Source organism: Acidobacteriaceae bacterium (genome assembly GCA_028283655.1).
Taxonomy (GTDB): domain Bacteria; phylum Acidobacteriota; class Terriglobia; order Terriglobales; family Acidobacteriaceae; genus Granulicella.
In genome coordinates, this window is sequence record JAPWKE010000003.1 from 3,166,609 (window position 1) to 3,224,279 (window position 57,671).

The 57,671-nt window shown below is 60.3% G+C and carries 38 protein-coding genes (2 of these 38 only partly in view); 14 read left to right on the top strand and 24 right to left on the bottom strand.

Going from position 1 to position 57,671, the window contains the following annotated elements; genetic code table 11:
• From PW792_15960 to PW792_16010, 11 genes are all read right to left on the bottom strand, one after another.
• A protein-coding gene (locus PW792_15960) for an amino acid adenylation domain-containing protein (GenBank protein ID MDE1163419.1) crosses the window boundary here: on the bottom strand, window positions 1-3,651 show its 5' portion. Its footprint begins 336 nt before the window's first position; 3,651 of the gene's 3,987 nt are visible here — the first part of the coding sequence; the start codon lies at window positions 3,649-3,651; its stop codon lies beyond the left edge, outside the window.
• An 87-nt stretch (window positions 3,652-3,738) separates the two neighbouring features.
• Window positions 3,739-10,551 (bottom strand): amino acid adenylation domain-containing protein, encoded by a 6,813-nt coding sequence (locus PW792_15965; protein MDE1163420.1) that lies wholly within the window; start codon window positions 10,549-10,551, stop codon window positions 3,739-3,741.
• Window positions 10,548-12,380, bottom strand: a complete 1,833-nt coding sequence (locus tag PW792_15970; GenBank protein MDE1163421.1) for an amino acid adenylation domain-containing protein — start codon at window positions 12,378-12,380, stop codon at window positions 10,548-10,550. Before PW792_15970 ends, PW792_15965 begins: the two co-directional genes overlap by 4 nt.
• Entirely contained in the window at window positions 12,377-13,867 is a 1,491-nt protein-coding gene (locus PW792_15975) for an oligosaccharide flippase family protein (protein ID MDE1163422.1), read from the bottom strand. Before PW792_15975 ends, PW792_15970 begins: the two co-directional genes overlap by 4 nt.
• 106 nt (window positions 13,868-13,973) lie before the next feature.
• Window positions 13,974-15,476, bottom strand: a complete 1,503-nt coding sequence (locus PW792_15980; GenBank protein MDE1163423.1) for a sugar transferase — start codon at window positions 15,474-15,476, stop codon at window positions 13,974-13,976.
• 200 nt (window positions 15,477-15,676) lie between these two features.
• The gene (locus tag PW792_15985) at window positions 15,677-16,414 is read right to left on the bottom strand and encodes a hypothetical protein (GenBank protein ID MDE1163424.1); all 738 of its coding nucleotides are present in this window, start codon (window positions 16,412-16,414) and stop codon (window positions 15,677-15,679) included.
• A gap of 12 nt (window positions 16,415-16,426) precedes the next feature.
• Window positions 16,427-17,311: a glucose-1-phosphate thymidylyltransferase RfbA gene (rfbA, locus tag PW792_15990; protein MDE1163425.1), complete on the bottom strand. Its 885-nt coding sequence runs from the start codon at window positions 17,309-17,311 to the stop codon at window positions 16,427-16,429.
• Entirely contained in the window at window positions 17,308-18,429 is a 1,122-nt protein-coding gene (gene rfbB, locus PW792_15995; protein MDE1163426.1) for a dTDP-glucose 4,6-dehydratase, read from the bottom strand. Before rfbB ends, rfbA begins: the two co-directional genes overlap by 4 nt.
• Window positions 18,430-18,548: 119 nt before the next feature.
• Window positions 18,549-18,833, bottom strand: a complete 285-nt coding sequence (locus tag PW792_16000) for a hypothetical protein (protein ID MDE1163427.1) — start codon at window positions 18,831-18,833, stop codon at window positions 18,549-18,551.
• A gap of 143 nt (window positions 18,834-18,976) precedes the next feature.
• Complete coding sequence (locus PW792_16005; protein ID MDE1163428.1) at window positions 18,977-19,567, bottom strand: CDP-alcohol phosphatidyltransferase family protein; 591 nt, start codon at window positions 19,565-19,567, stop codon at window positions 18,977-18,979.
• 64 nt (window positions 19,568-19,631) lie between these two features.
• Entirely contained in the window at window positions 19,632-19,931 is a 300-nt protein-coding gene (locus tag PW792_16010; GenBank protein MDE1163429.1) for a DUF3861 domain-containing protein, read from the bottom strand.
• A gap of 100 nt (window positions 19,932-20,031) precedes the next feature.
• On the opposite strand from PW792_16010, the gene PW792_16015 reads away from it, so the two are divergent.
• The 5 genes from PW792_16015 (at window position 20,032) to PW792_16035 (ending at window position 28,994) form a co-directional block, all read left to right on the top strand.
• Window positions 20,032-20,502 (top strand): Rrf2 family transcriptional regulator, encoded by a 471-nt coding sequence (locus PW792_16015; protein MDE1163430.1) that lies wholly within the window; start codon window positions 20,032-20,034, stop codon window positions 20,500-20,502.
• Window positions 20,503-20,570: 68 nt separating this feature from the next.
• Window positions 20,571-21,842: an IscS subfamily cysteine desulfurase gene (locus tag PW792_16020; GenBank protein ID MDE1163431.1), complete on the top strand. Its 1,272-nt coding sequence runs from the start codon at window positions 20,571-20,573 to the stop codon at window positions 21,840-21,842.
• Window positions 21,843-22,251: 409 nt separating this feature from the next.
• On the top strand, window positions 22,252-25,962 hold the full coding sequence (locus tag PW792_16025; protein MDE1163432.1) for a TonB-dependent receptor: 3,711 nt from the start codon (window positions 22,252-22,254) through the stop codon (window positions 25,960-25,962).
• 135 nt (window positions 25,963-26,097) lie between these two features.
• Complete coding sequence (locus tag PW792_16030) at window positions 26,098-27,795, top strand: NAD-dependent malic enzyme (GenBank protein ID MDE1163433.1); 1,698 nt, start codon at window positions 26,098-26,100, stop codon at window positions 27,793-27,795.
• 2 nt (window positions 27,796-27,797) lie between these two features.
• On the top strand, window positions 27,798-28,994 hold the full coding sequence (locus PW792_16035; GenBank protein MDE1163434.1) for an NAD(P)/FAD-dependent oxidoreductase: 1,197 nt from the start codon (window positions 27,798-27,800) through the stop codon (window positions 28,992-28,994).
• Here PW792_16035 and PW792_16040 read toward each other — a convergent pair.
• The 4 genes from PW792_16040 to PW792_16055 form a co-directional block, all read right to left on the bottom strand.
• The gene (locus tag PW792_16040; protein MDE1163435.1) at window positions 28,991-33,598 is read right to left on the bottom strand and encodes a choice-of-anchor D domain-containing protein; all 4,608 of its coding nucleotides are present in this window, start codon (window positions 33,596-33,598) and stop codon (window positions 28,991-28,993) included. The genes PW792_16035 and PW792_16040 overlap by 4 nt on opposite strands.
• Window positions 33,599-33,726: 128 nt before the next feature.
• A complete protein-coding gene (locus PW792_16045; GenBank protein MDE1163436.1) occupies window positions 33,727-34,737 on the bottom strand; it encodes a PDZ domain-containing protein in 1,011 nt (336 codons plus the stop codon).
• Between the two features lie 10 nt (window positions 34,738-34,747).
• Window positions 34,748-35,713 carry a HEAT repeat domain-containing protein gene (locus PW792_16050; protein ID MDE1163437.1) on the bottom strand — a complete coding sequence of 322 codons (966 nt, stop codon included), beginning with the start codon at window positions 35,711-35,713 and terminating at the stop codon, window positions 34,748-34,750.
• Between the two features lie 110 nt (window positions 35,714-35,823).
• On the bottom strand, window positions 35,824-36,435 hold the full coding sequence (locus PW792_16055) for a sigma-70 family RNA polymerase sigma factor (GenBank protein ID MDE1163438.1): 612 nt from the start codon (window positions 36,433-36,435) through the stop codon (window positions 35,824-35,826).
• 304 nt (window positions 36,436-36,739) lie between these two features.
• Between PW792_16055 and PW792_16060 the strand changes: the two genes are divergently transcribed.
• From PW792_16060 to PW792_16075, 4 genes are all read left to right on the top strand, one after another.
• Window positions 36,740-36,979, top strand: a complete 240-nt coding sequence (locus PW792_16060; protein MDE1163439.1) for a DUF4160 domain-containing protein — start codon at window positions 36,740-36,742, stop codon at window positions 36,977-36,979.
• Window positions 36,966-37,379 (top strand): DUF2442 domain-containing protein, encoded by a 414-nt coding sequence (locus PW792_16065; protein MDE1163440.1) that lies wholly within the window; start codon window positions 36,966-36,968, stop codon window positions 37,377-37,379. Before PW792_16060 ends, PW792_16065 begins: the two co-directional genes overlap by 14 nt.
• Before the next feature lie 56 nt (window positions 37,380-37,435).
• On the top strand, window positions 37,436-38,131 hold the full coding sequence (locus tag PW792_16070; GenBank protein MDE1163441.1) for a ribonuclease HI family protein: 696 nt from the start codon (window positions 37,436-37,438) through the stop codon (window positions 38,129-38,131).
• 205 nt (window positions 38,132-38,336) lie between these two features.
• Window positions 38,337-39,098, top strand: coding sequence for a hypothetical protein (locus PW792_16075; protein MDE1163442.1), 762 nt, complete (start codon window positions 38,337-38,339; stop codon window positions 39,096-39,098).
• Between the two features lie 8 nt (window positions 39,099-39,106).
• On the opposite strand, the gene PW792_16080 is transcribed toward PW792_16075, so the two are convergent.
• From PW792_16080 to PW792_16090, 3 genes are all read right to left on the bottom strand, one after another.
• The gene (locus PW792_16080) at window positions 39,107-40,102 is read right to left on the bottom strand and encodes a TIGR00730 family Rossman fold protein (protein MDE1163443.1); all 996 of its coding nucleotides are present in this window, start codon (window positions 40,100-40,102) and stop codon (window positions 39,107-39,109) included.
• A gap of 30 nt (window positions 40,103-40,132) precedes the next feature.
• Window positions 40,133-40,486 carry a hypothetical protein gene (locus PW792_16085; protein MDE1163444.1) on the bottom strand — a complete coding sequence of 118 codons (354 nt, stop codon included), beginning with the start codon at window positions 40,484-40,486 and terminating at the stop codon, window positions 40,133-40,135.
• Between the two features lie 72 nt (window positions 40,487-40,558).
• The gene (locus PW792_16090; protein ID MDE1163445.1) at window positions 40,559-42,385 is read right to left on the bottom strand and encodes a hypothetical protein; all 1,827 of its coding nucleotides are present in this window, start codon (window positions 42,383-42,385) and stop codon (window positions 40,559-40,561) included.
• 122 nt (window positions 42,386-42,507) lie between these two features.
• Between PW792_16090 and PW792_16095 the strand changes: the two genes are divergently transcribed.
• Together PW792_16095 and PW792_16100 are read left to right on the top strand one after the other, a co-directional pair.
• Entirely contained in the window at window positions 42,508-44,586 is a 2,079-nt protein-coding gene (locus tag PW792_16095) for an ABC-F family ATP-binding cassette domain-containing protein (GenBank protein MDE1163446.1), read from the top strand.
• Window positions 44,587-44,650: 64 nt separating this feature from the next.
• Window positions 44,651-45,415: a hypothetical protein gene (locus tag PW792_16100; protein ID MDE1163447.1), complete on the top strand. Its 765-nt coding sequence runs from the start codon at window positions 44,651-44,653 to the stop codon at window positions 45,413-45,415.
• Here PW792_16100 and PW792_16105 read toward each other — a convergent pair.
• A complete protein-coding gene (locus PW792_16105) occupies window positions 45,412-47,058 on the bottom strand; it encodes a Na+/H+ antiporter (protein ID MDE1163448.1) in 1,647 nt (548 codons plus the stop codon). The genes PW792_16100 and PW792_16105 overlap by 4 nt on opposite strands.
• A gap of 148 nt (window positions 47,059-47,206) precedes the next feature.
• Between PW792_16105 and PW792_16110 the strand changes: the two genes are divergently transcribed.
• Window positions 47,207-48,688 (top strand): diguanylate cyclase, encoded by a 1,482-nt coding sequence (locus tag PW792_16110; GenBank protein MDE1163449.1) that lies wholly within the window; start codon window positions 47,207-47,209, stop codon window positions 48,686-48,688.
• Here the strand turns inward: PW792_16110 and PW792_16115 are convergent.
• From PW792_16115 to PW792_16125, 3 genes are all read right to left on the bottom strand, one after another.
• Entirely contained in the window at window positions 48,685-49,176 is a 492-nt protein-coding gene (locus tag PW792_16115; protein ID MDE1163450.1) for an iron-sulfur cluster assembly accessory protein, read from the bottom strand. The genes PW792_16110 and PW792_16115 overlap by 4 nt on opposite strands.
• A gap of 284 nt (window positions 49,177-49,460) precedes the next feature.
• Window positions 49,461-49,877: a Fe-S cluster assembly scaffold IscU gene (gene iscU, locus PW792_16120; protein MDE1163451.1), complete on the bottom strand. Its 417-nt coding sequence runs from the start codon at window positions 49,875-49,877 to the stop codon at window positions 49,461-49,463.
• 98 nt (window positions 49,878-49,975) lie between these two features.
• Window positions 49,976-51,430: a zinc dependent phospholipase C family protein gene (locus tag PW792_16125; protein MDE1163452.1), complete on the bottom strand. Its 1,455-nt coding sequence runs from the start codon at window positions 51,428-51,430 to the stop codon at window positions 49,976-49,978.
• Window positions 51,431-51,447: 17 nt separating this feature from the next.
• Here PW792_16125 and PW792_16130 point away from each other — a divergent pair, with 17 nt between their 5' ends.
• Window positions 51,448-52,176, top strand: a complete 729-nt coding sequence (locus PW792_16130; protein ID MDE1163453.1) for a YceH family protein — start codon at window positions 51,448-51,450, stop codon at window positions 52,174-52,176.
• Window positions 52,177-52,312: 136 nt separating this feature from the next.
• On the opposite strand, the gene PW792_16135 is transcribed toward PW792_16130, so the two are convergent.
• Window positions 52,313-52,960: an OmpH family outer membrane protein gene (locus PW792_16135; protein MDE1163454.1), complete on the bottom strand. Its 648-nt coding sequence runs from the start codon at window positions 52,958-52,960 to the stop codon at window positions 52,313-52,315.
• Window positions 52,961-54,178: 1,218 nt separating this feature from the next.
• Here PW792_16135 and PW792_16140 point away from each other — a divergent pair.
• Complete coding sequence (locus tag PW792_16140; GenBank protein MDE1163455.1) at window positions 54,179-55,363, top strand: response regulator; 1,185 nt, start codon at window positions 54,179-54,181, stop codon at window positions 55,361-55,363.
• Window positions 55,364-55,595: 232 nt separating this feature from the next.
• Here PW792_16140 and PW792_16145 read toward each other — a convergent pair whose 3' ends face one another.
• A protein-coding gene (locus PW792_16145; protein ID MDE1163456.1) for an FAD-dependent oxidoreductase crosses the window boundary here: on the bottom strand, window positions 55,596-57,671 show its 3' portion. The gene runs 177 nt beyond the window's last position; only the last 2,076 of its 2,253 coding nucleotides appear in the window; its start codon lies off the right edge, out of view; its stop codon occupies window positions 55,596-55,598.

The window sequence follows — 57,671 nt, forward strand, 5'->3', positions numbered from 1 at the left end:
GGTGATGTACTTCACCTGCGCGCTCATGCTGAGGTGCATGGTGTTGCCGCGAATCTGACGGAAGCGGCGATCAAACTTTGCCTGCGTCGGCATACTGTTGCGGAAGCGTTCTTCAAAGTGCTTGGTCTTGGAGTCGAGCATCGAGAGATACGCAACCTCTTCCCCCGCATCGCGAAGCTGCTCCGACATCTCCGCCGCAACGGTGCCACCGAAGGAGTAACCGAGCAGATAGTACGGGCCCTTCGGCTGCACGGTTTTAATCTCGCGAATGTAGAACGCGGCCATATCTTCCAACCGCAACAGAGCGCTCTGGTTCTGCAGCAACGCCTGCGATTGAATACCGTAGACCGGTTGGTCTTCGCCGAGGCGGCGCGACAAGCCCATGAAGCTGATGACATTGCCGCCAACCCCGTGCAAGATGAAGAGCGGAGGCTTCGAACCCTCTTTGCGGATAGGAACCAGCGAACTAACGACGCCAGCGTCATGCTGCCTGCGGATCAGTTCGGCGATGTCCTGAATCGTTGGCGAGCTGACGAGCGTGGCGAGGCCAAAGTCCACGGCAAAGATGCGGTTCATCTTCGTGACAAGACGCATGGCAGCCAGCGAGCCAACCGCGAGCGAGAAGAAGCTGGCAGCGGTGCTGATGCGTGGAATGCCGAGCGTCGCCTGCCAAATGTCTGTCAGTTGACGCTCCAGGAAGTCGCGCGGCGCCTGGAAGGACGAGACATCGCTGGCCGAGATGCGAACGCCCGCGTTGCCTGCGGCATCGAAGACGTCAGGCAGCGCTTTCCGATCAACCTTGCCGTTGATGAGGCGAGGAAGCTCGGGCAAAGCCACGATCGCGTTCGGCATCATGTACTCCGGCAACGATGCGCCAATAGTCGCTTCAAGCTCACGAACCAGTTGCGGAGCTTTGTCGTCGTCGGCGTGCAGAGGCGCATCGACGTACGCGATCAGACGAGTCACGCCAACGCGCTCTTCATCATCTTTCAACACATGCTGCACAACGAGCGCTTCGCGCACATGCGCGTGCTGCTCAAGCACGCTTTCAATCTCTCCCAGTTCGATGCGATAGCCACGCACCTTGACCTGGAAGTCCATGCGGCCCATCAGGCGCAGCGTGCCATCGGCATCGATGCGCGCGGCGTCGCCGGTGCGATAGATTCGGCCGGGGCCAAAGGGGTTCTGCTTGAAGCGGTCGGAGGTCTGCTCCGGGCGGTTCCAGTATCCCGCCGCTACGCCTGCGCCTGCGATGCAAAGCTCGCCACGACGGCCAAAGGGCACCGGCTCCAGACTGTCGTCGAGAACGTAAAACTGCTGGTTCGGTAGAACGTCTGAGACCGGCGGCGAGGAAAGGCCACGCTGCACACGCGTTGCGGAGGACCAGATCGTCGTCTCGGTCGGCCCATACATGTTCCACACCGAGTCGCTGCAGTCGAGCAGGCGGTTTGCGAGATCCGTGGAAAGCGCTTCGCCGCCGCAGAGCACGCGTAGCTTCGTCTCTTTCGTCCAGCCTTCGTCGATCAACGCACGCCAGGCTCCCGGCGTAGCCTGGAGCACCGTTGTCTTCGTCTTCTTCAACAATGAAAGCAGTAGCGTAGGCGTACGCGCTTCGTTCTCGGTCGCGAAGACCAGACGCGCGCCGACGACGAGCGGAAGGAAGATCTCAAGCGCGGCGATATCGAAAGAGATCGTCGTGATGGCGCACCAGACATCCTGCGCCGTGAGTCCCGGTTTGCGCTGCACACCAAGCAACAGGTTGCGCAGTGCACCGTGCGGAACGGCCACTCCCTTGGGCTTGCCCGTAGAGCCGGAGGTGTAGATGACGTAAGCGATGTCGTCCGGGCTGCAGGGTTGTGGTGTGAACGCGGAAGCAGGCGCATCGCTCACCGAAGCGAGGTTCAGGATGCGAACAGCATCCTGAAGATGAAGCTCCCGATCGGTGACGAGCAGGCGCGCTTCGGAGTCCTCCACAGCCGTTTCAATGCGAGCGGCGGGGTAACGTGAATCGAGCGGAACATAGGAAGCACCTGCCAGCAAAATCGCGAGCAACGTTGCGACTGTGTCCGTAGAGCGGCCCATGCACACAGCGACTCGGTCGCCAGGGACAACACCTTCTTGTTGCAAGCGGGTGGCGATCGCAAAAGCACGCTTCTGTAACTGCGCGTAGCTCAACGAGCCGTTAGCGCACTCGATCGCAATCTGATTTGGGTTCGAAGCGGCGCGCCGCAGCACGGAGCTCTGCACGCTTTCAAACGCGCCAAAGTCGATCGGCTCGCCAACAAAGCGGTTCAGCAGGTCACGTCGTTCCGCACCAGAGACGAGCGGCAGCAGCAGTACAGGCGCATCGGGCAGGAGGATGCTGCCGTCGAGGATGCTGACCAACATACCGAGGAACGAGCGCATCGTGCTGGCACGCAGGTTCTGCGGGTTGTACTCAAGCTGGAGACGCGGGCCTTCTTCGGCGCGGTCGACGACCGCCATCATCATCTCGAAAATTGCGCCCGGACTTTCGGAACGCAGCGGGATGACCTGTAGCGAGGACGCCGGTGTTTCAATGCGCGTGACCTGCATGAACGAGGGCTGGTACAGGAAAAAGACGGGCAACTGCAGCGCCGTGCGACTGTCAGAGAAATCCTTGTGCTGGGCCAGCGTTTCAAACGGCAAGGCCTGATACTCGCTGGCTTCGATCGTCCACTGCTGAACGAAGTGCAGCAGTTCGCGGAAGGTCATCTGAGGGGTGATCTTCACGCGGATCGGCTGAATATTGATGAAGAGCCCGATCAGGTCCTGCGTGTCCTCGGTACGGTTCGCTACCGGATAGCCCACCATAAGGTCGGTCTGCCCGCTGACGCGCGCAAGCCATGCGAGGAAGGACGCGAAGAAGAAGACGTTCTGCGTGATGCCTTCGGCCTGGCAGAACGTACGCTCACGCGCGACGATGTCGCCCGGTACAAGCTGCGTTTCAATCGCACCGGTGCTACCGGCAAGATGCGCAGGCAGTTCGCTTGCGGCCTCTGCCTCATGCTCGAGGCTTACCGGCAGAAAGTCTGTACCGATGCGCTCGCGCCAGAAGCTCAGAGCCTGCTCGCTCTCTTCGCCTTGCATCCAGCCTTCGTGCCACAGCGAGTAATCGGCGTACTGCACGGGAAGCTCAGGCAAGCTGGCCTCACGACCAGTAAGTTCGCTTTCGTACAACGCGAAGAGGTCGCGCAACAGGATGCCAAGCGAGATGCCGTCACAGATGATGTGGTGCATCGTGACCAGCAGGATGTGATCCTTGGCGCCGAGCTTGAGCAGGTGCAAGGTAATCAGCGGGCCCTGCTCAAGATCAAAGGCGAAGGAAGCATGCTCACGCGTGATACGGTCGGCGGCAACTCTGCGCTCTTCGTTATCCAGCGTGGAGAGGTCCGTCACAGGCAGAGCAATCTCAAGATGCTCCAGCACAATTTGACGCAGCTTCTTATCCACTACGGCGAAGGTCGTCCGTAGCGATTCGTGGCGGTCGATGCAACGCTGGTAAGCACGCTGAAGGGCTGCTACATCCAGGTCACCGTTGCACTGCCACATGAGCGGCATATTCAGTGCAGGGTTTCCAGGCTGCAGCCTGTCGAGCGACCAGAAGCGTTCCTGAGCAGGCGTAACCGGCAACGCGTAAACCTCGGAGACACGTCGCTGGGTACACGCTGGCAGTCTTCCTGCTGCTTTAGCGAGATGTTTTCTTCGCCCATACGCACGTTAAGAGTCCTTCCTAAGGATATAGTTCTGTCGTGATACCGCACGAATAGTTTTTGGCGTCGTCGTAGCCGATGTCGCGATCGGTTGCTCCGTTGAAGGCAACGATGCCGCAATGGCCTGAATGGTACGCAAAGCCAGGATCTGCGCCGCCCGAAGGGGCAGGCCTTCTCGCTGGCAGCGTGCCGCCATGCGGAAAACCGTCAGCGAGTCGGCACCAAGCTCAAAGATTGTCTCGACCGTGCTGACCTCTTTGCGCTCCAGCAGTTCCTGCCAGATTGCGACCAACTTCGCTTCGCGCTCATTGGATGGCAGAACCATAGCCCGAGGCGCAGCCTGCGCACGGTGATTCGTCAATAGCGCCTTGCGGTCGATCTTGCCGTTTGCAGTCTGTGGCATGGCGTCGACCAGTACGATATCGCGCGGCTGCATGTACTCCGGCAGAACGCGCTGCGCGGCCACTCGCAGATCGCTTGCTTCGGCCACGTGGCCGGGCTCCATCTGTACAAAGGCGACGACGAAGGCGGAGGCTGTTTCTGTAGCTGCCTGCTGCGCGACCACGGCCTGAGCGACTCCAGGCTGGCCACGGAATGCAGCTTCAATCTCGCCAAGCTCGATGCGGTAGCCGCGAATCTTAACCTGCGAGTCGCCGCGGCCGCTGAGGGCGATGGTGCCGTCCGCGCACCAGCGGCCAAGGTCACCGGTGCGGTAGAGTCTGCCTTCGCCAAACGGATTTGCTAAGAACGCAGCCGAGGTCAGATCGTCGCGATGCCAGTAGCCACGCGCCAGGCCGTCGCCACCGATGTAGAGATCTCCGGGAACGCCCAACGGCAAGGGTTGCAGCGTGCTATCGAGGACGTAAAAGGTGGTGTTGGCGATTGGACCGCCGATGCGAGGTGTCTCGTCGCCGCGCTGCACCTGCAGCGTCGAAGACCAGATCGTCGTCTCGGTTGGGCCATACATGTTCCACACGTCGGTCGAGGTCTTTACCAGCTGTGCGGCGAGTTCGCGTGGTAAAGCTTCACCGCCGCAGAGCACCTTCAGCTTCAGATCGCTGCTCCAGCCTGCGTCCAAAAGCACACGCCACAGGCCGGGTGTGGCCTGCATGACGTTAGCTCCGGTGCGCCGCAGCAGACCGAGCAGCATGGCACCGTCGCGGGCCTCCTCGTCAGTGGCGATCACCACGCGACCGCCGGCAAGCAGCGGCATTAGCAATTCAAGCTCGGCGATGTCGAAGGAGATAGTGGTGACAGCCAGCATCGTGTCCGCTGCCGTGAAGCCAGGTTCACGCATCATGCTGTGCAGCAGGTTCATCAACGCGTTGTGATCAATCGCTACACCCTTGGGCTTGCCGGTGGAGCCGGAGGTATAGAGCAGATACGCGAGGTCGCTCTTCACAACCGTGGGCAGTACTTCGTCCGTGTGCGAAGGCTGTGGACCGGTGACGTTGATGCGGCGAATGCTGGAGACGATCTTTGGGTCACGGCCTGTGAGCAGCAGCGTCATCTGCGCGTCGCTCATGATCAGATTCAGGCGCTCCTGCGGATTGTTGGCATCGAGCGGAACATAGGCCGCGCCAACAGCCATCACCGCAAGCATCGCGCCGAGCAGTTCGACGGAACGGTCAAGCGAAATGCCGATGATGTCACCCGGCTTGACGCCTTCAGCCTTCATCCGCTGTGCGATGGTTTGCACGAATGCATGAAGCTCGCGGTATGTCCAAGCGTGGCCGTTGCATTCGATGGCTACGGCGCTGGGGCGTTCTGCAGCATAATGCGCGATGATCTGCGGCATCGACTGGAACGCGCCGAAGTCAGTGGCGGTGCGGTTCCAGGCTTCAAGCACCTGCTCCCGCTGCGCTACGGGGAGCAAGGGCAGCTTGACCACAAGCTCTTCCGGCGATGCGCTGACGCTCTGCAGCAGCTGCTTCCAGATCTCCATCCAGCGTTCGATGGTTGCGCCGTCAAAGAGGTCGGTGTTGTAGTCGCAGGTGAACTCGATGCCTGCGGGCGTCTCCATGACGTTGAGGAAGAGGTCCGTGTTGACGAACCGTTTCGCGTTCGAAGAGACGATTGCAGTCAGCCCCTCGAAGTTCATGCCTTCGCCGAGTTTCTCAAGGTTGAACTGCACTTCGATCAGCGGCATGCGACTGGAGTCGCGCGGCAGATCGAGCTCACGCAACAGGCTGCCGAAGGTGTACTCCTGGTGGCCCTGCGCGTCGAGCATAGCGGTGCGCGTTGCCTTCCAGTGCGCGGCAACGGTCTCCCCCTCGCGAAGCTCGCTGAGCATGGGCAGGAAGTGTACGCAGTGGCCGACGAGTGTTTCCCCCTCGAGCAACGCCTGCCCTGCGGTGGAGATGCCGACGACGACTTCGTCCTGCTGGGTAAGGCGATGCATCAGCATCTGGAACGACGAGAGGAAGGCGACGTAAGGACTCGCGCCGCTCTTGCGTGCCGCAGCACGAACAGCTTCGAAGATTCCGGTGGGGACGGTACCGCGGTACGTTGCGCCAGCAAAGCCGCGCAGTGCCGGACGTGGACGATCCGTCGGGAGATTCAGCCGTGGCGTGCGACCACGGAAACGCTCCACCCAATAGGCTTCGTTCGCGCGGAACTCACCGGCTGCGGTGCGCTCGCTCTCATGCAGTGCATACCCAGCGAAGCTTGACGACGTGGGAAGAGACTCCAGCGCCTTTGCGCCACCGGAGTAAATGGCTGCAACCTCTTCAAGCAGAACGTTGGCCGACCAGCCGTCGAGGACGATGTGATGGGCGGTGAGCAGCACGGTAAAGTGCTCCGCCGACTGCCGGAAGCAGATGACACGGAGCAGTGGACCACGATGCAGATCAAACGGCTGCACAGCTTCGGCGTTGCGGCGCGAGGCCACGGCCTGCAGACGAGCGTCGGCTTCAAACGCGCTGAGATCCGCGAACTCGATCTCGCCTTCGAAGGCCGGAGAGACCTGCAGCATTTCACCGGCTTCATCCACCGTGCTGCGCAGAGCGTCGTGTCGAGCGACGGCAGCGTCGAGCGCAAAGCGCAGGGCGTCTTCCCGCACGGCGCCGCGAAGCTCAAGCGTTACGGACTCGTTGAACGCACAGTTTGCCGCGTCATCCAACGAAGCCGCGAGGAAGATTTCGCGCTGTGGTTCGGTGAGCGGAACACTCGACGGAATTTCGCGCTGTAGCTTTGGTGCAAGCGCAGGGGTGTTGCTTTGCGATGCTGCAGCAATGGCTTCAGCCTCGCCCGTTGGGAGAATGCCAAGTCCATGGAGCTCTGCGATGGTTTCGCGGAACGCCTGCAGCACGGACACGATATCTGCGTCGCTATGCACGGTGGTGAGGAAGCAAGGGTAGCCTTCCTGGATGTGTACGCCGCGAGCACGCATGGCGTAGTAGAAGAGCGGGGCCATCTTCCACTCGCTGGGGAAGGAGACGTAGAACCACGAAGCAAAGCCGTAGACACGGAATGGAACGTTGCGCTCGGCGAACATCGCGTTCACCTCACCCATCATCGCAGCAGTCTTCTCGTTGAGCGTCTGCTGCATGGCGGGGCCGTGCTCGTTCAAGTGCTGCAGCACAGCGCGCGCAATTGCAAGCGCCTGCGGGTGGCGAACGAAGGTGCCCGCAAAGAACGTCATGCCGACTTCTGGTGTCGAGGCATCGCCATAGTGCCAGGCACCACCGTCAAGCGCGTCCATCCACTTTGCTTTACCCGAAAGCACGCCGACAGGATAGCCACCGCCGACAACCTTGCCGTAGGTGCAGAGATCGGCGCGAATGCCGAGGTACTCCTGGATGCCGCCAGGGGCGACGCGGAAGCCGGTCACCACTTCATCGAGGATCATCGTTGCGTCGGCGGCTTCGGTCAGCTTGCGAACTTCGCGGATGAACTCGAAGGGTTGCACTTCGGGATGGCGTGTCTGCACAGGCTCGATGAGCACGGCGGCGAGATCGTTTGCGTTCGCACGCAGCCACTCCAGCGACTCTGGTGTGCCGTACTCCAGCACGGTAACGTTGCCGACGTTGCCGAACGGGATGCCGGGAGCGATCGGCATGGAGCCTGCAGGTGTCTGACGCACGAGCACTTCGTCGAACGTGCCGTGATAGTCACCCGCGAAGTAGACCACGCGGTCGCGACCTGTGATGGTCCGGGCCAGACGGATCGCAGCCATGACGGCCTCCGAGCCTGTGTTGCAGAACGTGACGCGCTCGTTGCCGGTCATGTCGGCGAAGAGCTTTGCCACTTCGCCAGCCAGCACCGATTGCGGGCCGATCGCAACACCCTTGTTCATCTGCTCCATTGCGGCATTCACGACGAACTCCGGCGAGTGACCGAACATGATGCAGCCGTAACCGTTCACGATGTCGATGTACTCGTTACCGTCAACGTCGATGATGCGCGAGCCTTTGGCGCGGTCCGTGACCAGCGGGTAGACCATCTCCTTCCACTGCGGACGGAAGCCCGCAACGGCCCGTGGATCGGCAAGGAAGGAACGTGACTCCGCTGTGTGTCGCTTCGAGCCTGGCGTCTTCTGCACGTACTTTGCGATCAGGGCTTCGAGGTACGCGGTCTGCTCCGGAGTTGTAGCGTGCGTAACTTTCTGGATAGTGCGGAAGGAGCCATGCTTTACTTCACCCAACGCAGCGGCGTTTGGCACGGGCCTGGCTGTAGCTGCGGCCTTCGCGAGCGGCTCCATACCAGCGAGCTTGCGAAGCTCATCAATCTGCCCGGCAAAGATCGAGTTCAACTGCGCAATCTGCTGCTCGAGTGCGGCGCCCACTACACTGTTGCCTGCGGGAGCGGCTGCTTCCTGTGGGAGAACACCGTCGAGGTAGGATGCGAGCTTCTCTACCGAGTCATCGCTTTCCATCAACTGGCGGAAGCTGATGGCTGCGCCGAAACTCTTGGTGAGCACTTGCGCGGCCTGCGTCATGCAGAGCGAATCGAGGCCAAGTTCGAGGAACGAAACTTCGTCCTCTTCCGATGTAATCGTGACACCGGATACCTTGTGCAGCTCTTCAGCTACGCGGCGACGCAATGCCGGAAGGCGATCCTGCGATGCGGGTACTGCTTCCACTGCAGCTTGCGGAGCGGCTGATGCGGGTAGTGACGGCTGCGCTTCGATCCAGAAGCGTTTGCGTTCGAAGGGATAGGTTGGAAGAGCGATGCGTTGCGCTGGTTCGATGCTGGCGAAGAAGTTCGCGAGCAAGGTTTCATCACCACCAAGCCACGCAAGCGCAGACGCTTCCGCAGCATCACGAAGAACCGGTGCAGAGATAGGGGCCTGCAGAGAGGCGATCGCCTCTTCGCGAGTGCTTACAACAACAGCCGCGCGATGCTTGTAGAACGTGCGGCCATCGGCAAGCGTCCAGGCTATATCTTCCAGATTCAACTCGGCGTGATGCTGCAGAAACGTCGCCAACTCGAGGCGCATCGCCGCGAGGGCTTCCGGCGTGCGTGCAGACAGCACCAGGGGCAACGCCCGTTGCACCGGAGCAGCCGCAAACATTGCAGGAGCCTCTTCGAGCACGACGTGTGCGTTCACACCGCCGACGCCAAACGCGCTGACGCCTGCTCGCAGTGGACCCTCGCTTGCCCAGGGCTTCGCGTCTGCGATGAAGCGGAAGGGCGAGTTCTCCATAGGGAGATGTGGGTTCGGCGTGCGGAAGTGCGCGAGGCCGGGAAGCGTGCGCTCATGCAACTGCATGACAGTCTTGATGACGCCAGTGGCGCCCGCCGCTGCATCGAGATGCCCGACGTTGGCCTTCGCAGAACCGATAGTGCACCAGCGCTTTTCGCTGGTGCCGAAGACCTGGCTCAATGCAGAGAACTCGACGGGATCGCCGAGCGGCGTGCCTGTGCCGTGCGCTTCGACGTAGCTGATGGAAGCAGCCTCAACACCCGCCATGCCCTGCGCGCCTTGCAGAGCGCGGACCTGGCCGTTGATGCCGGGAGCCATATAGCCGACCTTCTCCGCACCGTCGTTGGTGACGGCGAAGCCACGGAGTACGGCGTAGACGGTATCGCCGTCGGCGACGGCGTCCTCAAGGCGTTTGAGCAGCACCATCGCCGCGCCGTGGCCGAAGACCGTGCCCGAAGCTGCGGCATCGAACGGACGACAGGTGCCGTCGGCGGACATCAGCGAGCCCTCCTGCGCGATGTAGCCGCGCTCCTGTGGGAAGGTGATGGAGACGCCACCGGCGAGCGCCATGGAGCACTGATAGTTGAGCAGCGACTGGGCAGCCTGTGCGATGGCGACGAGGCTGGTGGCGCACGCGGACTGTACCGTCACGGCCGGGCCACGCAGATTCAGCTTGTAGGCAATGCGCGTGGTGAGGAAGTCTTTGTCGTTGCCGAGCGCGGTGGCGAACTCACCCACCTGGTAGTTTGCTGCGAGTTTTTCCAGCGCAGCGCGATCGCCGCAGAGGTTGTTCAGCAGGTAGGTGTTGAGGCTGCAACCGGCGTAGAGACCGATCTCGTCGGCGTAGCGATGCGACGAGTAGCCAGCGTTCTCGAGCGCCTGTTCGGCAACCTCAAGCAGCACACGGTGCTGCGGGTCCATGCGCTCGGCGTCATGCGGTGTGACGCTGAAGAACTCCGCGTCGAAGAGATCCACGTCCGGCAGCACGCCACGAGCAGCGACGAAGTCAGGCGCAACGTCTCCAGGCTTTGCCGTGAAGTGCGTGACCGTATCTTTGCCCGCGAGGATGTTCTGCCAAAACTGTTCAACACTGGCTGCACCGGGAAAACGACCTGCCATTCCGATGATGGCAATTGACTGCTCCGGCAAAGGATTCTTTGCGGTCTTTTTCATTTCTGCGCCGCCTTTCCTTGCATTCGAATAGGACGGAATACAGATTGGGATTTCACTGCTTTCCCCGAAGCACTTGCCGTTGCTGCCGCTTCAAGAGAAGCCGCGAGCGCGCGAATGCTGGGGTGTTGAAACAACGTGAGGATCGTCACCGGCTGTGCCAGCATCTGTTCAAGACGAGTGCGCAGAGAGTGCAACAGCAGCGAGGTTCCTCCCGCTTCGAAGAAGTTGACCTCCGGATCGGGCATGGCGCGGAGACCCAGAACGCTCTGCCAGACGAAGCCGATCTTTCCTTCAAGGCCGGTCAAAGGCGCGGCAGTAGAAGATGCGGGGATGACTTCGGAAGAAGCAGCGAGAACGGCGCGGTCGATCTTGCCGTTGATCGTCAACGGCACCTTGTCGATGCGGACAAACTTTGAAGGCCGCATGTGTTCAGGAAGATGAGCGGCAGCGTGTTCACTCAACGCTCGAGCATCCATCTCTCCTACGATGTAGGCGCACAAAACGCTGCTGCCAGTGGCTACATCAGCGACAATCTGGCGCACAGAAGGATGCTGCAACAGGACGGCTTCCACCTCGCCGAGTTCGATGCGGAAACCACGCAGCTTGACCTGGCGATCGCCACGCCCGAGGTACGCCAGTTCGCCATCGGCGCGCCGACGCACAAGATCGCCGGAGCGATAGAGGCGACCTTCACCGAAAGGGTTCGGGAGGAATCGCTCCGCAGTAAGCGCAGGCAGGTTGAGGTAGCCGAGCGCTACGCCTGCTCCGCCAACGAAGAGCTCGCCTTCTTCTGCGGGCTGCAAGGCTTCATCAAGAACATGCAGATCAAGGTCGGGGATGGCGACGCCGATAAGGCTATCGTTTTCGTGCTCGGCGTCTGCCTGCAGGATGCGGCGATAGGTGACATGTACGGTGGTTTCGGTGATGCCGTACATGTTTATGAGCGCAGGCTGCGCATCACCGTGACGCTCAAACCAAGGCAGCAGCGAGCGAAGGTTCAACGCCTCGCCACCGAAGATGACGTAGCGGAGCGAGCGCACACTCTGTGGCTGGCGGGATTCAGCCTGCATGAGCAGGTTGAAGGCCGCGGGCGACTGGTTCAGCACCGTAACACCTTCGCGCTCGATCAAGGAGCAGACCGCTTCCGGGTCGCGGCAGGTTTCGAAGGGCACAAGCACGAGGCGGCCACCATAGAGCAGCGATCCCCAAATCTCCCAGACGGAGAAGTCGAAGGAGGGCGAGTGGAACATCGTCCATACATCGTCTGCGTTGAAGCCAAACCACGCGTACGTCGAGGTCAACAGACGAAGCACATTGCCTTCGGTCACCATCACGCCCTTGGGCTTGCCCGTGGAGCCGGAGGTGTAGATCACATAGGCCAGGTCGTCACGAGAGCGCGACGGCAACACGATGGTGACGTTCCCATTTTCAGTGGAAGCGAGGTCATGGATGCTTGTAGCGTTTGCGGCTACGGACAGATCATTCGTAAGAGTGATCTGAGGCTTTGCGTCTTCGAGCGTCTGCGCGATGCGTGCTGCGGGGTAACGCGGGTCTATCGGAAGATACGCTGCGCCAAGGCGAACGATGCCGAGCATGGCAGCGATCAGTTCGATGGTGCGATCGCAAACCAGGGCCACCAGATCGCCACGCTGTACACCGCGCTGCTGCAACGCCGAAGCGATACGCGTTGCCATGACGTCCAGCTCGGCGTAGCTGACGGAACGGCTGCCGAGCGTTACGGCTACATGCGAGGGTTGCGATACGGCGATGGCTGCAAAGGCGTCTGCGAGGTTCAGCACCTCGTGCAGTGTGACGGTTGCACGGCTCATAGGCGACCCTTCAAGGCATGGAGCCACTGGCCGAGGTGGCCGGGGGCAAAGACCCACGGAGCGTGGATCTGCACAACGTGCCGCAAAGCAAAGTTCCCTGCGAGGCAGGCGAGGAAGAAGACCGTCATCAGGATGTCCTGCCGCACGGGCTTCACACCATGGCGTGTCGCGCCCCACTCTGTCACGAAGTAGAGCGGAAGATCGCCTGCCGCGATTGCAACAAGTGCACCGAAGAGACCGAAGTGGTCGAAACCGATCTTGATGCCAAGGAACATCGCCGCACACCATGCGGCGTTACCGCCAGCGTTGTACGTCGAGATGCCACGCGCGAGCAGCGCAGGCGAGGTGGTGTTGTAGAGCAGCGTGTGCCACAAGCCGATGGCGAGCACGGGGATCATCCACTCGGCTTCGGAGTACGTCGGCGGATAGACCTTGATGATGACCAGACTGCCCCACACGGCCATGATGCTCAGCAAAGCAGCACCCGCGCTGAGCACGTAGAGGCGATAGCGCAGGAAGCGAGTGCGGAACTCTTCGATAGGCAGATGCGCAAGTCGGGCAGCGAACGGAAAGCCTACGCGTGAGGAGAATGCGTTGATCACCGAGCGAGGAACGTCCGAAATCTGGAAAGCGATGGAGTAGATGCCGAGCGTAGTCATCGAGACCAGGCGGCCCATGACCAGGCGATCGGCCTGCGAGGCGAAGAAGAACAACGCCGTGCCAAGGAAGATCCACTTACCAAAGCTGAAAATCTCCTGCAGGCTCTTCTTGTCGAGAAGGAAGCGATTGCGATGGCCCGGGACGAACCAGGAGATGTGGCTCAGCGTGAGACGGAAGATATTTGAAGCGAGGCTGCCTGCGACCAGCGCCCAGACGCTGGCGTGCATCATGGCCCAGGCAACGGTTACGACGAGCGAGAAGACCTGCGTGGAGCTGTCGATGAAGAAGAGGCGGCGTACGCCCATGTGGCGCGAGAGCGTCAGCAAGCCCGTGCTGTTAAAGCCCATCAGCAGGGTGTTCAACGCGAGGATCGGAAGGATCTTCGAGAGCTGCGGGTCGTGATAGAACCACGACGCAGGCACGGCCAGCAGGCAGGCGCCGAGCCACAACACGCCGCCGCGAATCACTTGAATCGTCCACGCAGTGTCGAGGAATGCGGGGTCGTCGCCGCTCTGGTTCTGGATGATGCTGGGGCCGAGGCCGACGTCTGACAACAGTGTGACACCGACGATCAGCGTCATCACCAAACCCATTTCGCCGAAGGCCGAAGGCAGCAGCAGGTGCGTGAGCACCAGGCTGTTGACCACGCGCAAACACTGGCTCAGGCCATAGTCGAGCACGGTCCACATGGTGGCGCTGACGGCACGCTTTTCCAGCGTCTTGATAGCGGCCGCATCCTCAGACGCCACAGCCGAAGCTACGCTCTGTGCATCCAGTGCCTCTTCGGTTGTCAGCGTCTGTTCCATGTCATCCGTATGAGTAGGCAACGCCTGCTTTGCGAAAGCGAAGCCTGCTTCCCTGCTCTGTTGGTGGTGCGTATCTCGTTGTGTCCTATCAGCATACGACTTGGAGCGACGCTGCTGGATAAAAACGCTAGGAGGCTCCCCGTCCACGCAGAACAGCCGGGATGGTTTGCAGGAGGATTCTGAGGTCGAGCTTCAAGCTCCAGTGATCGATGTAACGCAGATCAAGCTCGATCCACTGCGAGAACTCAAGGTTGGAGCGACCGCTTACCTGCCACAGGCCAGTCATGCCTGGAACGACGGAGAAACGACGCATCAGATGCAGTTCGCTAAAGCGGTGAACATCGCGCTCGTTCAACGGTCGAGGACCGACGAGCGACATCTGGCCGCTCAGCACGTTCAGCAGTTGCGGAAGCTCGTCCAGCGAGGTCTTGCGGAGGAACGCACCGACACCGGTGATGCGAGGGTCGCGCGTGATCTTGAAGACCGGGCCGCCCGCTTCGTTCATGTGCTCGATGTCAGCCTGACGCTGCTCGGCATCAACGACCATGGAGCGGAACTTCAGCATCGAGAAGCGGCGCTTGTTCAGCCCATAACGCGTCTGCTTGAAGAAGATAGGGCCTTTGCTGCTGAGGCGCACAGCCAATGCGACGGCCAGGAAGATGGGACTAAGAACCAACAGACCAAGCCCGGAAGCTACGACATCGAGAGCACGCTTGAGCAGCCAGCGGCTGTCGCGGTGCGTCATGCGCAGCACCACACGGCCTTCTTCGGAGTGAATACCCTTCGTAACGTCCGTGGAGAAAAGCTCGGCGGGGTAATGCGGCTCGATGCCCGCGATCGCACAGAGGCGAACAGCTCTTTCGATCTCGCCGTAGTGCGACTTCACCGGCAGAGCGATGTGCATCTCGTCGATGACGTTGTTCATCAGGAACGACTCAAGCTCTTCGAGCGAGCAGAGATAGGAGCCAAGATGCATGCGGTCGCCAGCATGCTCCGGCGCATCGATGAAGCCGAGGATGCGGTACTCCTCACTGGCGTGATGGCGAAGCTGCCAGGCCATCTGCTGCGCCATGTTGCCGCTGCCCAGAATTACGACGTCGCGCTTTACGCGGCTTTCTGCGAAGCCCGAACGCGCCCACAGCATCACCAGGATACGAGGAGCGAAGAGCACGGCCAGCGCAGAGGCAAAGAAGACCGGAATCGCAAGATCGAGTTTCGTTTCCGGACGCAGCCAGCGGCAGACTCCCCACAGCACTGCCGAGCAAGCCACTGCGGCCAACAGCACTCGCCGCATCAGCGAACTGAAATTGAATTGACGGTATAGCCCTACAGTCCACAGTATCGGGGCCCATAGCGCAGCGCACAGCAGCACCAGCACAACATCGCGCACGGTGATGACGCCGGAGAGCCAATCGCTCATCGTCTTGCCGTAGCGGTGGAGGCTGGACGCAACACCAAGCTGCATCAGGACACCCATCAACAGCACGAGGTCGACGAGCATCATGCGGGAGTGTCGCAACCACCGGTAGGTTCGGTTACGGACAATGGTCTTCGCTTCAGCCTCAGGAGACTGGATCTCGGCCTCGAAACGAATTGCGTCTTTCGAAAGTACGGTTGCCTGGATAGTCATAGGGAGGCGGAAAGTTCGGCGTGCAAATCGGCGTGCAAAGGCGATCTGTGTCGCCACATTCAAATGCTAGGCCTCCCAGAGGCATCATCCTATGCCACTTAGGGGGTGGAAGGCCTGCCGGAACGGTAACCATCGCGAACGCACCATCTGCGCGGCCTGCTCTTACACGCCTGTAGCATTTTGAAAGAATTCGAAGGTTTTCAGCGTTCCAGCCGATTTTTTACACCTCGAAGACGCTCCGCAGCCTTTCGCAGCCAAGGCACACCGCGGTCGAACCAACGACCGCCTGCAATGTCGGAGCGCGAGGAGCGTTGCCCGGCCAGCGAGATTCGCGGCCTGAGCCGCACCACACCAGCGCAGTCACGGGTGTAGTGAAACAGCGCGCCGTCGTAGTGCATAGGGCCGCCAGCCGGGTCGCCCGGCTCGCGCGCCATCATCTCTTCGAGAAACGAAATCATCGCCGCGAGCGTACGTCCGTGTACGGCGTAGCAATGCGCCAGCATTAGCGGTTCCACGACAGGAAGAAGAGGCCCGCCGGAGGAATCCGGCGTGGAAACAGAGTCTTCAAAGCCCAACGAAGCGATGTGCCACGCAGCCGTTTCGAGAGCAGTCTGTACCGCAGGCCAATCCTGCTTCCAAAGTTCGGGGTCGAAGCTGACGTCGTCTTCGAGCACCAGAATGCGCTCTAAGCCGCGGTCGCGGGCGTTACGCAGAATGTTCAGATGGCCCAGAAAGCAGCCGTAGGCACCAATCGACGGGAAGCCGTGCGCTTCAGTCGCGCGCACCCCGGGAGCAACCTGGAGACGGGCAGCTGCAGCCGGATCCAGGCGCTGCAGCTCGGCGCGAGTAGCTGTCAACCGCTCACTGCGCTCTGGCAGGTTGAGGACAAAGATGCCGTCGAAGAAGGCCAACGGCTCCTCGGGCCTGAAAGAACGCATCGCTGCCGCCTCTTAGAAGACCGTTTCCCGCGTGATGCGGCGAAGATACTCGCCGTAGGTGCTCTTGCCGTAGTTATCGGCGATGTTCTGCAGCGCTTCCGTGCTGATCCAGCCTAGACGGAACGCAATCTCTTCCGGGCAGGCGACCTTCAAGCCCTGACGCTTTTCGATGGTCTGAATAAACATGGAGGCTTCGAGCAAAGAGTCATGCGTGCCGGTGTCCAGCCACGCCAGGCCACGGCCCAGGACGGCAACGTCCAGGCGCTCGCGCTCCAGATACCACTTGTTGACGTCGGTGATTTCCAGTTCGCCGCGCGGTGAAGGCTTGATCTCCTTCGCTACCTCGACGACATCCGGCGGATAGAAGTAGATGCCGGTGACGGCGTAGCGCGACTTCGGCTGCGTAGGCTTCTCTTCCAGAGAGATGGCCTTGCGGTCCTTATCAAACTCGACGACACCGTAACGCTCGGGGTCGTTCACGGGATAAGCAAAGACGCGTGCCAGGCCACTCTTCTCTGTGGCCTCTGCAGCTGCGCGCAGGTCATGCGCGAACTCGTGTCCGTAGAAGATGTTGTCGCCCAACACGAGACAGCTTGCCTCCCCGGCCAGGAACTCGCGGCCGATAAGGAAGGCCTGCGCCAGGCCATCCGGGGAAGGCTGTATCGCGTACGTCAACTCCATGCCCCACTGCGAGCCATCGCCCAGCAACTGCTGGAAGCGCGGCGTGTCCGCAGGCGTGGAGATGATCAGGACCTCGCGAATACCCGCAAGCATCAGCGTCGAGAGCGGGTAGTAGATCATCGGCTTGTCGTACACCGGCATCAACTGCTTGGACGAAGAGAGGGTTACGGGGTGGAGGCGCGTTCCCGAGCCTCCGGCAAGAATAATTCCCTTCATGCCGTCACCGCCGACTTCGTCTCAATGCCCTGCTCGCGTTCGCCATAGTTGCTCTCGACCCAGTTGCGGTACGCCCCAGAGGTAACGGACTCAACCCACGAGCGGTTCTTCAGGTACCAGTCCACCGTCTTGCGGAGGCCGGTTTCGAAGCTCTCCTGGGCCTTCCAGCCCAGTTCACCCTCGATCTTGCGAGCATCGATCGCGTAACGGCGATCATGGCCGGGGCGGTCGGTAACGTGCGTAATCTGCTGGCTGTACGGCTGGGCGGCAGGCGCCATCTCGTCCAACAGCTTGCAGATCGTCGTCACGACGGTCATGTTGGTCTGCTGGTTCGATCCGCCGACGTTGTAAGTCTCGCCGATGCGGCCGTTCGTCAGTACTTCTTCAATCGCGCGGCAGTGGTCGACGACATAAAGCCAGTCGCGGACCTGCTGTCCGTCACCGTAAACCGGCAGCGGCTTGCCCGCGAGCGCGTTGTGGATGATCAGCGGAATGAGCTTTTCGGGGAACTGCAGAGGGCCATAGTTGTTCGAGCAATTCGTGATCAGCGTCGGCAGACCATAGGTATGCTGCCAGGCGCGAACGAGATGGTCGGAGCTTGCCTTCGACGCCGCATAAGGGCTGTTCGGAGCAAAGGGGGTGTCTTCGTGGAAGGCTGGATCTTCCGGCGACAGCGTGCCGTAGACCTCGTCGGTGGAGACGTGCAGGAAGCGGAAGTGCGGCTTCTCTTCGGCGCTCAGGCTGTTGTAGTACTCGCGGGCGGCTTCCAGCAGAGAGAAGGTGCCATCAATGTTCGTTTTCAGGAACGCCGAGGGACCAATAATCGAGCGGTCGACGTGGCTTTCCGCCGCAAAATGCACGATGGCGCGCGGGCGGTGTGTCGCAAACAGTTCGCGAACCAACTTGCCGTCCAGAATGTCGCCGTGAACGAAAGTATGGCGGGGATCGCTTTTCACCGGGTCCAGGTTAGCCGGGTTCGCCGCATAGGTGAGCGCGTCGAGGTTCACCACGGGCGACGCCGAAGCATCTGCAAGATGGTTCAGCACAAAATTCGATCCGATGAAACCAGCTCCGCCGGTGACGATCAGCGGAGATGAAGCCGAAACGGGAGTAGACATCGTTCGCAAAATTCCTTCAAAGGGCCGTCGCAGCTAGTTCGATCCGTGTTCGCTGCGAGTCGTACTTGCTCAGTTCAGCCAAGAATACTGCAAACGGCAACAGTCTGCCGCACTTGAAGTTAGCGAATAGCGCGTCGGGCAAAACTTCCGTAATGCACACCGTAACGTCCTGATCCCGAAGCGATTTCGGCCTGAGGAAAGAACGCCGAACGAGCCAACTCAACCAGCATCCAGCCGATGCAGACCAGCATGGCGATGCCGCACTTGTGCTTCAGCACGTTCAGCCAGGTAAATGGATCGGCCCAGATGACCTCCACATGCCCTTCGCCCGCCACCAGGGCGATCGAGGCCAGGGCAATCAGAATGGCCGGAAATAGGTTCTTTGTCGCTTGAAAGGGCTTCATGGCTACTCTCAAGTTTTATCGACTGAGAGCGCCTGCTTCGATAGCACATAGCGACTTCTGTGCGGACTTTCCGGTTACCGGGCCTAACCCAAACGAGGCAGATTTCGAAGCACACCACGCCCCGCCGGTAACATTACCAAGGTCTATGCGGTGACGGCCGTCGGAGCAGCACCACCGCCGCCGCTGTTCACCCGGCGCAGCACGATCCACGCATACTGCGCGGCCGACAAAGGCGCCAGCCACGCGACCCCCATCAGCAACCAGTACTGGCAGAAGGCAAAGCGCCAGCCCGGCAGGGCCTGCGACGTCATCACCACCAGCACCGCGATAATCTGCACCCCGGTGCTCGCCTTGCCCAGCCAGCTGGGGCGGAAGTCCCGCAGAGTGTTGGTGATATAAAGCAGGGTCGAGATGAGCAGAATGCCCAGATCACGGCTAAAGACCAGAACCGTAACGTAGCGCGGGATCAGGTCCACGTGCGTCAGCACCACGAAAAGCGTGGAGAGCAGCAGCTTATCGGCGATAGGGTCAAGGTACTGGCCGAGGGTCGTTTTCTGCTTCAGCAGGCGCGCCAGCAGGCCGTCGAGACCATCTGTAACGCCCGCGATCCAGAGCAGCACGAACGCCACCTTCCACTCACTGTCCAGAATTTCGATGACCAGAAACGGAAGCACGAACAGCCGCAGCATGGTCAGCAGATTGGGGACAGCGACGAGTTGGCTCAGCGATGGCACAGTCAGAAACGGATAAGGCTTCTTGATGTTAGCCCATCGTGCAGCCCTTCCACGCCGCCAATCCTTACTCCTTGGCGGGAAGTGCTTTCAGCCTGCCGATGAACTCCCGAAACGGGAGACTAAGCGGCTCAAACAAGGGGTCCTTGCGGTTGTGGAGCATGACCTCGCCGAAAAGCTTCAGCCCAACAGCCAGCGACGTAGCCTCATCTTCACTCCAGAGGCCCTTGGCCCGCTGGCGGGCTATGATCGCGAACAAATCGTCATGATTGTCGGCCTCAAACTGCAGACGGTCTTCCGGGGAGCCTGATGGCAGCTTCGCGCCCTCTTTCACAATGCGTTCCAAAGTCACTCGATACTTGTACATGCCAGATTGGATGAGGGCACAAAAGGCTTCGATTCCCCGGTTGCCGCCAGCCCAGCGCCGCCGTACACTAATAAGTAGGCGAAACAGGCCTCATTTTCCTATGCTGCGACTGACAAAAAAAGCGGACTACGGGCTGATGGCCCTCAAGTACCTCGCCGAGCAGGCGCAGTTTGCTCCTACCGGCGTTGCGGCAGCGTCTGCAAAGGCGATTGCTGAGGCCTACCATATCCCCCCCCAGCTTCTGGCAAAGATACTGCAGACGCTGGCGAAGGCCACTATCCTTGTTTCGCACGCAGGAACCAATGGCGGCTATGCGCTGGCACGCCCTTCTTCCGAGATCAGTGCGTTTGAGGTGATTCGAGCCATTGATGGCCCGCTTTTCATCACAAGCTGCATTACGATCCACGGAGCTTGCGACCTTGCCGGTCATTGCACCATCAAAGAACCGTTGCGCAAGGTAAACGATTCGATCAAAGACCTGCTGAGCGGCATTCGTATAGCCGATCTGGTCGAAGCGGATGCCTCACCGGCGCAGGCCCTTGCTGGCGGCCTGGTTTCGATCGCCCTCTAGCAAACCATTAAGTTTTGAAGGACCTCCCCCGGTCCGGTAGTACAGAAGTTTTAGGAGCCCAAAGAACCATGCCCGAATCCCTTGGAATGAACGTCGTCCAGTCGTCGCAGCCGCTGCCCGAAGGTGTGAAGCTGCCCATCTACATGGACAACCACGCAACCACGCCGCTCGACCCGCGCGTGCTGGAAGCGATGATGCCCTATCTGACTGGCATCTTCGGTAACGCAGCCAGCCGCAACCACTCCTTCGGTTGGGAAGCTGAACAGGCTGTGGACAAGGCTCGCGAGCAGATCGCAAAGCTGATCGGTTGCACGGCGAAGGAGATCATCTTCACCTCCGGCGCAACCGAGTCGAACAACCTGGCCCTGAAGGGCGTTGCCGAGATGTACCACGAGAAGGGCAACCACATCATCACCCAGATGACCGAGCACAAGGCTGTGCTCGATACCTGCAAGAAGCTCGAGAAGCAGGGCTTCATCGTGACGTACCTGCCCGTGAAGGCTGATGGCCTGATCGACGTCGAAGATATCAAGGCCGCGATCACGGACAAGACGATCCTCGTCTCGATCATGTACGCCTCCAACGAGATCGGCGTGATCCAGCCGATCAAGGAGATCGGCGCACTCTGCCACGAGAAGGGCATCATCTTCCACACCGACGGTGTGCAGGCTGTGGGTAAGGTTCCGGTCAACGTCATCAACGACAACATCGACCTGATGTCGCTCTCCGGCCACAAGATCTACGGACCGAAGGGCGTGGGCGCACTTTACGTTCGCCGCCGCAACCCCCGCGTTCAGCTCACGGAGCAGATCAACGGTGGCGGCCACGAGCGCGGTATGCGTTCGGGCACGCTGAACGTCCCGGGCATCGTTGGCCTGGGCGCAGCCTGCGAGATCGCCGGCGCAGAGATGGAAGAAGAGTCCAAGCGTCTTATCGAACTGCGTGAGTACCTGAAGAACAAGCTCGAAGCTGCTCTGGATTACACGCAGATCAACGGCAATATGGACCACCATCTTCCCGGCAACCTGAACATGTCGTTCGTTTACGTCGAAGGCGAGAGCCTGCTGATGGGCATCAACGACATCGCGGTGTCGTCGGGTTCGGCCTGCACCTCTGCCACGCTGGAGCCTTCGTATGTGCTCAAGGCGCTTGGCCTGGGCGATGACGTCGCACACAGCTCGATCCGCTTCGGCCTCGGCCGCTTCAACACCAAGGCTGAAGTGGACTACGTTGCCGACAAGCTGATCGACGTCGTGCTGCACCTGCGCGAGCTTTCTCCGCTCTACGAGATGGTCAAAGAAGGCATCGACCTCTCGAAGATCGAGTGGGCTGCTCACTAATACTGATTGAAGGACAACGCAAAGGGGGCGCGGCGAAAGCCGCGCCCCCTTTGCGTTGCTCGCGTAGAACATCAGCGGCGTCCGCTCCCAAGTTGTCTGGCAGCAGAAAGCTCTCCTCCTACAGGTTCAGCAGAGTCAGAGGGAGCAGCGATTTTGGTGTGGTTTCAACAGATGTTGTTCGTGCCTCGACACGCTCCAAGCCTTGTTGCATACTGAAGCTCTTCATTCAGCTTTGATGTGTCGCTTCTCAGGATGTGCTAGCAGACGACCAATTCACGCACCGTACACCGCAGCAGACGATGCGATTTCGACGACTTTTGGGCAATCGATGACCTAAAGGCGATCAAGCACCAGAGATAACCCATACTTCCATGCAGGTTTTAGGAGGAACACCAGGATGATTCGCCTAATGGCCCATCGGGCATTCGTGGCATCCGCCGTAATTTCCATGATCGCTTTACCGGTCTTTGCACAGGATGCAACCACCGGCAGCATCAGCGGAACGATCACGGACAAGAGTGGCGCAGCGGTTCGCGGAGCAAAAGTCACGCTGACCAACACCGACCGCAATCACGTTGAGCGTGTACTAACGACCAACAGCAGCGGCTTCTATACAGCCACGGCTCTCCCGCTGGGGAGCTATGACGTTCTGGTCGTCGACGAGGGCTTCAAGACACTGAAGGTGCAGCATCTGATGCTGCACGTCTCGGACGCACTCACCGTAAGCCGCGCCCTGAGCAACGGCGAAAACACAGAAACTATTACGGTGAACGCCGACCCGACTTCGGTGAATCTCGAAGACGCGACAAACGCCGGCCTGATTAACAGCACGCAGATCAACAGCCTGGTCATGATCTCGCGCAACTACGCAAGCCTGATCAACCTGCAGCCTGGCGTGGCCTACGGCGGCGCGACCGACAACCTGCAGCGCGGCCCGGTCGGTGTCGGTGGATCTTCGAGCACCGTGTCCTTTTCAGTGAACGGTGGCCGTACAAGCTCGAACAACTGGACGCTCGACGGCGCAGACAATGTAGACCGCGGCACCAACCTAACGCTCTACGTGTATCCCAGCCCGGATGCGATTGCGGAGTTCAAGACGCTGCGCGGACAGTACAGCGCACAGTATGGCCGCAACTCTGCGGGTATGGTCGACGTCGTGACGAAATCCGGTACCGACAGCCTGCACGGCAGCGCATATGAGTACTTCCGCAATGATTTCCTCGATGCGAACGGCTCTCTGAACAAGCAGCAGAACCAACCGATTAACAAGTATCGCTACAACGATTTCGGCTTTTCGATAGGTGGCCCGGTTTGGATACCCAAGGTCTACAACGGTAAGGACAAGACGTTCTTCTTCGTTTCAGAAGAGTGGCTGCGTGAAATTACGTACGCGCAACTGAATGCAATTGTCCCCACGCAGGCCGAGCGCAATGGAGACTTCTCGCAGAGCGGCTACATTCCCGCAAACAGCACTCAGTGGACACGTGGCCCCATTCAGGTCTGTACAGCCTTCACCTACAGCGCAGCGAACCAGCAAAACACTTGTACTGCGGCTGGAACACAAGTAAACACTTTGTCGCAGCAAGCACAGGCGTATCTCAAGGACGTCTACAGCGTGATCCCGGTGCCAAACGAGACAGCCAATCTGGCTCGCAACCTCGATCCCCGCACGATCACCAGCACCGTAAGGAATGTCTACAACAATCTGAACACTGGCGTACGCATCGATCAGCAGTTTGGGACAAAGGTGTCGCTCATGTACCGCTACATGCACGACACCTTCCCTACCTATAACGGCTCAGGTACGTTCATTACCGCTCCAATTCCTGGTCTTTCCGCCACGCAGTCTTCGTACCCCGGTACGCAGCACCTTGGCAAGGTGACCTGGCTGCCAAGTCCGACCTCGGTCGTCAACGTTGGCTACGCATACTCCAGCGGAGCGATTTATACCCAGCCTCAAGGCCAGTTGCTTTCAGCAAACTCACCAGACATTCATACATCCACACCGTATGCAAACGGGGTTGGCGTTGTCCCAACGCTTAGCTTTACCCAGGGAACGACCGCACTCATGACGGCCATCACCTCCGGGCCCAAGTACACCGACCTCGGCATCAACCACCAGGTTTTCGGAGATTACACAAAGACGCTGCACAACCACACGTTGATCGCGGGCTTTTCCTACATGCACTACGAGAAGCAGGAGAACAACTCGGCAACGACCAACCAGGGTTCCTTCGGATTCACCAATGACACGGCGTTCCCGGTCGTAACAGGCACAGGGCAGACACAGCTATCGGGTGTGGCCGAGTCGCAAGCGTTTGCGAACTTCCTTACAGGAAATGCGAACAACGGCTTCTCCCAGCAGTCTCGCAATGCTGCCGTCGACATCAACCAGAACATCTACGAAGCATTTTTGCAGGACAACTGGAAGGTGACGCCGCGCTTCACGGTGAACCTGGGCGTTCGCTATAGCCTGCTCACGCAGCCTTACGATGCAGGCGGCAATCTGAGCAACTTTGACCCGAGCACCTACACTGCGTCGAAAGCGCCGACGATCGGTGCGAATGGTCTGCTTTGCCTACCCCCTGCGACCACCTGCGTTCAGACGGGAAGCAATGCGGGCCAGCCCACATCTCCCAATACCGGAGCTGATATCGTCGGCGCGAACTACATCAACGGCCTGATCTTCGGCAATCCATCGGCGGCCAACAACAACCAGGCTTCACCCTTTGGCAACAGAGTGACAGGTTCGCAGAAGAACAACTTCGCACCCCGTGTCGGCTTTGCGTGGGACCTCTTCGGTGACGGCAAAACCGCTCTGCGCGGAGGCTACGGCTGGGCGTATGACGAGATCGAGGTCAGCTACTACGAGACCACGGTCTTCAATAATCCGCCTTCGGTTGCAACCTACTCGCAAACGATGGCGGATGCTGACAATCCCACTGGCGGTGCAACAGCAGGCACACCATCGTTGACTCCACTCAGGATTCAGGCTCTACCGCTGAACTTCAAGACCCCGTACACGCAGCAATTCTCTCTAGGCCTGCAGCAGCAGATTACCCCTACGACATTGCTGGATGTGAGCTATGTCGGTTCGCATGGCACACACCTGGCAGGTGCAGAAGACCTCAACGAACCTCGTCCGGGCGCATGGCGTGGCAAGGTGACTCCGCTGACAGCCAGTTCCGGTTGCGCCATCAACGGCCAGGCCGCGTTCATCAGCACGGCTTGCGGCATTGTGCTCAACCAGATCAAGCCTTACCTTGGCTACTTCGCGGTCGATGCGATGCAGACGATCTTCAACTCCAACTACAACTCGCTGCAGACGAAGATCACCAAGCACTTCAAAGGCAAGAGCTACATCGACGGCAACTTTACCTGGTCGCGCGACCTTACCAATGCGCAGGCTGACTACACAGGCTTCGTTCAGAACATTTACAACGTGAACGGAGACTACGGTCGCGCCGCCGTGGACCGCAAGCTGATCCTTACGCTCGACGGCGTATGGGAAGAGCCCTGGTTCAAAGAGCAGCATGGCCTGACGGGTCGCCTGCTGGGCGGCTGGAATGTTGCTGTTACGTATGCGGCGAACTCCGGCCTGCCACTGACGGTAGCGTCTTCCGCTGGCCTGAATATCAACTACAACCTGCCGGGCGGCAAGACTGGCGTTAACGGGGCGACCACCGGCGGTATTGTGAACGATAACGCGGGTCTCGGCATTTTGGGGAATACCAATGCAGGTCTCCGCCCGAACCAGATTGCGAATCCCAACCAGGGCTATGGCATTCAATTGCACTCCAGTAAGAATTACCTGCAGTCGGCTACTCCGTGGTTCTACACCGGTGCCTTTGCGGCGCAGGACCCTGCCAGCAACGTTCCAGGTACGGCGAAGCGTGGAACGATCAACGGACCGGGCTTCCAGCGCGCCGATCTGGGTATCTTCCGCAACTTCCGTATTGTGAACCGCTTGAACTTCCAGCTTCGCGGCGAGGCGTTCAACGTGGCCAACCATGTAAACGTCCAGTCGATCGGAACAACGGCAACGTCCTCTACCTTTGGCCAGGTCACCGGCTATCGCGATGCCCGCATTCTGCAGATCGCAGGACGCTTCGATTTCTAACTCCTAACCGCATCCCTGGGTGCAAACGGCGTCGGCAGAAATGCTGACGCCGTTTTCTTTTCCCGGAGCAAAGGCGCGGTTATCGGCATGAAAAATGTCAGCTCACGAAGCGAGCTTCGTTATCATGCATGAGGCATGCCTCCGACCCCTCGCGTCAATCCGGATATCGTTGAAACCGCACTCACGGGCCTCGGCCTGATTAATACCCCTATCTTCAACAAAGGCACAGCCTTCTCTGAAGAGGAGCGCGACGAGTTCTCGCTGCATGGGTTGCTGCCGCCACAGGTGGGCACGCTGGACCAACAGGTCGCGCGCCGCATGAAGGCCTTTCGCGCCCTGCCCGACGACTTCGCGCGCTACACGTTCATGCGCGATCTGCAGGACGTTAACGAGACACTCTTCTACGCGCTCATCACGCGACACATCGAGGAGATGCTGCCGGTCGTTTATACCCCGGCCGTCGGCGAAGGCTGCCAGCGTTTCTCCGAGATCTGGCGCAAGCCTCGTGGCGTCTTCCTCAGCTACCCGAACGTCGACCGCATCGAACGTATCCTCAGCCACCCACGCTACGACGGCGTGCGCTGCATCGTCGTCTCCGACGGCGAACGCATCCTCGGCCTGGGCGACCAGGGTGCAGGCGGCATGGGTATTCCTATCGGCAAGCTCGCGCTCTACACTGCACTTGCGGGAATCCATCCGCTGAGCTGCCTGCCGGTCTTCCTCGACGTCGGCACCGATAACGCTGACCGTGTAGCGGACCCGCTCTACCTCGGCTGGAAGCACGAACGCGTTCGCGGCGCAGAGTACGACAACTTCGTCGACCGCTTTGTGCGCACGGTGAAGAAGCGTTGGCCGCACGTTCTGCTGCAGTGGGAAGACTTCGCCGGCGCCAACGCGGGCAAGCTGCTTGACCGCTACCGCGAAGAGTTGCCAAGCTTCAACGACGACATTCAAGGCACCGCTGCTGTTGCGCTGGCCACGATCCTCGCGGCAGCAAATGCCACGGGCGTTCCGCTCCGCGAACATCGCTTTCTCTTCGTCGGCTTCGGCGCAGCAGGTTGCGGTATCGCGAGCTTCCTCGAACTCGCACTGAAGCACGCAGGTCTCTCGGATGAAGAAGCACGCAGCCGCTTTTACGCCATCGACCGCCCGGGTCTTCTGCTCGACTCGACACCTGGGATGCATCCTTCGCAAATGCCGTTTGCGCGCCCTGCGAGCGAGACCGAAGGCTGGCAGCACAATCCCGAAGGCGGTGTTTCGTTGCTCGAAACCGTCGAGCGAGCGCGTCCCACGGTGATGATCGGTGTGAGCGGACAGCCGGGCGCATTCAGCGAAGAAGTCGTTCGCACGATGGCTCGCCATACGGCGCGACCGGTCATCCTTCCACTCTCCAATCCAACATCTCGCGCAGAGGCAACTCCCTCCGACCTGCTGCATTGGACCGACGGTCAAGCGATCATCGGCACGGGTAGCCCCTATGCTCCGGTGGAGTACAACGGGAAGACCTACCGCACGGTGCAGACGAACAACTCGTACATCTTCCCTGGCCTTGCTCTCGGGATCGTCGCGTCGCGCTCTCGCCGTGTTTCTGACGGCATGATTATGGCCGCAGCGGAGGCGCTGGCCGCGCTTTCGCCCACGGTGAAAAACCCTACCGCTCCGCTGCTGCCGCCGCTCGATACGCTGCGCGAAGTTTCGCAGGCCGTAGCCCTTGCCGTTGGTCGTCAGGCAGCCACAGAAGGCCTTGCAGCCGTTCGTGGCGAGGACTTCGAGATCGCATTGCGCGCCAGCGTGTGGAACCCGGTCTATCGGCCCTACAAGCGGAGGCGCTAACCGTGCACGCATGGGACGCGATCGTCATTGGCGCAGGTGCCGCAGGCATGATGTGTGCCTTTGAGGCAGGCCGACGCGCGAAGCGCGTGCTGCTGCTCGACCACGGCCCTGCTCCGGGACGCAAGATCCTGATCTCCGGCGGCGGACGCGCGAACTTCACGAATACTGGCACGACCGCCGCGAATTATCTGAGCGCTAACCCGCACTTCGCCAAATCAGCCCTTGCGAACTTTACGCCGCGTGAGATGGTGGCGTTGGTGGAGAAGCATAGCCTGAGCTATCACGAGAAGACGCTGGGCCAACTCTTCTTCGACCGCTCGGCACGGGACCTTGTGACGCTGCTCGAACGCGAGTGCGGAGAAGCTGGTGTGGAGACGCGCTGCGGTGCTAGCGTTCTGAGCGTCTCCAAAGACGGCGACCTCTTCACTGTCGAGACGTCGCATGGCACAGAGCAGACACACGCGCTCGTCGTCGCAACCGGTGGGCTTTCGATTCCGAAGCTTGGAGCAACGGGCTTTGGCTACGAACTCGCACAGCAGTTCGGCCATAGCCTGATAGCAACTCGACCGGCACTGGTGCCGCTGGTCTTTGCCCCGGAGGACCATAACGAGTGGTGTGACCTTACCGGAAGCTCAGCCGAAGTGCTCGCCCAGGCCGCTGCGACCAGCGGCAAACGTAATGCGCAGCCGCCTGTCTTCCGCGAGAAGGCGCTCATCACGCATCGCGGCCTGAGTGGACCAGCGATTCTGCAAGTGTCGTCGTACTGGAAGCATGGCTCGACGATCACGCTCGACCTGGCACCGGGACGTGACGTCTTCAAACCTCTTACAGCGAACAACGCACCTCGCGATCTGAGCGTGCTGCGGCAAGCCTTGCGCGGCGTGCTCTCCCATCGCGTGGCTGACCGCTGGCTTCGCCTGCGCGATGAGTCCCTGGGCTTCAGCAACCAGGCGCTGCTGGCGCTCGAACACGAGTTGCATCACTGGCAGATAAAGCCTGCTGGTGATGAAGGCTATGCCAAGGCCGAGGTTACCGTGGGCGGCGTGAATACGGACGAACTCGACGCACGAACGCTGGAGTCAAAGCGCGTGCCGGGGCTTTACTTCATCGGCGAAGTCGTCGACGTAACCGGTTGGCTAGGTGGCTATAACTTCCAGTGGGCATGGGCCAGCGCTGTAGCAGCAGGCCGCTCGCTTTAGTTCACCGTCAACACGAGCGGCACAGAGTGCGTTATCCCTGCAGCCGTTGCGCTCACCGTCAAGGTGTACGTGCCGGATGGCGTCGGTGTAGAGGTGCTGCCGCTGCCCGACCCACTCGAGGGCAACGTTCGTGAGGCACCGCAACCGCTGATCATCATGAACAACAACGGAAGAGCCGCTATCCAACGCCGCCTGCGCACACGCAGCATGCAGAGCAGCCATGGCATGGTGAAGGCATAGAGCAACGTGCTTCGTGACCACGGCAACAGATCGCGCGAATTGTGTCCCATGCTCGCAATGCCTGTCGCCACCACCACGGACACATTCAGCGTAGAGCCAAGGGTTGCGGCAGAAGGCGAGACCGCACACGTTGCGTGAGCAGGCGCTCCCGAGCAACTGAGACTGATGGTGCTTGCCAAGCCGCTGACGGAGCTTAGTAGAAGCGCATACGTTGCACTGCCCGAAGATCCTCCAAGGCTTGCGCTTGTGGTTCCCGTCGTCGAGAGCGTGAAGTCAGCTCCTACGCCGCTTAGTGCAACCGACTTCATGCCGATGCTCGAGTTCAACACCAGGGAACCCGCACGCTCACCCGCTGCTGTTGGGGCGAAGAGAAGAGTTGCGGAACAGGCAGAACCTGCAGACAACGAAGTACCGCAGTTTGTTGAAACCAGAACATAGTCCCCGGTTGGAGCGAGCGATGAAATCGTCAGCGTAACGCCACCGTTGTTGGTCAACGTGACCACCTGCGGCTGGGAGCTGAGTCCAACGCCGATCTCTCCGAAAGCCAGCGACGTTGGAGTAAGACTGACGCCCGCAGGTGCAAGCCCCGTGCCGCTTAGCGTCAGGCTCTGCGCGCGGAACTGATCGCTTACCGTGAGTATGGCCGTGCGGGCACCAACTATGCTCGGCGCGAAGACTACGCTGATCGCGCAGGATGTGTGGCCAGCAAGCGTTGCGCCACAGCCGTTGGTCGCAGCAAACTCGCTGGAGTTTGTCGTCGCTGCAACCAACGTGAGCGCAGCATCGCCGGCGTTCGTTAGCACTACGCTCTGCGCTGCGCTGGCCGTGTTCAAGACCTGCGAGCCGAACGTCAGAGAAAGCGGTGACAGCGTATCTGTTGCGGATGATGTTCCCCTGCCACTCAGCGTGGCGGTCACGGCCCCCGAAGAGCTTATGAGGCTCAACGTACCGATGCGCGTCCCGCTCGCCGTTGGCGTGAAGGTTACGCTGATGGAGCAGGAGGTCTGCACTGCAAGCGTTGTCGCGCAAGTATTTGCCGCGATCGCGAAGTCTCCGGTGATTACAGGCACGGTTAGCGTGGAAGCGTTGCCTCCGGTGTTTGCAACGGTGAGGACCTGCACAGCGCTTGTCTGGTTCAAAGTGGTGGCGGCGAACGTAAGCGATACAGGCGTGAGCACAACACTTGCCGGAGCGGTCGCCGTTCCACTCAGCAACACACTCGCCTGACCTCCTCCGATGTTTGCGTAAACAACCAGAGAACCTGCGCGTGAACCTGACAGCGTCGGAGCGAAGAGGACGCTCACCGTGCAGCTTGCACCCACAGCAAGCGTCTGCCCGCTGCAGTTGTCCGTCTCGGTGAAGTCGCCCGACACGACCAGCGAACTGATCGCGAGCGGCGATGAACCGTTGCTGGTGATCGTTACCGTTTGTGCAGCACTCAATGTTGCGACCTGCTGCGAATCAAAGGTTAACAACGCCGGTGAGACAAGCATTCCCGGCTGCGCGGTTGAAGTCGCTGCGAGCAACGGTGTCTGCCAAAGGCCGCGACCGTACGTGCCTGCACGCAACATGCCCAGTCGCCCATCACTGGTGGGCATCGTGGAAGACACAGCCAGCGAAGTTACCGGCGCGTTCGGCAGCCCGGTTCCAAGCAGGTTCCAGCACGAGGCTGTCGCGCATGTGGTGATTGCCGACGTCGCATAGACGCCCGCGTCCGTCGCGACGTACACGGTATTCGCATCGTTAGGATCGACAGCAAGGGCATTCGCGGGTGCGCTCGGGAGGTTGCTCGTCACGTTCAGCCAATGCGCGCCGCTGTCGATAGAGCGATAGACGTGCGGCACGATCGTCGTGCCTGAACCAAAGCCCATCACGGTCGCGTAGACCGTTGCGCCGCTTGCATCGTGCGCGTCCACCGTGATCGACGAGACATCGAAGCCGAGCGGGTTGAAGATACCCGCGTTCGCCAGATCGTTGGTCACCGCGCCGCTCGCCACATCTTTCCAGGTTGTCGTATTCGTCGCGATGTTCGCGGCCGTTGTGCGGAAGATGTGGCCACCGAGCAATGCCGTACCGCCATCCAACACACCGGCGAGCCCGGCATAGATCACCTGCGAGCCAGAGTTCTGTGCGTTGCTCGAACTCACCGCAACACCGCCTGCAGCCAGCGAGCGGGCCAGCGGACTCGTACTCGTGCAGGGCGCGGCTCCGCTCCATGCGGAGGAGATGGCGTTCGCTCCGCTCCACGTTGCGCCAGTCGCTGCGGGGCCACGCCACACACGGCACGTCGCGGCAATCATGTTCGCGCTCAACGCCGGATCGAGCAGCATAGGAACGTCGATCAGCGCGACGTCGCCACTGACTTGTGTCGCTCCAATCGTCGCGGCCCCCGCGAAGTTCGCGGCGGAGCAGTTCGTCCCCATCGCGCAAGACTTGAAGTTCACTCCTGCGCCGATCGTGGCGTACCAGTTGGTCGGTGTCGTTGCATCGATTGTAGGATGGCCACCTTCGCCAGCAGAGAGCTGGGCCCATGCACCCAGCACAGATGCAGCACTCGTTGCCGCCGTGCCGTTAGCTCCGAGCCCAACGATCAGCGTCTCGGCATCTGCCGGCGCCTGTGCGAAGCCAACCACCTGTGCGAGCGATCCACCCACACCAATCGCTGCGTTGAGGTTGTCGAAGTGGCTCTTGTCCGTGGCATCACACACAGAACCCGTCTCGGCGATACCGTCCGTTGATCGCCAGAGGCCTCCGTCATTGCCCGCAAAGACCAGCAGGTCGCTGCTGGATAGAGCTACCCCTGTAAGCGCGTGCTGCGAGGGAGCGACCGCTGCGGATGCCGCGCATCCGTTTAACGCATTCGTCGTGTTGCGCCACGTGCAGCTTGTCGATCCGCTTGCCAGCACACAGCGATAGAGGTCCACCGTGCCCGCGAGCAACAGCGTTCCTGACGACGAAGGCACAGCCGACAGCGCGAGGTTGTAATCCCCTTGTGTGATGACGGTACTGCCGCTACCGACCTCCATCACACCGCCGTCGAGGCGCAAGGCAAACGTCGGCGCGCTTGTCGAGCACGCACCGCCCAACGTCGCGTTGCATGCATCCATCCACAAGCCCTGGTCATTGTTGCCACTGTCCACCGTCAGCGCAAAGAGATCCCCGGTTACGGGTTGAACGGCCAACGTTCCGCGAAAGATCGGGCAGGTAGAGGCTCCGCTGCCGTTCGCGCCGACAGGACAGTTTGTAGCCGTCAATGAGGTGCCTGGCTGTGCGGTCAACCGCTTCCACGTTGCGCCATCGCTGCTGGAGTAGTAGCCATGCCCACGCACCGCAGCATAGAAGCTTGCGCGCTGCGCGTCCCACACCACCGATGTCGCCGCGTTGCCCACTTGTCCGGTGCCCAACGGTTGCGGCGTCTGCACGACGCTTGCACCGTCGTAGAGCGTCGCCATCTGCCACGTCACACCTGCATCGGTGGAGTAGTACAAACCTGCCACGGACGCAGCGTTTGTTGCACCAACAATCGCTGCCTGTGGCGAGTTAGAGAACGCAGCCACCACCCGTGACGGCGACGACGCGCTCCACGCAATAGCCGCCGCGCTTAGCCCCACGAACGAGTGCTGGCCGTTCGTGCCATCCTGCGAAAGCTGTACCAGCGTCCACGTAGCGCCACCATCAGCAGAACGCAACAGACCTTCTCCGTAGAGCGAGTCTGTCGCGTCGTTCGGATCACCCGTCCCCGCCAGCACGACGGCCGTCGTGGTCGGTTGCACCGCAACCGCACCGATAGAAAGCGATGGCGTGACGCTCGCTCCGGCGCTTTGGCTGAAGACTGCAAGCGTGTCGGTCACGGGGGCAAACCTCACACCGCCAGCACTCGTCGCTGCGGCGTTGGTGGACTTCCACACACCACCACCTGTGGTTCCCAGATAGACCGTGTTGCCCGTTGCATCGTTCGGGTCGAGGGCGATCGCGGTTACACGACCGCTCACGTTTCCGTAGCTTGCGCTCTGTACGCTGCTGGGCCCCAGCGGCGTCCAGGCAGCGGTGTAGTTTTGTGCCCGCGGATGAAGCAGCAGCGCGGCGTGCTCGGCCTGCGTGTGCAAAAGCGAAGCGGCCGCAGCATGACCGTCCGGCGAAACACGCCCCGCCAGATGCTTCCGCGCCTGTCGCTGCATCTGTTGCAGAACTTCAGACTCAGCCGTTTTTTGGGCCGCCAAAGGCAGCGCAACGACAGCCAGTGCCAACAGCGGCACGGCACGGCGAACGACACGACGACGCAGGCTCGCGAAACGGCTCAACGGCAAGCTCACAACAGACGAAGGATAGGCGCAGGCGAGGAACATGGCTCGCCGAGGGTTCATGCGAACGCACTGCCAAACCCGCACCGATTTTGCGTAAAGAAAACTTAGCTTACGCTTCGGATCATGAGAAGGCTCTCACACTACGCTGTATTTGCAGCCGAGTGTATCAGGACTATGGGGAAAATTCTCTACGCGCGAAACGGCATGAGGCTGGCCTCTTCGGCGCATCCACTGCAGTCACCAGCGTCGTCCGCCGAAGCGCAGCAGGTGGAGAGCATGTCCGGCGAAGAGCGCAGAACGCTGTGCCGCTTGAGGTCGGGCACCAGCACGACCGTCTGCTCATGTTTATCGCGCAGAACAGTAAGCGTCACCACACTACCGCGGGATGCACGCAGATGATGCGTCCAGTCCGACGGCGACTTCAACACCACCGCATCCGCACGCAACACCACATCGCCCGCGCGCAGGCCCGCCGCAGATGCCGGGCTGTTCGGCAGCACCGTGTGCACCAGCAATCCTGCCCCCGACGGAGCACCAAAGAACGCCGCCAGTTGCGGCTCCATGGTGTCCATCGCCAGTCCGGTAAATGGGCCGGTGTGCAGCATGTTCAGAAACTGTTGCGTGCGTGAGTTCGACGGCGGAGGTTCCGTCTCCACGCTATAGTCGTCGCCGACAAGGCCCTTCGGGGCCGGTGCTGTAGGAGCCGCAGCCAGACGCTGCATCGCCTGACGCGCGACTTCGTCACGGTTTGCGAGCTTCGCATTCAGCGTCAGCGCCTCTCCGTTGCGAATCACTTCAAGCGTGATCTCCGCGCCGGCATTCAGGTCGTGAATCAGGCGCTTCAACGTCGGCGAACCATCTACCGCCTGCCCGTTCAACGCCACGATGATGTCATGCGCCTTCAGCCCGGCATGGCCTGCCGGGCCGTCGTGGTCCACCATCGCGATCTCTGCGCCATGCACGCCGCGCAGACGCAGCGAAGCCGCCTGCTCGTCGGTGACATCGTGGAACTCAATGCCGAGATAGCCGGTCTGCCGCTGCGAAGAAGCGTGCGCTCCGGCATGAGCACCACTATGCGGTGCGGCTGTATGCACGGTGACAGCAGCCATAGCCTTCGAGGACGCCAACGTCGCGCTCATCGTCAGCAGCAACACCGCCGCCGCTCCCGTTGCCCATCGACTTTGCCCTGCTACAGCCATTGCCATCCGTTTATTGAATGTCGCTCACGTCCTGCAGCGCCTGGAACGACGCATTGCGGATCGCCGGGTTCGTATCCTGCGCACTTACCGTGCGCAAAGCCTGCCGTACGCTGGAGTCCGCGCCAACCGGCGAGAGCAGCGAGATGGCCTGCGTGCGAACATCTGCCGAAGCGTCGTTCATCATGGCGCGCACCACGGCATCGCGCACATGCTGATCTTCGGCAACGTACGGCTGCAGGCCAGCCAGCGCCTTCAGACGTACCGTCGGGCTCTTGTCGTAGTGCAGCGAGGTCAACAACGCGCCGCGAACACTGGCCGCTCCCTCTGCCGCGCCATCGCACAAACGGCCTGCACGGCACTGGTCAGAGAGCATCGCCACCGACTGCGCGTGAACTTCGTTGTCCGTTGCGAGCTTGGTCCCGAGCATCAGCAACTGGCGAATCTGCGGATCGTCGAGCGAGCCCTGCACAGACTCCGGCACCAGGCGGTTGTATTTGACCTGCACCAGGTTCTTGTCCGGCGTCTCCACGATGCCCGAAACGCTCGCGATCGGCCCCTGATTCCCGCTCGCCACGACGACGGCCTGCGGTAACTGCGGCACGTTCGCGGCCTGATAGCGCGTCACGATCGTGCCGCCCAGAAAACCAGCGCCCAGCAGCAGAGTTGCCAACGCAGGCGCACCCTTCATAAAGCCCTGCCAGCGGAAGGCATTCGCCGTCAGCCGCTGTATCCACGAGCGCGGAGGCAGCGCATCGAGCGCTTCATCCAGCCGCAGGCGCGAGGCCGTCAGCAGATTCGGCGTGGGGTCTGCCACCGGCTCCATATCGAGCTCACGATGCAGCACCTCAAGCGCCGTCCATTCGCGCCGACAATCTTCGCAGCTATCCAGATGCCGCTCCAGACTGAGCATCAGCTCATCCGGCAGCTCTCCGTACTGCGCCAGCACCATATTTTGTTGGACCCGATCACACGTCATGCTTGCGTTCCTTCTTCACTAGCTCTCACAAAAATGCTCCGTACTGCATTGCGTCAGGGTCATTGCCCATCGGCTTATAAGCTCGGCAGCGTCAAGCGCTGCCGTTGCAGCTAGCGAACGTCTGCCAGCCTGGCGCGCAGCTTGCGCGTTGCTCGGAAGAGCGTGTTCTTCGCCGTCTCTTCCGTTGTCTCGAGCATCTCGCCGATGGTCCTCAACTTCAGACCCTGGTAGTGCTTCAACTCAAACACCATCCGCTCACGCGGAGTCAGTTCGTCGAGCGCGGCCTTGATCGCCACACTCATCGTCTTGCGTTCCAGCTCACGCGCCGGGTTGTGCGCAGCGCGGTCATCGGTGACATGGGCCAGCAGGTCGATCTCGCCGCCGTCACCATCCATCACGGTCGAGGCATCTTCCTTGCGACTCTTGCGGCGTCGCAACTGGTCGAGGCAGAGGTTCGTCACGATGCGGTACAGCCATGTGTAGAACGAGCACTCGAAGCGAAAGTTCGACAGATGCCGATACGCCTTGATGAAGGCGTCCTGGTGTACGTCCTGCGCGTCTTCCTCGTTGCCCAGCATGTGCAGCGCCAGGCGAAGCACGCTACGGTCATACCGCCGGACGAGCGAATCGAACGCCGAACGGTCACCCTTCTGCGCGGCGCGGATCAGCTCATCATCTTCCGCGCGCTGCTGTTGGCGCTGTTCGATCTGCTCGGCGGTCATCCGAGCTCTTCCGCCAGATTGTGCGACAGCCTTGGGCATAGCTGCCGCTGATTCTACGCCGCTGCCCGCTGCCCGTGTTTCTTGCAGGCCTTCGGCGAATGGGCTGGGGCGGCGTCCCGTCCCGCCAGGAAAAGCGTATGCGTTCGTTGCACTCATCGTGTTTGTCTGACTCCGGAGTCAGGTACGTCGTACACACTTTCTGACGTGCCCACGTCCGCATCGTTAGCGTGGAGCCCTGTTTTCGAGCTGCTTTTATTCGGCTCCACATCCCAAGCGTCTGGGTTATAGTGAGGATGTGCCAACCGTGCTGCGCTTTTCCGGTTACCGCATCGTGATTTATCCGAACGACCACCGCCCTGCCCATGTGCATGTCCTTGGCAGCGATAAGGAGGCGGTCTTTCATCTCCACTGCCCTGGCGGCCCCGCCACGGTGAGAGAAAACTTTGGCTTCGCACGCCATGAGCTCTCCGGCATCCAGCGCGAGCTCTCCGCACACTGCGAATTTCTTTGCGAGGAATGGAGGAAGATACATGGTCAGCCCTGAAGAGTTTGAGAGCGCCAACCTCCGCGCACAGGAACTAGAGACCCATACCCCGAAGGCGATCTCCGCCCGATACGACCGCAGACTGCGCCGCATCGTCGTCGAGCTCAACTCCAACCTGGGCGTTTTTTTCTCTCCCAAGGATGCTCAGGGGCTGGAAACGGCGTCCGCAGAAGAGCTTGGAGAGATTGAACTTTCCCCTTCGGGATATGGCCTACACTTCCCCAGGCTTGACGCCGACCTCTACCTTCCCTCTTTGCTCGAAGGCGTCTTTGGCTCTGCACAATGGACCGCAGCACGCATGGGCGCACGAGGCGGGCGGACGCTTTCGCCAGCGAAAGCCGAAGCCGCGCGGGCGAATGGCCGCAAAGGCGGCCGACCTCGCCGCGCAGCCAGCGTGTAACCCGGAGCTTTAAGCTATTCCCGGATTCCCAGAGCGACCTCCACTAAACTGCCAGTATGTCCGGCAGTCTATTTGGCGATTCCTCAGCTCCCTCCACCGCAGCCCGCAACAAAACCTCCGGCGGCGGGGACGACTGGCTGACCGCGCACTGCGATGGCGGCTCCCGCGGAAATCCCGGCCCAGCCGGGTACGGCGCCGTTATTGTGGCGCCAAGTGGTGAAAAAATCGCCGAACTGAGCGAGTTTCTGGGTGTTTTCACCAATAACGTCGCCGAGTATCGCGGCCTGGTCGCGACGCTGGACTGGGTCGTCGCTAACGGCTACCGCCGCCTGCGCGTCGTCAGTGATTCGCTGCTGATGGTCAACCAGATCAATGGCCGCTACAAGGTGAACTCACCCGACCTGCGCGAGCTCTGGACCGCAGCACGCCGCCAGATCGCCCAGCTTGACGACTTCAACATCTCCCACGCGCTGCGCCACAAAAACAAAGACGCCGACCGGCTGGCGAACGAAGCCATGGATCGCGGCACTGGCAAACCCGCCGCTGGTCGTCCGGCTGCGGCAATTCCCTACCCAAAAGCTCCAGGATCACCGCAACCACCACAAAGCAGGCCGGTTGCTGCATCCACAACGCCTGCAGCTGCCACTTCTTCCGGAAAAATGTATCGCGGTTTTGTGCGCGACGGGGCGGTGCATCTGCTCGGCGACGCTCGCCTGCCGGACGGCGCTTTCGTCAAGATCATCCTCGAGTAGGCCAGGAAAACGATCGGCTGTGAGCGACGTCTTATCCCTTGTGAGTCCAGACAGCTTCTTACGCACATCTTTCCTCAACCACGTGCCCTCTGTTCGCATCCAAACGAGAACTATGCGTTCCCTGTCCGCCTCTTGCAGGCACTCCGGGCCCAGGTTGTTGGCTTTCGCCGCTCTTGCCTCCACGTTACTGGGGGCCAGCATTGCGATGGCTCAGAAGATTTCGCCTCAGTCCGACCCGAATGCCATGAACATTCTGCAACGTGCTCTGGATGAAGGCTTTGCGAACGATGCCACCGACCACTCGCGGTGGATGTACAAAGACCATGACACGCAGCCGGGCAAAGACTCCATCTTCGACGTCGTCGATGTACCAGGCGACAGCCTGCGGCGCTGCATCTGGTTCAACGGTTCTGTTGTTGGCGAAGACGGCATCCAGAGTGAGTCTGAGCGGATCCGCAAGTACATTCATGATCCCTCCGCACAAGCCAGGAACCACAAAAATAACGAACACGACGATGCCTCCGCCGCAGCCATCATGCACAGGCTACCGGAAGCCTTCATCTGGTCACAGAAAGACGAAAACCCGGAGTACATTCGGCTGCACTATGTGCCGAACCCGGACTTCGACGCCTCCAGCATGGAAGCCAAGGTGATGTCGAAGATGGCTGGCGACCTCGTCATCGACCGCAAAGCGAACCGAATCTACTCTCTCAGCGGCCGCCTGACGCAGGATGTCAAACTGGGCTTCGGACTCGTCCGCCTCAAGCAGGGCGGCACATTCGACGTCGAGCGGCGCGATGTCGGCGGCGGCCACTGGCAGATCGTCGAACAGCACACGCATATCGACGGCCACGCGCTGCTTTTCAAGACGATCAACCAGCAGGAAGACGAGGTCAAAACCAACTTCCGCCCGTCCCCGGCTACGTCTCTTGAAGACGGTGCTCGAATGCTGAAGGCAATTCCCTAAGAAACCGTTTACCGGCGAGTCTGAGCGATATCCGGCCCAAGAGTTTCCTGTTCATTCGGTGCAGGCTCCGTCGGCACGGTGCCTTCGTCTGTCGTCGGCAGCAGATGGTTCTCGATGAGCCCGCGTTGCAGGATCGCGAACGCGTCTTCCGGCGTGTCTGCAAACTGGAAGAGGTCTAGGTCCCTGGGGGAGATCGCCCCTTTGTCCGCCAGCAGCTCCAGATTGATGACGTTCTTCCAGTACTCCGAGCCGTAGATGACGACCGTGATCTTCGTACCGAGTTTGTGCGTCTGGTCCAGCGTCAGCAGCTCGAACATCTCGTCCAGAGTGCCAAAACCGCCAGGGAAGACCACCAGCGCCTTCGCCAGGTACGCAAACCAGTACTTGCGCATGAAGAAGTAGTGGAAGCTGAAGTTCAGCGACGGCGTGATGTAGGGGTTGGGGTACTGCTCAAACGGCAGCTTGATGTTCAAGCCGATGGTCTTGCCGCCAGCCTCCCAGGCCCCGCGGTTTGCGGCTTCCATGATGCCGGGACCGCCACCCGAGGTCACCACAAAGCGATGCCTGCGCCCAGGCAGAGTCTTCGACCACTCCGTCATCATCCGCGCCAGCTTGCGCGCATCCTCGTAGTAGCGGGCCATCTCCACGGCAGCTTCAGCGCGTTTCAGCTTCAGCGCACTGGTCTCGGCGTTCTGCAACTCTTCCGCACACGCGGGCTGCTCTTCGTCCGGTGCGCGCTGCGTGGAGCCGGTGTTATCGAGCAGTTCAAGCTGCTGATTCGCCTCATCCATCCCGCGAAAACGCGCTGAGCCGAAGAAGACGACCGTGTCCTGAATACGTTCGCGGCGGAAACGGGCCATAGGCTCCGCGTACTCGCTGAGAATGCGGAGCGGACGACCGTCGGGAGAGTTCAGGAACTCAATGTCTTCGTAGGCCAGTTCGGCCGAATCAAGGTGTTCGGGGAGTTTCGGAGTCGCTTCGGTTGCTTTCAAGTCTTCAGCCATCGCCGTTCCACTCTAGCTACCGAAGAACGCTCACGCGCGGTAGTCGCGGTAATGCAGCAGTTCGCTGATGCCGATCCAGATATCCAGCAGCCCAACGCCGCTGACCACGCCACGTACCCAGCCACGCTGCAGAATTCCATCCACCACAGGATGCGCCAGCATCCAGGCGTTCATGTCCCAGTAGCGCGGCGACCACGGCAGTACCGTCATCAGCGCGCCGATGTAGAAGCAGAAAATAACCAGAACCACCAGACTTGCGCGCTGCAACCACACCGGAGCAGGATCCGGCTCTTTGGCATGTGGCTGCACGTCCGGCTCATGGCCCGGTCGCGGAGCTGCGTCCTGTCGTTGCTGACCAAAAAGATGGCCCTGCTGCTGAGGCATCGTCACATCCTCCACGGTAGCAGGGCACACCCGCTGCTGTCTTTCCGGCGGTCACTCCTCAGCAACCCCCTTTTACTTCTTCTCCTCTGAAGCGGCTGCCTCTTTCGCGGCAGCTTTCTGCTCTTTCGCCTTCTCCTTCAGCTTCTCGTAGTTCTCTTTACTCTTCTCGCGGTCCTTTTCTTTTTCAGCAGCAGTTTTTTTCTTCGGATGCATGTTGATGGCACCCGCCGCCCGCTTTGCGCTCAAATCCTGCTGGATGTCCTTCGCCGAATCCTCGCCATGCTTGAACGCTAATCCAAAGTGAACATCGTCCTTCACGCCGGTGATCTGGATCGGCAGTTGAACCCCTGCGCCGTCCTTCTTTAGCAATGGATCAACGGGCTTCAGCAGCCAGCTCTTCCAGCCGGTCACCATCTGCGACGCGGTCGCATCCGTACGCACCAGCCCTTTGAACTCAAACACGCTGCCGTCCATGTCATACGCGCCTTGCATGCGCACATGGGCTCCTGGCATCTCGTACTCAATATTCGGAAAGAGCATCCTGCTGTGTTCGAGCGTGAACTTCGTCTTCACGTGCGCCAACACGCCGGTTTTCTTGTCCGTAGCGGCCACCGGCATTTGGTTCGGCTTACCCTGCGCCCTCATGCTCAGGCCATCCATCTTGTCCTGCAGCATCGGGTTCGTCAGCGTCATGCTGGCAATATCGATATCGCCGGCAAGCTCAATCTTCTGCGAGACGCGCTCTTTGCCCGGCGGAATGTGGATGTGCGACTTCATCGTCAGCACGCCCTGCATGATCGGCTTCTTGCTCTTCATGCCAAGAGCGAGGACATCCGTCATACGGCCGCCATGAATCTCGGCATCGAGCGAAATGTCATGCCCCTTCCCCTTGATGTTGATAATCGCGCCGCTGCAAAGAATCGGCGTCTCTCCCAGCATGGCGTGAACAGGATCAAGCACCGTATCGCCCGTTGTCGCGTCGACATATGCGTGATACTCCGTGTGCAGCGGGATCGGATGATCACTGATATCGAGTGAAAAGTCCGGCGTATCCGTGACACCATCCGTAGTCAGCTTCTCCAGCACGCCGGTGAACCGTCCCTTAGCGTTCAGCGTCCCGCCCAGGCCCTTGATCGTGTTCATATCCGCGTTGTTGAAGGTGTAATCGCCATCCACAAACGTCTGCCGAGGATCTGCGGCGTTCCACGGACCAACATGCCCTGTCACCTTGATCTCACCCTTTGGAATCGGGTTGATGACCGTTGCGACATACTTTGCGGGATGAGTTGCACCCAGGTCATGCACGGTCAGATCGCGAATCTCCCAGACCTTCGACTCTTTATTCGGATCCTTATTCTCGATAACCAGCCGCACATTGCTGCCGCGCAGTTCGTCCACTACAAAGGCGATTTTGGGCTTGGTCTTCTGGTTCTCGGGGTCCGCAGGCTCAGCATTCTCGTTCGGCCCAAAGGCTTCCTTCTTGTTCTTCGGAGGAAGATCGACCATCACGCCATCCACATCCACCACGGCGATGTGCGTCTTGGGCTCCATCAACTCATGCCAGCTTGCGCGGAACGAAAAGTGGTCCACGCTGATCAGCACCTTGTGAGGATCCATTGTCCCAGTGCTGACATCGCTCTTGTACGGCACACGCAGGCCGCCGCCAGAAACCTCGATGCCACGAATCAGCGAAATGTCGAACGTATCGAGCTCTACCGGCGCATCGAATCGTTCCGAGAGCGTGGCAATGATGCGCTTTCGCAAGATCGGGGAAGCGTGGCTTACCAAGTACTCCGCCACAGCAAAGAAAATCACCACTGCCGCCAGCACGCTGCCCGCAGCCCACTGAAACCATCTCCGCTGCCACAAACGCGGGCGCGTCTCTTCGCTTGTTGTCATTGCTCAGCTCACCGTTCGAGCACTATCCCTGCGCGGATGTCTCGTCCTTGTGAACCGTTGGATGCAGGCAGCCCGGAAAATGCTGCCGAAGCCTCGCGCTGCAAGGTGCGAAAATGGAAGCAATGCTTCAACTTTCCGGCGCCGGCAAACGTTTCGGCCACAAGCTACTCTTTCAGGACGCCAACTGGCTGATTACCCCCAACGAGCGCACAGGCCTCGTAGGTGGCAACGGCACGGGCAAGTCCACGCTGCTCAAGATCATCGCGGGTGTCGAAGGCCTGGACTACGGCCAGCGCACCCTCGTCAAAGGCATGACCATCGGCTATCTGCCGCAGGACGGCCTTGCCCTCGTCGGTAAAACCGTCTTCGAGGAGTGCCTCTCGGTCTTTGACGAACTCCGCAATATGGAGAAAGAGGCTGAAGAGATCACGCATGTGCTCTCAACGGCTGACCCGAAGTCGAAGGAGTACGAGGCCGCGGCGGATCGCTACAGCGAGATCGCTGACCATCTCCACGCGCACGATATCTACACGCTCGACGCGCAAGTGGGTGCGGTGCTGCAGGGCCTGGGCTTTGCCAAAGAAGACTGGGAGCGCAAGACGGAGGAGTTCTCCGGCGGCTGGCAGATGCGCATCGCACTCGCCAAGCTGCTGCTGCAGAAGCCTTCGCTGCTGCTGCTCGACGAGCCGACGAACCATCTTGACCTCGAAAGCCGCAACTGGCTTGAGGAGTACCTGAACACCTACGAGAACGCGTTCATCCTCATCTCGCACGATCGCTACTTCCTCAACGCCGTCATCAAGAAGACGGTGGAGGTATGGAACAAGCGGATGCACGTCTACCACGGCAACTACGACAAGTACCTCGTGCTGAAGGAAGAGCGCAAGACGCAGCTCATCGCCGCGTACAAGAACCAGAAGGACCGCATCGACGCGTTGGAGGCGTTCATCAATCGCTTCCGCGCGCAGGCCACGAAGGCCAAGCAGGTGCAGTCGCGCATCAAGGAACTGGAGAAGATCGAGCGCATCGAGATTCCGGATGAAGAAGCGACGATTCACTTCAGCTTCCCGCAGCCGCCTGCTTCGGGTCGTACGGTGCTTGAGGTCAACGGTCTCGTCAAGGATTATCCTGCGCCTGATGGCGGCACAAAGCATGTGCTCGCTGGTCTCGACTTCACTGTGGAGCGTGGCGATCGTATTGCGCTCGTCGGCATGAACGGCGCGGGTAAGTCGACGCTGATGCGTATTCTTGCGGGCTTCGACAAACCGACAAGCGGCGAGGTAAAGCACGGCCACAACGTGCTCGCTGACTACTTCGCACAGGACCAGTACAAGGTGCTCGACGGCAACGCCGAGATGCTCTCCGACATCACCGGCTCGAACCCTCGCGTGGACGTCGTGACGCTGCGTTCGCTGCTCGGCTGCTTCATGTTCTCTGGCGATGACGTCTTCAAGAAGCTCGGAGTGCTGAGCGGCGGCGAACGTAACCGCTACGCCATGGCTAAGCTGCTCGTCTCGCCTGCGAACCTGCTGCTGCTCGACGAGCCGACGAACCATCTCGATCTGCGCGCGAAGGATGTGCTGCTCGAAGCGATTCGCGACTTCACCGGCACCGTTATCTTCGTCTCGCACGATCGCTACTTCATCGACGCCCTCGCTACACGTGTCTTCGAGGTCGAAGAGAAGCGCCTGCACATCTACCCCGGCAACTACGAGGACTATCTCTTCCGCAAGGCTGGAGGATCTGCCGCGCAGAAGACCGAAGAGCTGCCCGGCGGAAAGATTGACGCCATTACCGGCATGTTGAAACCTGTGAAGCAGGTTGGCATCGTGGAAGCCAAGGAAGTTGCCGCTCCCGCAGTCACTGCGAGCACCGGTACGAACCCCGAGCCGTACGAGTCCACGCATGAGATCACCGGCTCGCTGGCTCCCGTAACGCCCACCCCGGCAAAGCCTGCCGTAAAACGCCTGAACCCGATCAAGTTGAAGCTGCTCGAAGACAAGGTCTCCGCGCTCGAAGACGAACTCGGCGACATCGAAGCGCGCATCAAGGCTGCAGAAGAGCAGCAAGCAGCGTTCAGCACAGCAGACGCCGCGCAGAAGATCGCAAACGAGATCGCCGCGTTGAGCGCTGACCTGATGGCGAAGACTACCGCGTGGGAAGAGCTCGCACAGCAACTCGAAGAACAAACAACGGCGTAACCAAGCACGGTACGCTCCAGCCAAACCCTCCCTGCCCTGTGCTTCAATCAGGGTAGGGAGAACCATGAAACTGCTTCGCACATCTCTTGTCGCGGCCTGCCTCTTTGCAGCAACCGTTGCCGTCTGTTCCGCACAAGAGCCCGCCTGGGAAACGCGCCTTGGGGCAAAACACGAGGCGCTGGTAAGGGACAACGGCCCCGGCACCGATGCCGAGCTCCGCACCCGCCTGCTCGCTATGCGCGACGAAGATCAGAACGCCCGCTTCCAGAACATCAAAGACGTCGCAGCCAGGAAGCCTGCCGACGCACACGAGCTTGCAGAGCTCGACGCAAAGCTTACCGAAGAGCTGCAGGAGATCGTGGACGAGAAGGGCTGGCCAACAGTTCATCTCGTTGGCTATGACGCCTCCCAGGCTGCCAGCCTCATCCTCATCCACTCGCCCGACCACGCCTGGCAGCGTTCCATGCTGCCGCAGCTTGAAGCTCTGGTGCAGAACAACCAGATCGATGGCTCACAGATTGCCCTGGTGGTCGACAAGGAGCTGGTGGCAGCCGGCAAGCCCCAGCGTTACGGCTCGCAATTCAAGTTCGTCGACGGGCAGGCGATGATGATCGCCGTGGAAGACCCGGCGCACCTCGATGAGCGTCGCGAGAAGGCCATGCTGCCGCCACTCGACGCCTACAAGAAGATGCTCGGCGATATGTACCATGTCACCGTCTCGAACATCATCCTTGCGCCCACAGCGCCTGCCGGAGCAAAAGCCGAGGCGGCACCGGTCAAGAAGCAGCCCGCAAAAGCCACCGCGAAGAAGAAGAAAAAGAAGAGTTAGTGGTCGGTAAAGCTCTCGTAGCGCGTCTCGGTCAGGTCGAGTTCGCGCTCTAGACGCCGCCACACATCGTCACCGATCGCATCTTCTTCACGCATCTTGAAAAGCGTTTCGCGCTCCACCGTCACCGCATTGCGCAGCAGATCCGCGCGACGGCGGTGGCGTACGTTTTCGCTTTCCTTGATCGGCTTCTGCGAGAGCCCGACGTTGCTCTGCTTGGCTCGTAGAGCCTCTAGCCGATGCTCGTAGCGGTGCAGCATGTCGTCGATGTCGTGCTCTTCGCCTTCATCTCCTGCAGCCGCATTACGCAACCGCTTCAGCTCCCCGATCGCCGAGCTCAGCACACGGCAGCGAGCGTTCAACTCTTCTTCCAGCACCTCGCGCGAGCCGTCCAGCCCCAGCTTGCGGATCAGCCACGGCAGCGAAAGCCCCTGCACCACCAGCGAGAACAGGATTACCGCAAAGGTAAGAAAGATGATCAGGTTACGCTGAGCAAACGGCGCGCCGTTCGGCAGCACATACGGCACGCTGTACGCCGCAGCCAAAGCTACGACACCACGCATGCCAGCCCAGCCCGTGATGAAGATGCTCTTTCCATCTGGCTTCGGCGCGTCCTTATGAAAGACCTTCGCCCGCACCACATAAGAGAAGTGCGACCCGGCGAACACCCACACCATGCGCAGCAGCAGCAGCAGCAGACTGAAGCCGATGCCGTACTTCAGCAGCGTCCCCAGACTGTCACCACGAATTCCCTGCAGAATCTCCGGCAGTTGCAGACCGATGACGACAAACACTGCGCCGTTCAGCAGAAAGTCCAGAGCCTTCCACCCGGCCAGAATCTCCAGCCGAGCCGGTGCAGAGAGATAGCGCGAGCTCTGCTTGCTGAGAAAGAGCCCGCAGACCACCACGGCAAGCACTCCCGAAGCGTGAACCTCTTCGCCCACAAGGTAAGCCACATACGGCACTACCAGGCTGACGACCATCTCCACTTCGCTTGAATCGATCCAGCGCTCGACGTAGGAGACCGCCTTGCCCAGTAGCAGACCCACCCCGATACCACCAGCGATCAGCCACGCGAGCCGCGCCAGGCCTTCACCAAACGAAGGCGTCTTTTGCCCCAGCAACAGAGCGATACCAAACTCCAGCGCCAGCAGCGCGGTGGCGTCGTTCAGCAGGCTTTCACCACCCAGCACAGCAGTCGTGCGTGGCGAGAGTCCCAGCTTCGTCGCAATCGAACTCGCGGCCACAGCGTCGGTCGCAGCCACCACCGCCCCCAGCAGGAAGCCTGAGCGGAAATCCAGCGCTGTGATGAAGTGGTCGGCAAACATGGCGATGCCGAAGACCGTAAAACCGACCAACCCCACGGCCAACATGGAGATAGAGAACAGGTTGCGGCGAAAATCACGCCAGTTCGTCTGCCACGCAGCCGCATAGAGCAGCGGCGGCAGGAAGATGGCAAACACCAGGTCAGGCCGCAGCGGAATATGCGGCACGTGCGGCATGAACGAGAAACCCAGCCCGGCTACCACCAGCAGAATCGGGTAAGGCACCTTGATGCGCTCCGCCACGCCGGCGAAGAGAGCAATCGCGACCAGCAGAAAAAGCAGGATGACCTCGAAGCTGTTCGAACTTACCTGCGCTGGCATTCTCTGCAAACTCTCCTGGGCGATGAAATCCGCTGCATCTGCTTCTCGTACAACCATCTTCTCCCAAATCGGTACTCACTCCGACGGAGGGGACGAATTCTCCCTTTGGGGGATGAACTGTCAGGCAGATTTTGCCGATACTAGAATCATGCAAACCCTGCCCATTTCCTACTCCCCCTGGCTTATCGTTGCGTCCGTTGCAATCTCCATCGTTGCAGCCTATGCGGCTTTTGGTCTTGCGGACAGGATGCGGGCCGCCACAACCGAGCGCTTGCGTATGCTCTGGTGGCTGGGCGGCGCAGGCGCCATGGGCACGGGCATCTGGTCGATGCACTACCTCGGGATGCTGGCCGTGCAACTGCCGGTCCCTGTGCTGTACCACGTTCCCACCGTCATTCTTTCGTGGATGCTGGCCGTCGTCGCCGCTGCCGTGGCGTTGCAGGTCGTCAGCGCCAAGCGCGTGACGTGGATGCGCTTGTTTGCAGGCGGTCTGGCCATGGGAGCAGGCATCGGCAGCATGCACTATGTGGGCATGCACGCCATGCGTATGCAGGCCATGCACCACTATGACAACCGCATGGTGGCCTTCTCCGTCGTATTGGCTGTCTCATTTTCCGTCTTAGCCCTGTGGCTCGCGACGGTGGTACGCAACCGCCAGCAGCATGGCGCGTTCAACCGCGCGCTGGCTGGCGTGGTGATGGGTGTCGCCATCGCTTCCATGCACTACACCGCGATGGCGGGCGTCACCTACGACCGCTGCGCGATGGCCTACAACACCGCGTGGACTGTCCAGATTTCGTCTCTCAGCGAAGTCGTCATCATCCTGATCGTCACTCTGATACTTATCGCGGCTGTGGGCAGCGCTGCTGTACACCAGCGTCAGTTTGTCGAGATGCAAGACGTGCAGAAGGACCTGCTCACCACGCAGCAGCAGTTGCTGAAGCAGCAGCAGGATCTGCTCGAGAGCCAGAACAAGCTGGTGGAAGTAAACGCCCGCCTCGCCGAGCTTTCTATCCGCGACGCGCTCACCGGCCTGCACAACCGTCGCCACTTCGACAATATGTTTGACGCTGAGTGGCGCCGCGCCGTGCGCGACCACTCCTCCATCGCGCTCATGGTGATCGACGTTGACTACTTCAAGGCGCTCAACGACAAGCGCGGCCATCAGACCGGCGACGAAAGCCTTCGCCGCATCGCAGAAGTGCTTGCCACGCGGCCACAGCGCACGCACGATGTACTCGTCCGCTACGGTGGCGAAGAGTTCGCCGTGCTGCTGCCTGGTGCGGACGAAATCCCCGCTGCCCGCTTCGCAGAAGAACTACGCAAGTCCATCGAACGCGAAGCGATCGAACACGGCAACTCGCCTGTCTCCGACGTCGTTACGGTCAGCATCGGTGTCTGCAGCCGCATCCCAGCAGACGGCGACAGCGCCGAGAAGATGCTGCAGGACGCAGACGCCGCGCTTTACGCGGCCAAAGAGAATGGCCGCAACCGTGTCGTGCTGGCTGCGGCCAAACGTGAGGAGTACCTGATGGAAGGTATTGCTGGCGAAACCCTGGTCGCCAAGGTCTACGAAGAAAACCAGCCCGCGGAAGCAGCCGCGGAAGAAAAGCAGACCACAAAAGACTAAGCCGAGAAGCTCGACCCACACCCGCAGCTCTTGGTCGAGTTCGGGTTGATGAAATTGAAGCCCTGGCGCATCAGCGTTTCTTCGAAGTCCAGCACCATGCCCGCGAGGTAGAGGAAGCTCTTGGGGTCCACAAAGATCTTCACAGCTTTCCCACCGCTCGGATCACCAGGCGTCTCGACACCTTCGCCAAAGACGAAGGTGCGATCACGATCACGCGGCTGCGTATCGAAGCGAATGTTGTAGCTCAGGCCCGAGCATCCGCCTCCCGTAATTCCAAGCCGCAGACCACCCGCATCCGGCGAGATGCCTTCCTTCGCCATGGCAATGCGAATGCGCTTCAGCGCGTTCTTCGTGATCTCCACGGCAGCCTTCGCACGCGGCTGCAGACCTTCAGCGGTCAGCAGCACCATACCTGCAAGCGGATCGCTGGAGGCAGAAGCTCCCGGTGCGGGAGCGGAGGTTCCGGGTTGGAGAAGGGATGTACTCATTACAAAACCTCAGGGCGTTTGCGCTCTTGGCGCCGTTTCAACCAGACATAGAACGGAACGAATAAGGCTGCGCTCAACAATGTACTAGCTATCGCTTCGGCCAGCGCTATACGTGGCGTACTACGGAACACAGACCAATGAAAAATCACTTGATACAGAAAGTAGACAGCCCCGTACACCAGGCCTACATGCCAAATCTGTTTTCGTGACATGGTCACAACCTCAATAGATGTACAAAGGCCGACGGAGCATCACGCGCCGTCGGCCCTCGATATTGCCTGAGCTTAGTGAGCGGCGGCTACTGCAGCTTCTTCAGCCACGCCGTTCTTCTTCTTCCAGTCGCCGATCGCAGCGCGGATCGCGTCTTCTGCGAGTACCGAGCAGTGGATCTTCACCGGAGGAAGCGCGAGCTCCTTCACGATGTCTGTGTTCGAAATCTCGAGAGCTTCGGCAACCGTCTTGCCCTTCACCCACTCCGTCGCAAGCGACGAGCTGGCGATGGCCGAGCCGCAACCGAAGGTCTTGAACTTCGCGTCTTCGATGACCTGAGTCTCAGGGTTCACCTTGATCTGCAGGCGCATGACGTCGCCGCACTCCGGCGCGCCGACGAGGCCGGTTCCGACTTCGCTCGAGCTCTTGTCCAGCGTGCCAACGTTGCGCGGGTTCTCGTAGTGGTCAACAACCTTATCGCTATATGCCATGGGGAATCCTCCGACCGGGCCAAACTCACCGGCGTCTTGTTTAGATGATACTCCGGCAGCCGAGGGTGCGGAAAGTCTCTTTTCGCACCCCGCCAAGGCTAATTGCCTGAAAAATCATCGTTGTCGCCCTTTCCGTACGTCGGATACGGCACCGGATCGGGGTTGGTTGGCATCGCACGCAGCACGACCAGGTCCATCAGAACGGCATCCCACTGACCAGCGTGCCGCTTGGACTCGTAGGGCAGCTCCAGATTCGCGTAATAGGCCAGAATGTCGCGCTTGATGCCCGGCGGAATTGGCTGCTTCGGTTGCTGGACCAGTCTGTGCAGCAGCCGCGCATACGTCAGGTCGGTCAGCGGATACCCCGCTGGCTTCACCTCTCGCCCGGTATCCAGGTCGCGGTTCGCCAGCGGATGCAGCGGGTCGCGTGCGCCGCGAATCACCACCTGACTCGCCCCAGGAAGCTCCGGCACCGCGTTCGAGCTCTGCGGATCGCGCTTACTGTCCTCCGCCGCCGCCACCTCCGCACTTGGCCGTGTCGCCGGGGGTGGAGTAAACCGCTGCAGCACTCGGTCAAGGACCTTCGCCGACATCATCACCGAGTGCGCGTACTCGCGCTGCGTCTCCGCCGTCGGCCCCTTCACCGCCACCAGCTTGATCGGCCCAACCTTTGGCAGAATCCAAAGCAAGCCCGCCAGCGAGTACGTTCCTATCCCCGCCGACTTGCGGTACTCGTCCCAATGATTGCGCTGCGCAACCTCTGCCATGCGTGCAGAAAGTGCGGCCACATCAGGATCGTTCACGGCGTCCGGCACCTCGTGGCTTCGCTTCAGAATCGTCACCGCATAGGCGATGCGCGGGATGAACTTCCGCGTCGCAAAGCGGTAGGTGCTCACGTTGATGCGGGAGTGCTTGCGGTCGGTAAAGTCCTCCCGCAGGCCATAAGTCTGGTAGAACGCCAGTGCCAGCTGCCGTGTCGGAACCGCAAGCCCCACATGCCGCAGATAATGCACCGGCGCAAAGCGGTGCATCGCAATTTCGTGGATGTCGAAGCCGAACTCGGTCTGCACATGCTCGTGCGCGCCCTGCGAGTAGTTCACACTCTTGCCGTACCGCGCAGCCAGCTTTGGGAACTCCACGGGAACAGCCAGATTCGTTGCCATCGGATGCCCGATGTTGTCGCCGATGTAGTGCGAGAGCGCACCCACCGCAAACGCCAGCTCATCGGCATTGCCCGCGTTACGAAACAGGTTCACGACGAAATCGCCGGAGCGCACATAGTGCGTCAGGTTGGAGAAGTTCGCATCGCCAAACGGGTAGTAGCCGATGTCCTGGATCACGCAGCCGCCATAGGCGTAGGCGCGCGCGTGCTCCACCTGCTCATCGGTCAGCGTAGGGTAACGGCTGCGCAGCAGCGGCACCACAGAACTCTGCCACGTCAGGTCGATCAACTGTTCATGCGTCTGCAGCGAGTACGCCTCTGACACATGCGGACATGCCGCCGCGCACAACAGCACAGCAGCAGCGGTTCGGACAAACAGACTCAAACGCATAGGTGACAAAAGCTTGGATGCAGATTCTTCGTCACTCACCGTATCGCAATCTGCAACACTTCGGCGCGGCAGGTAGCATAGGAGCCATCATGCTGAACCTTAGTCCCATCGAGCTTCGCGTCCTTGGCTCCCTCATCGAGAAGGAAATCACGACGCCCGAGTACTATCCGCTGAGTCTGAACGCGCTGGTCAACGCCTGCAACCAGAAGTCCAGCCGCGATCCGGTCATGGAACTCACCGAAGCCGACGTCCGCACCGCGCTCTTCGACCTCGAGCAGCTCGGCTTCGTCCGCGTTCTGAATGAAACACGCTCGACCAAGTTCGAGCACCTCGCGTACCACAAGCTCGATCTGCGCCGCCCGGAGATCGCCATTACCGGCCTGCTGCTGCTGCGCGGCCCGCAAACGCCTGCAGAACTGCGCACCCGCGCAGAACGCCTGTTCAGCTTTGAAGACACAACCGCCGTCGCCGACGCTCTCACGCGGCTGGCAGGGCGCGAAACGCCGCTTGCCATTCAACTCGCACGACAGCCGGGGTCGCGTGAAGCACGATGGATGCACCTGCTCGGTGGCCCTGTCGATGTCTCCGCCAGCGCAGCGACCCCATCTCATCCCACCGCCAGCGCCCCACAGGACGACTCGCGCATCGCCGCCCTTGAAGCCGTGATCGTCTCACTCACCGAGCGCGTGCAGGTTCTGGAGCAGCAGATAGCAGGAGCAGAAGAGCAGGAGAAGCTAGGCGAGTAGGAAAGGCTAGGCGAGTAGGAAAGTAGGCGCAGAGCTATGCTCCTCCAGCCTGCTCCCTACTTCCTACTCCCTTGCAGACAGCAAAACAGCGGGGACCCGGTACCGGGTCCCCGCTGTTTTGCTGTCTGTGAAAGAGTTACTTCTTCGGTGCGGTGGTGTGCGTTGCCGGGCGGTGAACTGCCGGAGCAGACGGCGGCGGAGCAGCGATGCCCGAAGCCGAGTTATACGCGACCACAACAGCCTGCGTGATGTCCGTCTTCTCGGAGAACCACAGAACCGGGTTCGGGCTCTGCTGGTTGCCACCGACGTTGATCATCATCGTGAAGCCGTTTTCCTGGGCATACTTCACAGCTGTCGCGCCAACCTTCTGCGAGATCTTGCCGAGAGCTTCCTGGATATCACCCTGGTAAGCGTTCTGAGCGTCTTCTGCGTCACGCTGCAGCTGCTTTTCCTTGGTGTCGATGGTCTTCACGCGGTTCGCGCGATCGTCATCGGGAGCGCCAGCCGGAAGAGCCTGGAGCTGCTTCTTCAACGAGTCCACTTCAGAAGCCAGAGCGTCGATCTGAGCCTTCTTCGGCTCATACTTCTTCTGGATATCGGCGAATGCCTTCTGGCCTTCGTTGGTCGCAACGACTGCCTGTTCAAAGGCAATAACAGCGACCTTGGCCGGAACGGCTTCGGGCTTGACGGCAGCCGCTGGGGCAGGAGCGGCAGGAGCCTGGGCCACGGCATAAGAGGAGGTAACAAGGCCGGCGGCCAATGCAAAAACAAGCTTGCGGTTCATTTGGATTCTGTTGCTCCTTGAGTTCGCTTCTCGGACGGGGAGGTAGTGACGGCCGTGATCAGCATTTCGCCGCGTAACGCCCGTTAGCTTCCTCCGCAAACATTGTTGCGGAATGGGCGCGAGACCTCGAAACGGCTAGGCAGATTATAGGTTCCACTTTTCCGCAGGGTCAATGACCTCGAACCGTGATCTGCACCTCTAAACCGTCCTTTTTCCAAGAAAATTACGCAGTAGCCTCCTGCAAGACGTTCAAATATCCCGAAATCTGTACCTGAAAGCTTCCAATTTTCAAAATCTCATCGTTCCAGCAGCCATCCTCCGCCGATAACCCCATTATTTTCAAGCAATCGCATTCTTTCCCGGTTTGGTACGGGGATTGCTCTATAGAAAAGTGTTCGTAGTCAGGCGTCACCGTCCGGCATATAGCGAATGAGTTCTCAATCGGGATCATGAGACGCACCCACCGAGGTCGCGCCACCCAGCCGAGACTCTAGTTTCCCGCCACACGCGAGAGACACCTTATGGAGGCCAGTGACTGGCCAATAGCTGAGGGCCATCTTCCGGGGAGGGAAGATGGCCTTTATGCTTTCTTGTCGACGATGCAAGGAGTTCTTGCACACCCGGCAAGGCTGGCGTACACTCGAATCGTTCGCGGTGTCACGCACTGCAGAGTGGTCGAACGTTCGACTGAACGAAATCACTCAACAGCGAAACGCCAGGCGGATAAAGTCGGCAGGACGCACAGGAAGAACGCCGAAAGGGTTCAAACGTGGGGCGAGACTACCGTCGCAAGTCCGCCACAGACAATTAGATTTCCCGAAAGATTCCAAACTAAGATGTTTCTTCGCAAGGTTGCGCTGTTTGCCCAAAGGGCATTCCGTCCGCAACTCCGAAGCAGAGAAGCTGGCAAGGTGGGGATGGGAAAACGCCACAGGGGCTTCAACAGACCTAGAGCGTAACTGCAGCACACTCCGTTGCACCGTGAAGGTGAAACGGGCCGGTAGCAAAGGTTGAGGAGCTCGATTCCGAAACCGAAACCGGCAACAATGATGGGCCAGCTGTTGTACCGAGTAAACGCTTGAAGCAAACGCAATTCCGAGATCGGGAACTTCGGTTCGTGGAGCCGTCACAGCATATCTGCTGCGACAGGCGCCAGTTCGCGAACGCACTGGTCTTATGCTTTGACCTCGGCACACAGCATAAGGAAAGCACAGCATCATGTCAGAGCAGAACCTGGTAGACGCCGCACAGATGGCCTTTGCGGACGATTTCGGTGGGGACTTCGACTCCGCCGGCGATAACGACTTTGAGTCAGGCACAGGGCCGGACGGTCAACCCGCCCCGGGCATGGGCCAGAGCAAGAGCTCTCGCCGCCGCCGCCGTAAGCGCAAGAGCAAGGTAGACGGTGCGCCGGCTGGAGAAGGCTCGTCCGAAAACGCTGGCGACATCGCGGCCAGCGCCGCTCCGCAGACGATCGTCATGGAAGGCGAGAGCCTGGCGCTCTCCAGCCCGGCCCCTGCTGCTGCAGGCGGCGAACGTCAGCCCCAGCAGCGTCGTAACAGCAATAATGGCCAGGGGCAGAGCCAGCCGCAGGGACAGGGCGCTCCGCAGGGCGAAAAGCGCTGGAAGAAGAAGTTCCGCGACCGCGAGCGTCGCCCGCGCAACGAGAACCCCGGCAATAACACCCGCAGCGATAGCAACAACAATAGCGGCGGCGGTGAGCGCCCGCGCAGCTTTGGCGGCGGACGTCCGGATAACTTCGGCAACCTCGCCAGCGGTGGCTTCAAGCGCAAGGGACAGAAGCAGGGTGGACAGAAGGAACGCGGCTTTGTGGGTCCCATGGACCACAGCTACCGCGACGCTTCGGTCGACTTCAATGGCGTGCCTCCTTCGACGATCAACCTGAACGGCGGACGTCGTCATAGCGGTGGTCGTCACCACGGCGACTCGCAGCCGATTGACTACAACATGCCGCGTCCCATTCCGATCCCGGAAGACGCACAGACACATATCTACTTCTTCATCGAAGAGCTGTTCTTCATCGCCAAGATCCAGGAGTCGGCAAAGAAGCTGGGCGTAAAGATCTCGTTCCTCAAGAACGAGAAGGAATCGATCGAGCAGCTGACGAGCGGTGCGGAAGAGAACAAACCTGCGCTGATTGTTTTCGATCTGAACAACGCCAACGCCAAGCCGCTGACCACGATCCCCAAGCTGAAGACCAAGCTGAAGCGCGGAACCTCTATCGTCGGCTTCCTTTCGCACCTGCAGGGCGACCTGAAGGCCAAGGCGATGGAAGCGGGATGCGATGTAGTGATGCCGCGCGCAGCGTTCTCGCAGAACCTTCCGAACCTTCTTCGCCGCTATGGCGCGGAAGAAGAGGACGAGATTAACTACAACTACTAGAGCGTAGAGAGTAGAGCGTAAAAAGAGCCGGACAGCTTATGCTGTCCGGCTCTTTTCGTTTGGCCCATCCTTGATCGGCCGACTCGATGTGATGGATAAAGAGGGTTCCGCGGAGACATTGCAGTTAGGCAATTGGTACTTTTCCTGCACGAGAAAATAGTGAACCAAGAGAGTAAACACCTGGCTCAAGCGCTACTTTAGGGTTTACTGATGCAGCAATACGACTGCAGCCTTAGGCGATGCGCCGGGAGGCGTCTTTGCCCCAGATTTCGAGGAAACACTGGATGAGAGCTACTGCCGCAGGGGTGACACCGGCCATGCGGCTGGCCTGACCGAGTGTGGCTGGGCGCACACGAGTGAGCTTTTCGACCATCTCCTTCGAGAGGCCTGAAACCTTGCTGTACTCGAACCATGTCGGGATGGCGCGGTCTTCGTCGCGGCGGAGGCGGTCCATGGAGCGCTGCTGCTGCGAGAGGTAACCAGCGAACTTGATGCCGGTTTCAACGGTCTTCATCTCGTTGCGAACCCATGCCGGAAGAGCGGGAGCCGAGTGGCTAAGGTGTGTGGCCTCGATGGCGTTCGTCCAGGGCTCGAAAGCAGCAACCGACTTCATGCGGTCGAGCAGGAGCGGGACGAGCATTTCGATGGTGATAGCGGGACGCTTGAGGAGCTGAGAGAAGCTTTCGCCACGGGTAAAGGTGCCCGGGTCAGCCGCACCTTCAGTGTCAAAGTGCGTCTGCAGTCGGGCAACTTCCTCTTCGTTAAGGCGGGCTTTTTCGAGCAGCGCGAGGAACGCGGCAGCGCGGGCCTGCTTGGCTTCGAACTGTGCCCAGGCTGCGTCGTCGATGAGGCCGAGAGCACGGCCGTGTGCCGTGAGGCGAACATCGGCGTTGTCGATGCGGAGGTGCAGGCGAAACTCGGCACGCGAGGTGAACATGCGGTATGGCTCGTCGGTACCCTTGCTAATGAGGTCGTCGATGAGGATGCCGGTGTAGGCTTCGGTGCGGTCGAGGGTGAAGGACGAGGGGGTAGGGTTTAGGGGGTAGGGTGTAGCGTGTAGCGAATCAGCAGTGGATGGCGTATCTGCCACAGAAGCCAAAGAGTCTTCTACACCCTCTCCCCTAAACCCTGCACCCTCGTTTGCCTCAGCAACGCTCTTCGCATACAGCGCAGCGTTGATGCCCGCCATCAGGCCCTGGCACGCGGCTTCTTCGTAGCCGCTGGTGCCGTTGATCTGCCCGCCGAGGTAGAGGCCTTCATAGGCCTTTACCTTCAAGGTGCGATCGAGTTCGGTTGGGTCGATCGCGTCGTACTCGATCGCGTACCCGGGGCGCAGCATTTCGGCGTTTTCGAGCCCCGGGATGCTGCGCACCATGGCCATCTGCACGTCCATGGGCAGCGACGTGCTCATGCCGTTGACGTAGACCTCATGCGTTGTGAGTCCTTCGGGTTCGAGGAAGAACTGGTGCTGCGCCTTGTCCGGAAAGCGGACGATCTTGTCTTCAATCGACGGGCAGTAGCGCGGGCCGATGCCTTCGATCTGCCCGGTGTACATGGGCGAACGGTGCACGTTTTCACGGATCAATCGCAGCGTTTCGGGCGTCGTTGTCGCGATGTGACAGGATATCTGGCGCAATGGCGGCTGCCATTGAGACGAGGGCGCAGAGTGAAGAGCGTAGTGGGTAGAAGGCGCATCCTCGCCATCGCCCACCTCGGAGCCTGACACCTGCTGCAGGGCTGCCAGACTGCGGAAGCTGAAGGGGGTGGGGTCTGCGTCGCCGGGCTGCTCTTCGAAGCGCTCCCAGGCGATGGTGCGGCCGTCGAGGCGCGGTGGTGTGCCGGTCTTAAGACGAGTTTCGCGCAGGCCGAGCTTCTTCAGATTTTCGCCGAGCAGCACGCTGGCTGGCTCACCCGAGCGTCCGGCGGTGTACTGCTGCTCGCCACAGTGGATGAGGCCGTTGAGGAAGGTGCCCGTGGTGACGACAACGGCCTTGGCCTGAATGGTGCGGCCATCGCGGAGGAGGACACCAGTGATACGGGGTAAAGCAGGGTTTAGGGCGTCCAGCCCCTCGGCAGCCTCAGAGGAATCGTGTTCGATCACCAGATCGACCACCTCACCCTGCTTGATGAAGAGATTGGGAATGGACTCGAGCATCTCCCGCATCTTTACGCGGTAAAGAGCCTTGTCGCATTGCGCGCGGGGGCTCCAGACCGCAGGGCCGCGAGAGGTATTGAGCAGGCGGAACTGGATGCCGCAAGCATCAGCCACTTCGCCCATAATGCCGCCAAGTGCGTCGATCTCGCGAAC

Bases quoted from the DNA above. Each gene is read 5' to 3' on its own strand.
- PW792_15965 (MDE1163420.1), bottom strand. From the start codon at position 10,551: ATGAAAAAGACCGCAAAGAATCCTTTGCCGGAGCAGTCAATTGCCATC.
- PW792_15970 (MDE1163421.1), bottom strand. From the start codon at position 12,380: ATGAGCCGTGCAACCGTCACACTGCACGAGGTGCTGAACCTCGCAGAC.
- PW792_15980 (MDE1163423.1), bottom strand. From the start codon at position 15,476: ATGACTATCCAGGCAACCGTACTTTCGAAAGACGCAATTCGTTTCGAG.
- PW792_15985 (MDE1163424.1), bottom strand. From the start codon at position 16,414: ATGCGTTCTTTCAGGCCCGAGGAGCCGTTGGCCTTCTTCGACGGCATC.
- rfbA (MDE1163425.1), bottom strand. From the start codon at position 17,311: ATGAAGGGAATTATTCTTGCCGGAGGCTCGGGAACGCGCCTCCACCCC.
- rfbB (MDE1163426.1), bottom strand. From the start codon at position 18,429: ATGTCTACTCCCGTTTCGGCTTCATCTCCGCTGATCGTCACCGGCGGA.
- PW792_16000 (MDE1163427.1), bottom strand. From the start codon at position 18,833: ATGAAGCCCTTTCAAGCGACAAAGAACCTATTTCCGGCCATTCTGATT.
- PW792_16010 (MDE1163429.1), bottom strand. From the start codon at position 19,931: ATGTACAAGTATCGAGTGACTTTGGAACGCATTGTGAAAGAGGGCGCG.
- PW792_16015 (MDE1163430.1), top strand. From the start codon at position 20,032: ATGCTGCGACTGACAAAAAAAGCGGACTACGGGCTGATGGCCCTCAAG.
- PW792_16020 (MDE1163431.1), top strand. From the start codon at position 20,571: ATGCCCGAATCCCTTGGAATGAACGTCGTCCAGTCGTCGCAGCCGCTG.
- PW792_16025 (MDE1163432.1), top strand. From the start codon at position 22,252: ATGGCCCATCGGGCATTCGTGGCATCCGCCGTAATTTCCATGATCGCT.
- PW792_16030 (MDE1163433.1), top strand. From the start codon at position 26,098: ATGCCTCCGACCCCTCGCGTCAATCCGGATATCGTTGAAACCGCACTC.
- PW792_16040 (MDE1163435.1), bottom strand. From the start codon at position 33,598: ATGAACCCTCGGCGAGCCATGTTCCTCGCCTGCGCCTATCCTTCGTCT.
- PW792_16045 (MDE1163436.1), bottom strand. From the start codon at position 34,737: ATGGCTGTAGCAGGGCAAAGTCGATGGGCAACGGGAGCGGCGGCGGTG.
- PW792_16050 (MDE1163437.1), bottom strand. From the start codon at position 35,713: ATGACGTGTGATCGGGTCCAACAAAATATGGTGCTGGCGCAGTACGGA.
- PW792_16055 (MDE1163438.1), bottom strand. From the start codon at position 36,435: ATGACCGCCGAGCAGATCGAACAGCGCCAACAGCAGCGCGCGGAAGAT.
- PW792_16065 (MDE1163440.1), top strand. From the start codon at position 36,966: ATGGTCAGCCCTGAAGAGTTTGAGAGCGCCAACCTCCGCGCACAGGAA.
- PW792_16070 (MDE1163441.1), top strand. From the start codon at position 37,436: ATGTCCGGCAGTCTATTTGGCGATTCCTCAGCTCCCTCCACCGCAGCC.
- PW792_16075 (MDE1163442.1), top strand. From the start codon at position 38,337: ATGGCTCAGAAGATTTCGCCTCAGTCCGACCCGAATGCCATGAACATT.
- PW792_16080 (MDE1163443.1), bottom strand. From the start codon at position 40,102: ATGGCTGAAGACTTGAAAGCAACCGAAGCGACTCCGAAACTCCCCGAA.
- PW792_16085 (MDE1163444.1), bottom strand. From the start codon at position 40,486: ATGCCTCAGCAGCAGGGCCATCTTTTTGGTCAGCAACGACAGGACGCA.
- PW792_16090 (MDE1163445.1), bottom strand. From the start codon at position 42,385: ATGACAACAAGCGAAGAGACGCGCCCGCGTTTGTGGCAGCGGAGATGG.
- PW792_16095 (MDE1163446.1), top strand. From the start codon at position 42,508: ATGCTTCAACTTTCCGGCGCCGGCAAACGTTTCGGCCACAAGCTACTC.
- PW792_16100 (MDE1163447.1), top strand. From the start codon at position 44,651: ATGAAACTGCTTCGCACATCTCTTGTCGCGGCCTGCCTCTTTGCAGCA.
- PW792_16105 (MDE1163448.1), bottom strand. From the start codon at position 47,058: ATGCCAGCGCAGGTAAGTTCGAACAGCTTCGAGGTCATCCTGCTTTTT.
- PW792_16110 (MDE1163449.1), top strand. From the start codon at position 47,207: ATGCAAACCCTGCCCATTTCCTACTCCCCCTGGCTTATCGTTGCGTCC.
- PW792_16115 (MDE1163450.1), bottom strand. From the start codon at position 49,176: ATGAGTACATCCCTTCTCCAACCCGGAACCTCCGCTCCCGCACCGGGA.
- iscU (MDE1163451.1), bottom strand. From the start codon at position 49,877: ATGGCATATAGCGATAAGGTTGTTGACCACTACGAGAACCCGCGCAAC.
- PW792_16125 (MDE1163452.1), bottom strand. From the start codon at position 51,430: ATGCGTTTGAGTCTGTTTGTCCGAACCGCTGCTGCTGTGCTGTTGTGC.
- PW792_16130 (MDE1163453.1), top strand. From the start codon at position 51,448: ATGCAGATTCTTCGTCACTCACCGTATCGCAATCTGCAACACTTCGGC.
- PW792_16135 (MDE1163454.1), bottom strand. From the start codon at position 52,960: ATGAACCGCAAGCTTGTTTTTGCATTGGCCGCCGGCCTTGTTACCTCC.
- PW792_16140 (MDE1163455.1), top strand. From the start codon at position 54,179: ATGTCAGAGCAGAACCTGGTAGACGCCGCACAGATGGCCTTTGCGGAC.